The sequence below is a fragment of the Streptomyces sp. NPDC051315 genome (assembly GCF_044455165.1).
Classification (GTDB): Bacteria; Actinomycetota; Actinomycetes; order Streptomycetales; family Streptomycetaceae; genus Streptomyces.
Window position 1 is genome coordinate 1 of record NZ_JBITEN010000024.1, and the last position, 57671, is coordinate 57671.

Genomic DNA, 57671 nt, shown 5'->3' on the forward strand with positions numbered 1-57671 from the left:
CTCGGGGGAGCACGTCCCATCGGGGGAGCACGCCCCTTCCGAAGAGCGCACCCCCGCCCACCACGCCGCCCCGCACGGCACCGGCGACGCACCGGGCGCCCCCCCCCCCCCCCCCCCCCCCCCCCCCCCCCCCCCCCGGCCCCCCCCCCCCCCCCCCCCCCCCCCCCCCCCCCCCCCCCCCCCCCCCCCCCCCCCCCCCCCGGTGCTTCGTGCCTACGGGCTCCGGGTTCGGCTGGGGCCTCGTCGGCAACGCCTCGTGGTCGGCCGGAGCCTCGTGTCCAGGCCGTCCTCACGTGCCGTCTTCATTCACGTGCCGTCTTCACGCGGTGCCTTGACGTGCCGCCTCGTGTCGGAGAGGCGGTTCACTCGAACGAGTGTCGTGAGGTGGGATCTCCGTTCGGAAGCGGCTCGTTCTATGAGGTGCTGGGGCAGAACTCGGCGGCGAGCAGGGCCGGTTCGAGGTCGGGGTCGGCCAGCGCCGTCGTGTTCACGCGGAAGGTGAGGACACGCCGGCCGTCGACGGTGGCCGCGGTGCGCACGTAGCTGCCGGAGATCCGGCCGTTGTGTCCCCACACGGTCACACCGCAGGGAAGCGTCGCAGGGAACAGGCCCATGCCGTACGAGCCGTGTGCGGCGCGGGTGTCGAGCATCTCGCGCAGCCAGCGCGGGGTGAGCAACTCACCGCCCAGAAGCGCCCCGTAGAAGCGGTCCAGGTCGGTGAGCGTGGTCACCAGCTCGCCCGCGGCTCCGGCCGTCCGTGGGTCGAGTTCGGTGACGTCGGTCCCGTCCGTGTCGTAGGCACGGCCGTGCGGTGTGGGCAAGGAGACGCGGGAGCCCGGGAAGGAGGTGCCCGTCAAGGCGAGCGGAGCGATGATGCGCCGCTCGGCCTCCGCGGCGTAGGAGCGGCCGGTGACGTGTTCGACGACCAGGCCGAGCAGGACGTAGTTGGTGTTGGAGTAGGCGAAGCGGCCGCGGTCGGCCGGAGGGTGGGTGAGCGCGATACGGACGGCTTGCACAGCGGTGACGGGTTCGGTGCCGCGGGTGTCCCGGGTGTAGTCGTACAGACCGCTGGTGTGGGTGAGCAGGGAACGCAGGGTCAGCGCGCGCCCGTGGTTTCCCGCTCCGCGCACCAGACCGGGCAGGTACCGCTCCACCGGGTCGGACAGCGACAGCCGGTGCTCGGCGGCCAGTTGGAGCACGACGGTGGCGAGGAACGTCTTGGTGATGCTGCCGGCCCGGAAGTGGTCAGGTCGGGCGATGCCCGGTCCCGCCTCGGCATAGCGGGTGTCGGCCTCCTCGCGGGCCAGCAGAGCCGCCGCGGGGGCCTTGCCCCGGGTGAGCAGCAGGGAGAGGAGGGGGTCCGTGGCCTGGGGCGAGGTCGCCCGGGAGCCGGCCGTGGTCAGGACGACGAGCAGCAGCGCCGCCGGCACGGCCAGCAGACTCAGCATCGGCGGGACGGGGCGCATCGGCGGCACCGCAGGCATGGGTGGCATCGACGATCCTCCCCTCCCCTTCGGCCCTGATGTGGTGCCCATCATGCAGGGCGGAGGGACGGGCGCTGCGGCGGACCCGTGTCGGCCGGCCCCGGACGGGACGGGCACGTGCTGTGGACGTGCCGGACCCGCGCCGGGCGGGTGCCCTGCTTGTGTCGGAAAGGTGCCGGACCCGCGCCGGACTCGCGCCTGTTCCGCGCCGAACCTGTGCAGGACCCGTGCCTGTCCCGCGCCAGGAATGTGCCGGACCCACGCCGGGCGTGCCGGGAACGGGCCGGACCCGCGCCGGGAACGGGCCGGACCCGCGCCGGGCAATGCGGAGTCGGTTGGAGAGGTCGCGGCGGGGCTTGGATGGGGCGCCGTAAGACCTGGCAGGAGGCTGTTCCGTGTGGTGAGGGGTGGTCGTTCCGTCCGCCTGGCCGGAGCCACCGGTCGGCTTGGCCGAACGCTGCCCGGGCCCGGGCGGGCGCCGCCCCGCTGCCCGGGTGAAGTCGGCGCCGTGCCTCGGTGGGGGGACGAAGGGACGTCAGCCCGGGGCCAGTTCCGGGGGCTGGCTGGAGTGAGCTGTACCTTCTGGCCGAAATGCGCCGGTGCTGTGGCGCGGTGAGGGGCACCCTGGGCGTTGGGCACTTGTCGGGTGAGGGACAATGGAGGCTCTGTCAGGGCGGGTTGCATGAGGGGACGCATGTCGGAGGCGGAGCGGGCGGGGGCATCCCGTCAGGACAAGAGCGCACGTCTCCTCGCCGGGCGGTACCGGCTGGGAGACGTACTCGGCCGCGGCGGCATGGGGACGGTGTGGCGCGCCGAGGACGAGACCCTCGGGCGGACGGTCGCCGTCAAGGAGCTGCGGTTCCCGTCGAACATCGACGAGGAGGAGAAGCGCCGGCTGATCACGCGGACGCTGCGCGAGGCCAAGGCCATCGCGCGGATCCGCAACAACAGCGCGGTGACGGTCTTCGACGTGGTCGACGAGGACGACCGGCCGTGGATCGTGATGGAGCTCGTCGAGGGCAAGTCGCTCGCCGAGGTCATCCGCGAGGACGGCGTGCTCGAACCGAAGCGGGCGGCGGAGGTCGGGCTGGCGATCCTCGACGTGCTGCGGTCGGCCCACCGCGAGGGCATCCTGCACCGTGACGTGAAGCCGTCGAACGTGCTGATCGCCGAGGACGGCCGGGTGGTCCTCACCGACTTCGGCATCGCCCAGGTCGAGGGCGACCCGTCCATCACCTCCACCGGCATGCTCGTCGGCGCACCCTCCTACATCTCCCCGGAGCGGGCCCGAGGGCACAAGCCCGGACCGGCGGCCGACCTGTGGTCGCTCGGCGGCCTGCTGTACGCGGCGGTCGAGGGCACGCCCCCGTACGACAAGGGCTCCGCGATCGCGACGCTCACCGCCGTCATGACCGAGCCGTTGGAGGAGCCGAAGAACGCGGGTCCGCTGAAGGACGTCATCTACGGCCTGCTCACCAAGGACCCCGCGCGGCGGCTCGACGACGCCGGTGCGCGGGAGAAGCTCAACGCGGTGATCCACGCGCCCGAGCCCAGGGACGCCGAGCCGGCGGACGCGACCAAGCTCGTGCCGCTGCCGATGCAGCCGGACGGCCCGGGTGGCAAGGGCGGTCCGGCGGTCGGCGAGGCGGCCGAGAAGCTGCGCGGGGCCCTGCGGTCCGTGCGGAAGGCCGCCGTCGCGGCGGGGGCGGCCACCTCGGCCGCGGCCCGCGCCAAGTCGGCGAGCGGTACGACCCCCTCGGGGAGCGTGCGGACGGAGGAAGCGGCGACAGGCGGCGCCGGCGCCGGTTCCCGTGCCGGTTCCGGGGCTGCGGGTGTCGCCGCTTCCGCGGCCGCCGCGCCTGCCGTCCCGGCCAGGACGAAGCCCGCCACCAGCGGGGCGGCGTCCGCTTCCGGGTCCCGCCCCTCCTCGGCCGGTGTGAACGGCTCGTCGGGTGCTCAGGGCGCTCGTGCGGGCAGCGGCGGGGCCGGAGCGCGGAGTTCGGGGTGGCCCGTGATGACCCCGCCGGATCTGCCGCCGCGGCCCGTGCCCAGGGCGCCGCTCACCGACGTGGTGCCGAAGCGGACCCTCGTGATCATCGCCGTGGTGGTGGTCCTCGCGGTGCTCGGCACGGTGCTCGCCCTCACGCTCGGTGGGGACGACGGCGACAACGCCGGCGGTGCGCAGGGCGGTGGGGCGAAGGTCACCGCCAGCCGGAATACCGGCGCGGACACCAAGGACGACGAGACCGGCGGGACCCGTACGGACGGATCGGCGTCGCAGTCCGCGCCGGCCGGTTCCGCGTCCGGCAGCAGCTCGCCCGGCGCCGGCACCTCGACGACCGGCGGCACCGGATCCGGCGTCTCCCCCACCGACAGCAGCACGGCCGCGACGACGCACCGGGGCAAGCAGGGCTACTCGATCGGGCTGCCCACCGGGTGGAAGTACCGGTCCACGGACGCGGCGGGGGACCGGTTCACCGGCCCCGACGGACAGAAGCTGCTCGTCGCGTGGACGACCACGCCCAAGGACGACCCCGTCGCGGACTGGAAGAACCAGGAGCGTTCCATGCAGCGCTCCCAGTACAGCAGGATCCGAATAGCGCAGGTGGACTACCGCGGCTGGAACACGGCCGACTGGGAGTTCACCTATGTGGACGGCGGGACCGCCTACCGCACGATCGACCGCGGATTCGTCGTGAACGACCATCAGGGGTACGCCCTGATGTACACGGCGAAGTCCGCCGCGTGGGACAGCGACCTGCGGCAGAGCACCTGGAAGACGCTGACGGAGACGTTCGCGCCGAAGAAGTAGGGCGGGGCCGGTGCTGCGCGGTGGGCGCCGGGCGGCGGCCGGGCGTCGCGTGTTCGGTGCGTGAGATCTGGCATCCCCTCTCTGCGGATTGCCTCCGGCACGTATCGTGAATGCCTGCGGACCGTACGCATCCAGCTGTGCGGCTGGATACGGCCGGACACGGCGGGAACGGGCCGCTGGGCGAACGGACTTGACCGACCGGGTGGCCGGGGGAGGCAACGTGGACGACTATGCGGGACGGGTGCTCGCCGACCGCTACCGCCTGCCGCTGCCGCCCTCCGACGAGTACGAACTCACCGAGACCCTGGCCTTCGACACCTACAGCGGGCAGGAAGTCCTGGTCCGGCAGGTGCCGTTGCCGGAGGTCGTCGAGGCGGAGGTGCTCGACGCGGAAGGGCTGCCCGAGGGCTTCACGGCCCGTGAGCGCGGTGCACGGCGTCCGACGGGGCGCGTGGGCGCGAGTACGCGGCGGCCCGCCGACCCGGTCGTACGGCGGGCGGTGGAGGCGGCGCAGGCCGCGGCGAGCATCCCCGACCATCCGCGGCTGGACCAGGTCTTCGACGTGTTCGCCGAGGGCGGCTCGCTGTGGATAGTGAGCGAGTTCGTGGCCGCCCGGCCACTGGCGGCGCTGCTCGCCGAGAAGCCGCTGACCCCGTACCGGGCGGCCGAGGTCGCCTCCGACGTGCTCATGGCGCTGAGGGTGCTGCACGCGCACGGCTGGGTGCACCGGAACATCACCGCGCGCACGGTCCTCGTCTGCGACGACGGCCGGGTCATGCTGACCGGGCTGGCGGTCGGGGCGGCGGAAGAGGCGTTGTGCGGGTACGACCCGGTGCCGCCGGAGGAGGCCGACGAGCCGCAGGCGGGTCGGGAGGGCCTCGCCGCCCAGGAAGGCGCGGGGCTCAGGGGGCCGGTGGGCCCGGGCCCGGCCGGCGGCGGTTTCGGTGGTGCCCTGGAACCGGCGGGCGGTGGTCCCGCGGGACGGCCGGGGCCCGGTGGGTTCGCGGCCCTCGGCGGGGCCGCGGCGGATCCCGAGGCCGCCCGGCGGGCCGCGATCGAGGCGCGGGCGGCCGGCGGGCTGCCGACTGCGGGGACCGAGCCGGCGCCCGGGGACTCCGGTGCGGTGGCCCGCAGAACCGTGGAGACCGGCGGGGACATTCGCGCCGCGCGAGCCGGGGCGATCGCCGCCTACCGGGCCGGCGCGCGGGCGGCGGCCCGGGTCCAGGAGGCCCAGCAGAGCGAGCGGGCGGCACTGCCGGGGGCCCGTACCGCGGCCGAGGGCGACACCGCTGCCGGAGGCACGCCGCCGTCGCCGTACGCCCTCGGCACCGGGCGGGAGCCGGGGCCGGTTGGCACGCGCGGCACGTCCCCGGGGCAGATCGCCGACCCGTACGGCGTGCGGGGTACGCCCGGGCCGGCGGGACCCGTGGGACCTGTCCCCGTGCCGCCGCAGGGCGTGCAGGCGGCAGGTGCTCCCGTGCCCGCGCAGGGTCTGGCGGCGGGTGGTCCCATGCCCGCGCAGGGCATGGCGGCGGGTGGTGAGGTGCGGGCGGGGGCCCGTTGGGACGAGTTGGTGGCCGGGGCCGGGGCGCGGCGGGGGCCCGCGACCGCGTTGGCCGCCGAGCGGGCGCGGCAGGCGCGGATGGCCGTCGTCGGGCCCGTCACCGAGCGGTGGGCGCCGGAGCAGGCCGGACCCGTGCACGAGAACTGGCAGCTGGCCGCACCCATCGGGCCCGCCACCGACCTGTGGGCGCTCGGCGCGCTGCTCTTCCGTGCCGTCCAGGGGCACGCGCCGTATCCGGAGGAGTCGACGGCGGAACTGGTGCAGATGGTGTGCGCCGAGCCGCCGGCCTTCGCCGAGGAGTGCGGGCCGCTGCGACCCGTCGTGGAGTCGCTGCTGCGCCAGGACCCCACCGAGCGCCTCGACTTCGAGGAACTGCGCGGCTGGCTGCGCTCGCTGGTGCGCTCGGCGCCGGAGCCGGAGGCGGGCACCTACGTCGTCGCCGCGCCGCCGACCGATCCGCGCCGGCTGCCGATCGTGCGCCGCAAGGGCGAGCTGGTGCGCCGCCGGCGCGCCGGGCTGCCCGCGACCAGCGGACGGCACAAGCGGGCCCGGCGGGAGACGACCCGTTCGCCCCGCAGCCTGGGCCGCACCCTGCTCGTGCTGGTCCTGCTGGCGCTGGCCGCGGCGGTCGCGTACGCGGTGCTGTTCATGCCGAAGGCCGGTGAGGAAGGGGCCGACGGCGCGCCAGGGGCCGAGCGGACCGGCGCCGCCGGCCAGGTCGAACCGGCACCCGAGGCGAGCAGTGAGCCCCGGCCCGACGACGAGGACGCCCCCGGACCGAGCTCCGGTGCCTCCGCGTCGTCCGACTCGGGCGTCACCGAGACGCAGTCCGACGCCGACGTGCCCGACGGATTCACCCTGCGCGACGACGCCGAGGGCTTCCGGATCGCCGTCGCCAACGGCTGGGACCGCACCCCGAAGAACGGGCGCGGGCAGGTGGTCTACTCGCACGCCGGCTTCGAGCTGATCATCGTGCCCGGGCGTGACGCCGCGTCCCGGTACGGCAGCGACCCGATGGCCTACCAGCGGGAGAAGGAGAGCGAACTGCAGCCCTACCGCGACTCCAGCTGGGCCACCGCCTCCGGGCTGCGGACCATCGAGGTGGGCGGGCGGATCATGGCCGAGGGGCAGTTCACCTGGACCGGCGACGACGGGCGCGAGCTGTTCGTGCGCAACCTCGCCCTCCTCCTCGACGGGCGCTACCACGTCGTCCAACTCCGCGGCCCGGAGGCCGAGCGGGACGAGGTGACGCGGCTGTTCGAGCAGGCGTCGGCCAGCTACCGGTACACGGGCTGAGTCGACCGGCAGGTCACCCGCTCCTGCGGTTCCCCGTTCGTCCCGGAAGCGACAACCGTCACAGTGCGGTTTCCTTGGGCCCCCGCCGGTTCCCCGGACGCGGACCGGTCTTTACTCTGACCTTGTCAAGAGCATTGCGGGGCAACGTGAATCAGATGCAGGGCCTGCTCATCGCGGGCCGCTACCGGCTCGTCGACACCCTCGGCAGCGGCGGCATGGGCCGCGTGTGGCGCGCGCACGACGAGCTGCTGCACCGGGGCGTCGCCGTCAAGGAGTTGACCGCTGCCCTCTACGTCTCCGAGAGCGACCAGGAACGACTGCTCGCGCGCACCCGGGCGGAGGCCCGCGCCGCCGCGCGGATCAACCACTCCGCCGTCGTCACCGTGCACGACGTGCTCGAACACGACGGCCGCCCGTGGATCGTGATGGAGCTGGTCGAGGGCCGCTCGCTGGCCGACGCGGTCCGCGAGGACGGGCGCGTCGAGCCCACCGAGGCCGCCCGGATCGGCCTGTGGGTGCTGCGCGCCCTGCGCGCCGCGCACTCCGCGGGTGTCCTGCACCGCGACGTCAAGCCCGGCAACGTGCTCCTCGCCCACGACGGCCGCGTCCTGCTCACCGACTTCGGCATCGCCCAGATCGAGGGTGACACCACCATCACCCGCACCGGTGAGGTCGTCGGTTCGGTCGACTACCTCGCCCCCGAGCGGGTCCGTGGCCAGGACCCCGGCGCGTCCTGCGACCTGTGGGCGCTCGGCGCGACGCTGTACACGGCGGTGGAGGGCCGCTCGCCGTTCCGCCGCACCTCGCCGCTGAGCACCATGCAGGCGGTCGTCGAGGAGGAGGCCGCCGAGCCCCGGTACGCCGGTCCGCTCGAGCCGGTGATCGCCGCCCTGCTCCGCAAGGACCCGGCGGCACGGCCCGACACCGCCGAGGCGGAGCGCCTGCTCGCCGAAGCGGCGGAGGGCCGCCGCCCGAGCGGGGCCCAGGCGTACGTGCCGACGCAGCACGCGGGTGCCGGCCGGTCGGGCGGGGGCACACACGGCACCGGGACGCTCCTGCCGTCCGGGGCCGCGCAGGGCGACGGGACGCACTTCGCCTCCGGGATCACGCGGGGCGCGCCAGGTGCGCGGGGCAGTGGCACCCACTTCGTGCCCGGAGCCACGCACAGCACGCAGACCACGCCGGGCACACCGGGCGCTCAGGGCGGCGGGACGCACTACGCGTCCGGCAGCCCGTACGCACCCGGGCCGGAGGCGTCGACGTCCGTCCCGGGGCCCGGGGGCGTCCCGGCCGCCCACCCGGCCCCGCCCAGGGCCTCGTCCCCGCACCGCCGGCTGCGCACGCTCGCGCTCGTGGTCGCCGTGGCCGCGCTCGTCGGCGGCGGTACGGCGGTGACGGTGCAGAAGTGGGACGAGGACCGTCGGTCGAGCGCGGAGTCCGCCTCCTCACCGAGCCCCTCGCCCACCACCACCGGCAAGGCGGCGCAGGAGGGCACCGTCCCCGACACCTGGGAGCCGGTCACCGACCCGCTGGGCTTCGGGCTCTCCCTGCCGGAGGGCTGGGAGCGGCAGGTGTACCAGGACGACGGCGACCTGAAGCAGGTCGACTACACGCCCGACGACGGCGAGCACCTGGTCCGCATCGCCCTCGACGCCTCCCCGGACTACGACGACCCCTACGTCCACCAGATCGACCTCGAGCGGGAGCTCCAGCGGCTGGTCGACTACGACCGGGTCACCCTCGAGCGGAACGTCTACCGCGACCGCCGGGGCGCCGAGTGGGAGTACACCTGGACCGCGCTGGCCAAGGACACGGACTTCCCCGGGCCCCGGCGCGCGATCGAGGAGACGTACATCTCCCGCGACGGCACCGAATACGCGATCTACATGTCCTCGCCGGCCGAGGACTGGGACACGACCGCCCAGCAGTTCAGGGCCGTGCTGCAGAGCTGGCGGGAGCCGCAGAGCACCTCGTGACCCCGTGACGCGTGGTCGCCGTGCGGCCCGTTCACCGTCCCCGACTTGGCCGGTCGGCGCCCCGGAGGCGGGGCGTCCGGTGCGGCATGATGGGGCGCATGGGGACCGAGGGGGAGGCCGGCGTCCGGGTCATCGCGGGCCGCTACCGGCTCGAGGCGAGACTCGGGCGCGGTGGCATGGGTGTCGTGTGGCGGGCCACCGACCGGCTGCTGGGGCGGCAGGTGGCCGTCAAGGAACTGGTGCCGGACGACTCCCTCTCCGAGGAGGAGGCCCGCGCCCGCCACGACCGGACCCTGCGGGAGGCCCGAGCGGTCGCCCAGCTGAGCCATCCGCACATCATCGTGGTGCACGACGTCGTCGAGGAGGACGAGCGGCCTTACATCGTCATGGAGTTGATCGACGGCGGTTCGCTCGCCGACCGGATCGCCGAACACGGCCCGGTCGAACCGCGCGAGGCGGCCCGGATCGGCGCCGACCTGCTGGGCGCTCTGCGCGCCGCCCACGCGGCCGGGGTCCTGCACCGGGACATCAAGCCCGCGAACGTCCTCGTCGAGTCCGGCTCCGGGCGCGCCGTCCTCACCGACTTCGGCATCGCCCAGGTCGCGGGCGCGACCACGCTCACCGAGACCGGCTCGTTCGTCGGCTCCCCCGAGTACACCGCGCCGGAACGCATGTCGGGGGAGCGGACCGGTCCCGCCTCCGACCTGTGGTCGCTGGGCGCGCTGCTGTGCACCGTCCTGAGCGGCGAGTCGCCGTTCCGCCGCGACTCCCTGGGCGGCATCCTGCACGCCGTCGTCGTCGCCGACATCCGTACGCCCCCGCAGGCGGCGCCGCTCCTGCCCGTCGTACGGGGGCTGCTGGAGCGGGATCCGCAACGGCGGCTGGACGCGGCGGAGGCGGAGCGGATGCTGCGCGCCTTCCTGGCGACCGGGCGCACGCCGCCGGCGCCGGCGCGGACCGGATACACGCCCACCCAGGCGGACCTGCCCCGTCAGCGTTCCGCGGACCCGTCCGTGCCCGCCGGCCGGGAGCGGCCCACGCGGGGCGTGCTGGTGGCCGCGCTGCTGGTCGCCGCGATGGCCGGGGCGGGGGTGTCGGCGGCGGCGCTGCTGATGGACCGGGGCGGCGGGGGCGGTACGCCGCCGTGGCCCGGCCCCACGGTGAGCGGCTCAGCGGCCACCCCGACGGTGAGCGGCTCGGTGCCCGTCCCCACGGTGAGCGGCTCGACGGCCGTCCCGACGATGAGCGGTTCCGTGTCCGCCCCCGCCCAGGGCCGTCCCGGCGCGCCCTCCGGTTACCGTGTCGTCGACGACCCGGCCGGGTACGCGTTCGCGGTCCCCGAGGGCTTCACCCGGGTCCCGCAGGGCGAGCGGGTCTTCTACATGTCCCCGGGGCGGACCTTCCGCCTCGGCGTCAGGGTCACCCAGCCTCAACCCGGCGGCCCACTCTCGGTGTTGAAGGCGGCGGCCGTCAAAGGCGCGGACACCAATCCCGGTTACCGGAACGGCCGGGTCACCGAGACCACGCGCGACGGACGCCCCGCCGCCCTCTGGGAGTTCACCTGGGACGGCTTCAGCGCCGCGGAGGGCCCCCGGCACACCTTCGACCTGTGCTGGGAGGAGGGCGGCCGGCTGTACGACGTGTGGGTGTCGGCGCCGGTGGAGAAGGCGCGGGAGGCGCGGCAGTACTTCGACGTGGCGGTCGACACGTTCGTACCGGTATGAGGCCGCGACCGTATCGGCGTGAGGCCGCCGCCGTGTGACGTGAGGACGCGACCGTGTCGGCGTGAACCGCCGGCGGGTTGGCGTCGGGCGACCGCCGTGCCGCGCAGGTCACCACCGTGTCGGTGTGGGCCGACCGCCGTGCCCGCGTGCGGCGACCACCTGTCCCGCCGGCCAATGCGGAGATAAGGGGCGGCCCGCGTCACGGGTCTGTGACCGGTGTGGGCTGCCGGTGGAAACCGGTCCGCGTGGCGCGATATGGATAAAGTCATGAGCCACAACGGGGGAGCCGGCCACGGGCCCGACGAGACGACGAGTTTTGTTCTGCAACCGCCGCAGTCGCCGCCACCGCCGCATTCACCGGGTCCTGCGCAGTCGCCGCAGCCGGTGCCGCAGCCGGTGGCCCAGGGGGTGCCGCAGGCGGCCGCCGTGCCGCCGCGAAGGGCGTCCGAACCGCAGGAACCGGGTGTCGGACGGCTCATCGCGGGCCGCTACCGGCTCGTCTCCAAGCTCGGGCACGGTGGTATGGGCACGGTGTGGCGGGCCAAGGACGAGACGGTGGACCGCGAGGTCGCCGTCAAGGAACCCCGCGTACCGGACCACCTTCCCGAACGTGAACGGGCCAACGCCTTCGAACGCATGCGGCGCGAGGCGCGGGCCGCGGCCCGGCTGGACCATCCGGCCGTCGTGAACGTCCACGACGTCGCCGTCGTCGACGGGCAGCCGTGGATCGTGATGGAACTGGTCCACGGACGCTCCCTCGGCAGCGCCCTGCAGGAGGGCACGCTCAGCGCGCGCGACGCGGCGCGGATCGGCCTGGAGGTGCTCGGCGCGCTGGAGGCCGCGCACGCGGCCGGCATCCTGCACCGCGACGTGAAGCCGGACAACGTGCTCCTCGGCCGGCACGACCGGGTCGTCCTCACCGACTTCGGCATCGCGCAGATCGAGGGCGAGACGAACCTGACCGACACCGGCGGCTTCGTCGGCTCCCCCGAGTACATCGCGCCCGAGCGGGTGCTGGGCCAGCGCCCGGGCCCGGCGTCCGACCTGTGGTCCCTCGGGGTCGTGCTGTACGCGGCGACGGAGGGCGTCTCGCCGTTCCGCCGCAGCAACACCCCGGCCACGCTCCAGTCCGTGCTCAACGCCGCGCCCGCGCCGCCCGCCGCCGCGCAGGGCCCGCTCGCCGAGGCCATCAACGGCCTGCTGCAGAAGGACCCGGCGCGCCGGCCGCAGGCCGCGCAGGTCCGCGCCCTGCTGGAGCGCGCCGCGAACCCGCCGGCTCCGGTGCCGACCCAGGTCGTGCAGCACACCGAGGTGTCCCGCAGACGGTTCCGGTTCGGCCGTTCGGCGTGGATCGGGCTCGGGGCCGCGGTCGTCGCGGCGGCGGTGACGGCGTATCTGGTGCTCGCCGATCCGTTCGCGGGACCGCTGCCGGAGGGCTGGAAGACGGTCCACGCGAAGGACGTCACGGCGACGCTGGCGGTGCCCGACGGGTACCAGAAGGGCGTTCCCGACCGGACCTCCGACGACGGTCACTGGGTCAGCTACACCGACCCGAGCGGTGCCCTGTCGATCGTGCTGTCGGTGGAGCGCAAGGCGGAGGACACGGTGGGCGACATCAAGGACTCCGCCGCCGCCGAGATGTACGAGGACAACGACGAGTTCAAGACCAACGGCAGCTACCGGCTCGACATGCCGAAGGCACCGCGGACCCGGCCCGACGGCGACGCGGCCTTCCACGGGAGGAAGGCCGCCGAGAACACCGTCACGTACACCACCGACGACACCCAGGCCCCCCGTCCCCGCGAGCTGAGGATCCTGTACTACAAGTCCTCCGCCGGCGACATGTACCGGCTCACCATCGCCTACCCGGGCAAGGGCGACTTCGCGGAGCGCGGCCGCGAGGTCGCCCGGACGGCGATCGCGAACCTGGAACTCGACACGTTCTGACCGCGGCGGAACGGTTCGCCCGCGGCGATGGGTGGGACCGCCCGCTCGTGGTAGTCATGGGGCATGAACGATGGCGGGGACCCCGGAGCCGACAAGGGCCGTACGGTGGGCGGCCGTTACCGGCTGCTGGAGCGTATCGGCTCCGGCGGCATGGGCACTGTCTGGCGGGCGCGCGACGAGCTCGTGGCGCGCGAGGTCGCCGTCAAGCAGCCCCGTCTGCCCGGCGACCCGCAGGACGAGTCCCACCGGCGGGCCGCCCACCGTCTCTACCGGGAGGCCCGGGCCGCCGCCCGCGTCGACCACCCCGCCGCGGTCTCCATCCACGACGTCGTCGTGGAGGAGGAGGACGGGACCGCCGGCCCGGACGGACTGCCCTGGATCGTCATGGAGCTGGTCCGCGGCGAGTCCCTGCACGAGGTGCTGCGGCGCGGGCCGCTGGCACCCGCCGAGGCCGCCCGCATCGGCCTCGCCGTCCTCGGCGCCCTGCGCGCCGCCCACGCCGTCGGCATCGTCCACCGCGACGTCAAGCCCGCCAACGTCCTGCTCGGCCCCCACGGCCGGGTCGTCCTCACCGACTTCGGCATCGCGCACGTCCAGGGCGAGGAATCGCTGACGGTCAGCGGGGAGTTCGTCGGCTCGCTGGAGTTCATCGCACCGGAACGCATGTCCGGACGGATCGCCGGCCCCGCCTCCGACCTGTGGTCCCTCGGCGTCCTGCTGTACGCGGCGGTCGAGGGCTGGTCCCCGTTCCGTCGGACGACCCTGGAGTCCACGCTCGCCGCGATCCTCGCCGCCGAGCCGCCCGAGCCGAAACAGGCCGGTCCGCTCGGGCCGCTGGTCGTGCGGCTCCTGGAGAAGGACCCCGAGCGCCGCCCCGGCGCGGAGCAGGTCGCCGTGGTCCTGGAAGCGGTGGCCGAGGGGTGGCCCGTACCGCCCGTCCCCGAGGACGAGGTGACGGAGACCCAGGACTGCTCGAGCCTGCGCGAATTCGCCGACGACCTCGGGACCGTACGGCTGACACAGCCGGCCCGGGCTTCCGATCCCGCCCCGGCCTCCGACCCCACCCCCACGCCGGGAGCGACCCCCACCCCGGCTCCGGACACCGCCTCCACCCCGGACACCGTCACCACCCCGGTCCCGACCCCGGCTTCCGCCCGCCCCCGCCGCCCGGTCCTCGTCGGTGCCGGCCTCGCCGTCCTTCTCGCCGGCGGCGCCTGGCTGGCCACCTCCGGCGTCCTCCTCGAGGCGGAGGACAGCGCGGCCACCGAACGCACCGTCGCCGACGCCCCCGGCCCCGCCGCCCCGACCGCCGCCGCCACGGCGTCCGCCTCCCCCACGGGCTCTCCCTCTCCCGCCCCCGGCACCTGGATCGCCCACCGCGAGAAGGACCTGGACGCCGTCCTCGCCCTCCCCGCCGAGTACAAGGAGGCCGCCCGGGAAGGCGACGCCGACGACCAGCCCCGGCTCGTCGTCTACGACACCGGCCTCGTCCAGGTCCGCCTCACCCGGTGGGACAAGGCGCCCGGCACCCCGATGGCCCAGGCGCAGGAGTCGTACGAGACCTGGAACAGCTACAACCACGACGCGCGCAACCAGACGACCCGCACCAGCTTCCAGGGCCACGACGCCGCCCTGTCCGACACCACCTACGACATGGAGGAGTCCCCAACCCGCGTCATGGAGCTCTTCGTCCTCACCGGCGACGGCCGCATGTACGCACTGCGTGTGGACATGCCCAAAGGCACGCCCAGCGAGAAGAAGGGCACGGCGGTCTTCAAGGGCGCCCGCGACCGCCTGCGGATCGAAGCGCCGTAGGACGCGCGAGACCACGGGAACGCGCGGAGCGCTCGGGACGCGCGGACCGCACCGAGCGCTCGGCACACGGGGATGACGCGAAGCGCTCGGAAGGCTCGGAACGCGGGGAAGGCTCAGAAGGCGGGGGAACCGCGGAAGACCGCCGGACATCACCGCACAACGCCCTGATCAGCAGCTTCGCTGCCAGTGACCACTGGCAGTGTGTGTGCGGTCGGTGAATGCCTATTACCGACGGGTACCAAAAGCCCTCCCCACGTCATACCCTGCGCGTCATGACGGACTCGCAGGCCCCGGAGAAGACCGGCACCACGACCACGGTCGGTACCAACCCCCTCGCCCCCGCCCCCGTCGGCGTCCGTACCGCCGCCGACGTGGTCACCCCGCAGCTCGTGGCCCACCTGACCAAGGGCGTGGTGGGATCCGGTCGCACCGCGAACCACACGCCGTTCACCGGCGAGAAGCTCGCCGACCTGCCCGAGTCCACCCCCGAGGACGTGGAGAAGGCGTTCGCGGCGGCCCGTGCCGCGCAGCAGGTGTGGGCGCGGGTGCCCGTGCGGGAGCGCGCCGCGGTCCTCCTCCGCTTCCACGACCTGGTGCTGGAGCGCCAGGGTGAGGTCCTCGACCTGATCCAGCTGGAGACCGGCAAGGCCCGCCTCCACGCCCACGAAGAGGTGCAGGCGGTCGTGGTCGCCGCCCGCCACTACGGCCGCAAGGCCCCCGCCTACCTGCGGCCCAAGCGGCACGCGGGCGCCATGCCGACCCTGACGAAGGTCACCGAACTGCGCCACCCGCGCGGTGTCGTCGGCCAGATCGCCCCCTGGAACTACCCGCTGGAACTCTCGGTCGGCGACGCGCTCCCCGCCTTCGTCGCGGGCAACGCGGTCGTCATGAAGCCCGACACGGAGACCTGCCTGACCGCCCTGTGGGCCCGTGACCTGCTCATCGAGGCGGGCCTGCCCGCCGAGGTCTTCCAGGTCGTCATCGGCGAGGGCCCGGTCGTCGGCCCGGAGGTCGTCCGGCACGCCGACTACGTCTCCTTCACCGGCTCCACCCGCACCGGCCGCGAGGTCGCCCGGGGCGCCGCCGCCCGCCTGGTCGGCGTCTCCCTCGAACTCGGCGGCAAGAACGCCATGCTGGTCCTCGAGGACGCCGACGTGGAGAAGGCGGCCGCCGGTGCGGTCCGCGCCTGCTTCTCCTCCGCCGGCCAGCTCTGCATCTCCATCGAGCGGCTGTACGTCCACGAGTCCATAGCGGACGCCTTCCTCGAGCGCTTCGCCGCCCGCACCAAGGCCATGCGCCTCGGCACCTCCCTCGCCTACGGCGCCGACATGGGCTCCCTCGTCGGCGAACGCCAGCTGGAGACGGTGCGGCGGCACGTGGAGGAGGCGGTGGCCAAGGGCGCGAGGGTGGTGGCCGGCGGGGTCGCCCGCCCGGACGTCGGCCCGTACTTCTTCGAGCCGACGATCCTCGACGGCGTGACGGAACCCATGTCCGTCTGCACGGAGGAGACCTTCGGCCCGGTCGTCTCGGTCTACCGCTTCAAGACCGACGACGAGGCGGTCGAACGCGCCAACTCCACCCCGTACGGCCTGAACGCCTCGGTCTGGACGAAGGACGGCCGCCGTGGCCGCGAGGTCGCCGCCCGCCTGCGCACCGGCACGGTCAACGTCAACGAGGGATACGCCCCCGCCTACGGCAGCGTCCAGTCCCCGATGGGCGGCATGAAGGACTCCGGCCTCGGCCGCCGCCACGGCTCCGAGGGCATCCTCAAGTACACCGAGGCCCAGACCGTGGCCCAGCAGCGGCTGCTGCCGATGGCGCCCGCGCTGGGCATGGACGACGAGAGGTACGCGCAGTTCATGAGCAGGAGCCTGCGACTGATGAAGGCGTTCCGCTTCCGCTAGACAGCACCCGTTCTCAACGAGGAGAGCACGTGTCACAGGAGAACTCTGCCCAGATCCGGGACGGGTACCGGAAGGAGGACGGGTACCGGGACGAGGACGGACCCCGGGACGAGGACGGGTACGACTACGACGTCATCGTGGTGGGCTCCGGCTTCGGCGGCTCGGTCACGGCGCTGCGCCTGACGGAGAAGGGCTACCGCGTCGGCGTCCTGGAAGCCGGCCGCCGCTTCACCCGCGCCACCCTCCCCAAGAACTCCTGGGACCTGAAGAACTACCTGTGGGCGCCCAGGCTCGGCCTGTACGGCATCCAGCGCATCCACCTGCTGGGCAACGTCATGGTCCTGGCCGGCGCGGGCGTCGGCGGCGGCTCCCTCAACTACGCCAACACCCTGTACGTCCCGCTGAAGCCCTTCTTCGAGGACCCGCAGTGGCGGGACATCACCGACTGGGAGGAGGAGCTGAAGCCGTACTACGACCAGGCGCGCCGCATGCTCGGTGTACGGCTCAACCCGACGACGACCCCCTCCGACGTGCACCTGAAGGCGGCCGCCGAGCGGATGGGCGTCGGGGACACCTTCCACATGGCGCCGGTCGGCGTGTTCTTCGGGGACGGGCAGGACGCCGACGGGTCGGTGAAGGCGCGGCCGGGCGACGAGGTGCCGGACCCCTACTTCGGCGGCGCGGGCCCGTCCCGCGGGGCCTGCTCCGAGTGCGGCGAGTGCATGACCGGCTGCCGCCACGGGGCGAAGAACACCCTGAACGAGAACTACCTGTACCTCGCCGAGAAGGCGGGCGCGGTCGTCCACCCCCTGACGACGGTCGTCTCGGTCACGGACGACTCGCGGGGCGGCTACGCCGTGGCCACCCTCCCCACCGACCGGAGGAGGAAGGGGAAGGGCAGGACCTTCAAGGCCCGCAGGGTCGTCCTCGCCGCCGGCACCTACGGCACCCAGACCCTGCTGCACCGCATGAAGGAGAACGGCCGGCTGCCGTATCTCTCGGACCGGTTGGGCGAGCTGACCCGCACCAACTCCGAGGCGCTGGTCGGCGCCCAGACCGACGACCGCCGCTACCACAAGGTGACGGGGCAGGCGAAGGTCGACTTCACGCGCGGGGTCGCCATCACCTCCTCCATCCACCCGGACCCCAACACCCACATCGAGCCGGTCCGCTACGGCAAGGGCTCCAACTCGATGGGCAGCCTGTCGATCCTCCAGGTGCCGTACGTGGAGGGGTCGTCGCGGGTGGGTGCCTGGCTGGCGAACGCGGCCCGCCACCCTCTCCTCGTCCTGCGCTCCCTCTCCAACCGCCGCTGGTCGGAGCGGACCATCATCGGCCTGGTGATGCAGTCGCTGGACAACTCGCTCACGACGTACCTGAAGCAGAGCGGTGTGGGCAAGGGCCTGCTGACGGCACGGCAGGGCCACGGCAGCCCCAACCCCAAGCAGATCAAGGCGGCCTCCGAGGCCGCGTCCGCCATCGCCGCCGACATCAACGGCTTCGCCGGCTCCAACGTCGGCGAGCTGATGGGCACCCCCCTCACCGCCCACTTCCTCGGTGGCTGCCCGATCGGCGCCTCCCGCGAGACCGGCGTCATCGACCCCTACCACCGCCTGTACGGCCACCCGGGCATCTCGGTCGTGGACGGCGCCGCCGTCTCGGCAAACCTGGGCGTCAACCCGTCCCTGACGATCACCGCGCAGGCCGAGCGCGCGATGTCCTACTGGCCGAACAAGGGCGAGGAGGACCCGCGCCCGGCCCAGGGCACGGCGTACGAGCGGCTGAAGCCGGTGGAGCCGAAGGCGCCGGTGGTCCCGCCGGAGGCGTTCGCCGCGCTGCGGCTGCCGTTCCTCGGGATGCCGACGGTCCCGCCGAAGAAGTAGGGACCGGAGGGGCAGCAGGGGGCCGTCCGGGCGTGGGGGATCCCCGCCCGGGCAAGGGATGGGCGGTCTTCCGGCGGCGGCCGCCGTGGGCGCAGCCGCCGGTTTTCCCGCCCAGGACATGGGCGAGGGGACCTGCGCCCCCCTCCGAGCGCAGGTCCCCTCGCTGGTCCAGCCGGGTGCTCCGGCGTGTTACGCGTGCGCGCCGGTCTTGCGGCGACGGGCCACGAACACCGCGCCCGCGCCGGCGATGACGGCGACGCCGCCGACCAGGCCGATCATCGGGAGGGCGGAGTCGGAGCCGGTCGAGGCGAGGCTGCCGCTGATCGGCTTGGCGCTGCCCTGGGGCTTGGCGCCGTTGCTGGGCTTGTCACCGTTCGGCTCGGCGTCGTCGACGTCGCCGGCGTTGCTGCCCGCGGCGAGGATCTGGACGTCGTAGAAGTCGCCGTTGAAGTGGCAGTCGGCCTTGTCGCCCACGTAGATGGCCTGGCTCAGCGCGAACGAGGCGCCCGCCGGGGCGGCCGCCTTGACCTTCACGCGCAGGTCGAGGGCGGCGGAGTCACCCTTCTCCAGCTCGTCGAGCAGGGCCACGAAGGAACCGGTGACGTTGACGATCTTGCCGTCCTCGTCCTCGTAGGCCTCCTGGTAGGCGTCGGTCCACTTGCCGTCTTCCTTGACCTGGATGACAGCGAGGCCCTCGGACAGCCAGGCGTCCGTCTCGTCGGCGTACTCGAGGAACGTGGTCATGTACAGGTTCTTGAGATCGGCGCCGGTGTTGTTCTCGACGACGTACTCGAAGTCGTGCCAGCCGGAACCCGCGACGATCTTGCTGGGCAGGCCCTTGATCATGGCCGAGAGGTTCTCGTCCAGGTCGATGGTCTCGCAGTCCGTGTACGGGTCGAACGAGTCGTCGTCCTCGCTGGCCGACGCGCTCGCGGAGGTCGACGCCGAGGAGGACGAGGACTGCGACGCGGAGCCGGACGGCGAGCTGGAGGTGGTCTGGCTCTCCGACGCCGACGCCGACGCCGAGGGGGACGTGGTGTCGGACGCGGAGGCGGACGCCCCCGTGGTCTCCGACGCGGACGGGGAGGCGGACGTGCTCTCCGACTCGGAGGCGCTCGCGGAGGGCGACCCGCTCTCCTCCGCCAACGCGGCGGGCGCGGACAGCAGGGCGAGCGGCACGATCGCGGCCGTCGCGGCAGCGGTGACCAGAGTGCGGCGAAGCTTCATGAAGACCTCGGAAATCGGTTGGGGGAGGCCTTCCGCAGAATGTGGGGGCGCGGGAGTGGCCCATGTTTCGCTAGGTGTGACTGCCGAAGTCTGTGAAGAGTTGTGCTCGATTCACAGGATCTTTATGTGTCCTGTGTCACATGACGAAGGGCCCCGCGGGACGGAGCCGCGGGGCCCTTCTTTATCGTCAGCACCGGCGTCAGGGCAGCGCCGGTGCCTGGGAGCGGCGCCGGGGGGTTGCGCCGCTGGTCTGTCGTGCGCCCTCGTCCGCCGGTCGCCGCCGGGGCGCGCACGGGGCGCACGGCCGGTCTGGACCTGTGGCGGTCGATCGGGACGGAGCGCCCACCACGGTTCATCCGGGTGCGGTGGGTGCAAAGCGGTCGTCCGTGGCGGGACTTGGGGCTTTCCACGCATCGTGCTGGATGAGCGCGGCGCCCGCAACCGTTTGACCCGGCCCTTGTGCATTTTTGCCATTCCCGCCGGTCGACCCCGGGCGTCCCCGAGGCCGACCGTTCTCTTGGGTGACCGGGCTGCTGTCCCCTGCCGTCCGGTCACTTCCCTGGAGCGAGGTCCCACGACGCACGGCAGGATCCGTACGCCTCATCGCTCCAGTGAGCCACGCGTGGTTCTTCCGGGCCCGCCCCTGGCTGGAACGGACATCGGGACCAACGAAGCCCTCCGGGGCCGGTCACGCGCCGTACGGGTGAGACGGGGCCCGAACTCAGATGCGACCCCGGCACAGTTCGAGCAGCGTCATCGCGAGGGCCGTGCCCGGCTTGCCGAGGGCGTCGCTGTAGTGGCCGAGGACCTCCATCTCGCGGGAGAGGTTCACCCGGCGGCCGCCCGATGTGATCCGGGCCTCCTGGATCACCGCGGAGACGGCCATCCGTTCCTGGATCAGGCCGATGATCCGGTCGTCGAGCGCGTCGATGCGTTCCCGGGCGTCGGTGATCAGTCCGGCGGCCTGGTCGGTACGGGCGCCGGTCCTGTCGGTGGCGATGACGGTGTTGCCGGCGGGGGCGGTGGCCGTGGCGTTCTTGTCGACAGCGGTGGCGGTGGCGGTCATGTCGGGGCTCCTCGGAGGGGGTGGGTGCCCCGGTACGGCAGGACCCGGAAAAAACGACAGGCGCCCCGGGCCTTGTCGGCCCGGGGCGCCTGGGAAGTCGCTTGGCGGTTAGCTCAAGCAGCACGACCATGGCAGCCGGCGGGCCGGGTGCCATAGGTAAAGAGGAAGGTCGCGTGCGAAAGCATGGGGCCCAGTATGCACGGGGGAACGTGCCTGTCCAACTCCCGACGCGGTCGCCGTTCGCGCAGGGCGCTCCCCTGTCCGGTGCCGTTCCCGGCGAGTCGGCCCGTCCGGCGGGCGAGGACGAGGCCCGTTCGGGGCCGTCGGCGGAGGCCCCGCGGGGCAGCCGTCCCCGGCGACGGGACGTGACCCACGCCCACCTCGGTAGAATCGCTAGCACAGAGACCAGCCCAACCGCCGGAAGGCACCCCGTGTCATCAGCGACTCCCGCTGCCGCCGCCCCCGACACCGTCCTGGTCGTCGACTTCGGCGCGCAGTACGCCCAGCTCATCGCCCGCCGAGTCCGCGAGGCCCGGGTCTACAGCGAGATCGTGCCGAGCACCACGCCGGTCGCGGAGATGCTCGCCAAGAACCCGGCGGCGATCATCCTCTCCGGCGGCCCCTCGTCCGTGTACGAGGAGGGTGCCCCCCGCCTCGACCGCGAGATCTTCGAATCCGGCGTCCCCGTCTTCGGCATGTGCTACGGCTTCCAGCTGATGGCGCAGTCCCTCGGCGGCACTGTCGACAACACCGGCGCCCGCGAGTACGGCCGCACCGACCTGCACGTCTCCCGCGCGTCCTCCACCCTCTTCGAGGGCACCCCGGCCGAGCAGGCCGTGTGGATGTCGCACGGCGACGCCTGCTCCGCCGCCCCCGAGGGCTTCACCGTCACGGCGTCCACGGACGTCGTCCCGGTCGCCGCCTTCGAGAACGACGAGAAGAAGCTCTACGGCGTCCAGTACCACCCCGAGGTGATGCACTCCACGCACGGCCAGCAGGTGCTGGAGCACTTCCTGTACCGGGGCGCGGGCCTGAAGCCGAACTGGACCACCGGCAACGTCATCGAGGAGCAGGTCGCCGCCATCCGCGAGCTGGTCGGCGACAAGCGCGCGATCTGCGGCCTGTCCGGCGGCGTCGACTCCGCCGTGGCGGCCGCGCTGGTCCAGAAGGCCATCGGCTCCCAGCTGACCTGCGTGTACGTCGACCACGGCCTGATGCGCAAGGGCGAGACGGAGCAGGTCGAGAAGGACTTCGTGGCCGCGACCGGCGTGCAGCTGAAGGTCGTGGACGCGGAGGAGCGCTTCCTCAAGGCGCTCGCCGGGGTCTCCGACCCCGAGGAGAAGCGGAAGATCATCGGCCGCGAGTTCATCCGCGTCTTCGAGCAGGCGCAGGCCGAGATCATCGCGGACGAGGGTCCGGCGGTGGAGTTCCTGGTCCAGGGCACGCTCTACCCGGACGTCGTCGAGTCCGGCGGCGGCACCGGCACCGCGAACATCAAGTCGCACCACAACGTCGGCGGTCTCCCCGAGGACCTCGAGTTCAAGCTGATCGAGCCGCTCCGCAAGCTGTTCAAGGACGAGGTCCGCATGGTCGGCCAGGAGCTCGGCCTGCCGGAGGAGATCGTCCAGCGCCAGCCGTTCCCCGGCCCGGGCCTGGGCATCCGGATCGTCGGCGAGGTGACGAAGGAGCGTCTCGACCTCCTCCGCGACGCCGACGCCATCGCCCGCGAGGAGCTGTCGGCGGCCGGCCTCGACCGCGACATCTGGCAGTGCCCGGTGGTCCTGCTCGCGGACGTCCGCAGCGTCGGCGTCCAGGGCGACGGCCGCACCTACGGCCACCCGATCGTCCTGCGCCCGGTCTCCTCCGAGGACGCCATGACGGCCGACTGGTCGCGCCTGCCGTACGACGTCCTCGCGAAGATCTCGACGCGGATCACCAACGAGGTGCGGGACGTCAACCGGGTCGTGCTGGACGTGACCTCCAAGCCGCCGGGCACCATCGAGTGGGAGTGAGCCCCTCCCGGGGGTAGGGGTCAGGTCCGCCTGAGAGTCCGCACCGGCTCTCCGGGCTTCCAGACCTGGACGACGAGATACGTGTCGTCCTCGACGGAGGTCCGTACGACCTCCGTCAGCTCGGTGCGGAAGAGGTGGAACGGCTGCGGCGGTTCCACCTCTTTCACGTATCGGGCCCTGGTCTCCCCGTCCTCGACCTCGACGGCCCGCCCGCTGATCCGGACATCGCCGCCGCCCATGCCGGTGCCCTCGCCGGGGTTGGTCTGAAGGCTGAAACGGGGATCGCGGCGCAGGTCGAGGGCCTTGAGCGAGCCGGGCATCATCCCGAGCCACAGCTCACCGTCCAGGAACCGGACCTCCAGGCCGCTGGTGCGGGGAGAGCCGTCCTTGCGCAGGGTCGCGAGAACGTGGTGGGTGTAGGCGCCGAAACGGTCCTCGACGGTCTTCGCCAGGTCCGGTTCCGCTTCCGCGAACACCATCCAGCTCGCTGTCGTACCAGGTGCAGTCATACGGCGAGTCTCCCGCCGATACCCGACATCTTCTGTCGGGTATCCGACTCACACGCCGTACGGCACCGGCCGCACGTACCGCTCCCGGCCCGTCTCGTCCCGTACGGGCGCGCAGCCGGCGGCCGTGAGCCGTCGTGCCAGCTCGGCGCGGCGGGAGGCATTGAGCCGCAGGGCGCCCAGCATGCCCAGCGGCGTCAGGACGGCGAGCGGGAGCAGCACGGCGTACTTGCCGGTCAGGACCGCCAGCAGCAGGAACAGCGCCGCCGAACCCCAGGCGACGGTCAGCAGCTGCGCGCGGTTGGCGGCCGCCTCCAGGGCCTCGTAGCGGATGAGGGCCGTGAGGAGGTCGACGTCCGCCTGCGCCTCGGGGAGCGGAGTGAGCGAACCCGGCCGCATGCCGGGGACGGGGCGGCCGGGCCCCGTGTCGGGGAAGGCGGCCGTGCTGGCCGCGGCCCGCTGCCGGGCCCACGGGGCGGCGTCGCGGACCAGCTGGACGTGCACCAGCCGCTGCTTGCCGACCAGCCGGACGCTCTCGTAGCGGAAGCCGTAGCACTCGGCCACGTACGCCAGCGCGCCGAACGTCTGCCACTCCGCGAAGGGGTGGATGAGCTCGATCGCGTTGCGCGTCGCGATCTGGCGCAGGAGGGAGTCGAGGTGGCGGTCGGCGAGGGTCAAGACATGCTCCATAGGTGACGGAAATCGTCATCTTTGCATAACGGCTCTGCCCTTTTGCCCTGACCGACGGTACCTTCCGCCCCGTAAAGCAACCCAGTGCTGGAGGACCGATGCACGGGCCCACACCGCCTGCCCCGCTGCCCACCGACCGGCTGCATTTCGCCATGCCGCCGATGCACGAGTCGGTCGAGGACGAGCGGCGGCACCGCAAGGAACGCCTGGCGGGCGCGGTGCGGATCTTCGGACGGCTCGGCTTCGAGGACGGTGTCTCCGGGCACATCACCGCCCGCGACCCCGAGTACAGCGACTGCTTCTGGGTCAATCCGTTCGGGATGCCGTTCAAGCACGTCACCGTGAGCGACCTCGTGCTGGCCAACCGGGACGGGCAGGTCGTCGAGGGCCGCTACCACGTCAACCAGGCCGCCTTCACCGTGCACGCCCAGGTCCACGCCGCCCGGCCCGACGTCGTCGCCGTCGCCCACTGCCACTCGGTGCACGGCCGCGCCCTCGCCGCCCTCGGTGAACTGCTGGACCCGATCACCCAGGAGAGCTGCGCCTTCTACGAGGACCACGCCCTCTACGACGCCTACACGGGGGTCGCCGTCGACGCCGAGGAGGGCCGGCGCATCGCGTCCGCGCTCGGCAGCCGCAAGGCGCTCGTGCTGCGCAACCACGGGCTGCTGACCGTCGGCGACTCGGTGGACGCGGCGGCCTGGTGGTTCCTGTCCATGGAACGCTCCTGCCAGGTCCAGCTGACCGCCCGCGCCGCCGGCCGCCCGGTACTGATCGACCACCGGGCGGCGGTGGCCACTCGTGAGCAACTCGGCGGCGACCTCGTGGCCTGGATCAACTACCAGCCGCTGTGGCAGGACATCAGCCGGAGCGAGCCCGACCTGCTGAGCTAGCCGGGGTCCGCGGAGTCAGCCCGGGTGCCAGGGTGCCCGGGCTTGCTGAGCTAGCGGGGCTGCCGAGTCAGCCCGGGTTTGCTGAGCCGGCCCCGACTTGCTGAGCTAGCCGGGGTCCGCGGAGTCAGCCCGGGTGCCAGGGTGCGCTGAGCCGGCCCGACCTGCTGAGCCGGCCCGGGTTTGCTGAGCCGGCCCCGACTTGCTGAGTCAGCCCCGGCCAGCCGAGCCGGCAGCGGGCCCGCCGCGTCAGAAACCGCGCAGGACGACCGCCTTCGTCCGCGCGAACTCCTCGTCCGTCAGCACCCCGTCGCGGTGCAGCTGCCCCAACTCCCGCAGTCGGCGCAGCAGGACGTCGTGGTGGTCGGACCGCGGGGACAGGGTGACCGCCGTACGCGCCGAACGGTCCTGCAGCCGATCCTGCCGCCCGTCCCGGCACCCGTCCGCGTGGCGGTCGCGTCCCTCGCCGGTACGGCCGGACGGATGCGGCAGCCGGGCGGTGACCGCCGTCGCCACCAGCGCCGTCAGCAGGTCGCGCCGCGCGCTGCCCCACAGGTCCAGTGCGTACGGGTCCTTTTCCGGCGGCGGTTTCGCGAACACCGTCTCGCGGGTCACGAAGCGCAGGAGGCCGTCCTCGTGGCCGGTGTTGGGCAGCCACTCGACCTGCACGAGGTCGCCCACGTCGATGACGCGCGGGCCCGTCGCCCGCTTCACCCGGTCCGCGCTGTCCGCCCAATCGATGCGCACCTGGGTGCCGTCGAAGGAGACCGTGCCGTCGGAGGAACGCACGGACACCGGGACCGGTGGCCCGGGCAACAGATAGGCCCTGGCCGGCTCCTTGGGAACCTGGTCGAGCAGCAACGCGTGCCGGATCTCCTCGGCGACGTACTGGGCGACCCCGGAGGCGTCCATGTCCACGACGAGCCGGTACGGGTCGGCCCTGTCGGGCAGGCGCCCGCCCGTCGCCTGCAACAGCGGGTCGGCCCCCTCCCGCAACCGCAACCGCAGCCGGCCACGCTTGCGTTCGGGCTCGTAGACGATGCCGGCGACCGCCTCCAGCGGCACGGCGATCTCCCCGTACGTCTGCCGGAACAGCGGCACGCTGCGGTGGAGTCCCGGCGTGATCCTCACCGTCGTGCCGTCGAAGGCCCAGGCTCCGTCACGTTGGATGATCTCGGCCATACGGACAATTCTCGCAGCCGGGTCAACACGGCGGACCCCGGATCACCCGCGCTGACCAGACCTGCCGGAGGCGGAGGGTGTGTCGTAAGGCACAATTCGCTGTCATCGCAGGGGAGTTGTTCGCAGCGCGGCGGCCTGTTTCTTCGGGGGCCGCCGGCCGTGACGGTCGTGGGGAAGGCAGGCGTCGGACGTGGCGGTGCAGGAAGCGAGACAGAGGCCGGAAGCGGCCGCGCACGAAGGCGGCTGCACCTGCGGGGACTGTCCGCACGGGGCACGCGAGGGGCACCGGCGCGCCGTCGCCGCGTTCCTGGTGAAGCGCGACGAGTTCGCCGCCGGGCAGGGCCTGCCGGCCGCCGTCGCCCACTCCGCCTCGGCCTCCCGCCAGTGGGTGTCGGAGGAACTGACGCAGTCCGCGGAACTGGTCGCGGAACGCGGCCGCGCGGAGGGCGAGGCCTGGCTCGCGCGCCTGTGGGCGCGTACCGCGGGCACGGTGTGGGCCGCGGTCGTCCTTCTGCTGCTCGTCCAGTCCCTCACCGCGATCGGCGCGGGCTGGACCACGGCCCGCACCGCCGGCCTGCTTGCCGCGCTCGCCGTCGCCGGCGCGCTGACCGCCGCCTCCTGGTTGCACCGGGCTCGCGGCGGCGCGCTGGCGCCCGTCATCGGCGAGGACAACCGCCTGTCCACCTCCCGCGCGGTCGCCGCCGCCTGGGTGCTGTTCATCGCCTACGCCGTGCTGGTCCTGGTGGGCCGGCTGGCCGCCGCCTCCGGCCCCGCCGAACGCGACGCGCTCATCTCCGGTCTCGAACTCGCCCGCGCGGCCGGGGTGGTGACCGTCCTCGCCGTGGTCTGCGCGATCGCCGTGCTGGTGCGCCGGGTGGTCGGGCTGCGCGTCCTGGCCCAGCGGCTGCAGAAGGTCCGCGCGCACCGGCCCCGGGCCGCCGACCTGCTCACCGACGACGCGGGCCGCGGCACCTTCACCGACATCCAGTACGTCGTCATCACCGCCGTCGCCCTGGCCTTCGCCGCGGTACGCCTCGCCCGCCGCCCCGACCAACTGCCCGACCTGCCCTGGGGACTCGCCGTGGTGGTGCTGGTCTCGGCCGCGACCTACCTCGCCGGCAAGTACGCGGAGGGCGGCCGCCCGGTGATCCTCTCCGTCGTCCGCTCCCGCGAGGCCGGTGACCTGGACGCCCCGATCCGCACCGGCGACGACATCGAGATCCGCGGCGCCGGTTTCGTCCCGCCCGGAGCACAGGCCGCCGACCGTCTCTCCCGCATGGTCGTCCGTATCGGCACCGTCCACGTCCACGTCCCCCTCGTCCCCGTCACCGGCGGCTTCAGCAACCCCACCGACGCGGTCCTGACCGTCCCGGTCCCGGCGGAGGTCGAACCCGGCCGGGTCGAGGTCCAGGTGGTGACCGCAGCCGGCGTGGAGACGAACCGGTACGCGATCGACGTGACGGAGTAGAGGGACCGGACGGACCTGACGGATCAGAGCGACGGGATGGAGTAGAGCGACGCCGAGCTGGCCGAGTGGACCGCGTGTGCCGAGCGAACGGATTACACCGATCAGGCGGATTACACCGATCAGGCGGAGTACTCCGAGTGGGTGGAGTAACGACGGCCACGGAAGGGACATCTCCGGTCCGGTCCGGTCAACCATTGAGCGCACCTCCCATTTCGTACGTATGGTCTGTCGAGGGGTCCCACCACGTCGGGCGAGAGGCGACCACGGGCGATGACTCACAGCATGCGAACGGACACCCGCTCCCCCTACCTCAACAGCGGCCAGGACTGGCGGGACTCCGCCACCCGGTACGCCCTCCTCCCACTCCGCGTCTTCCTCGGCGTCACCTTCATCTACGCCGGCCTCGACAAACTCACCGACGGCGCCTTCCTCAGGGACAGCGGCGCCGGCTCCATCGGCGACACCATGCGCGCCGTCCGTGACTCCTCGGCCATCCCGGCTCTGGTCGACCTGGCCCTGAAGAACCCGACCGGCTTCGGCTACGCCATGGCCTTCGGTGAACTCGCCGTCGGTATCGGCACCCTCCTCGGCCTTCTGACCCGCCTCGCCGCACTCGGCGGTGCCCTGATCTCCCTCAGCCTGTGGCTGACGGTGAGCTGGGCCTCGGACCCCTACTACTACGGCAACGACCTCGCCTACCTGATGGCCTGGCTCCCGCTCGTCCTCGCCGGCGCCCCCTTCCTCTCCCTCGACGCTGTGTGGCGGAGCAGGAAGCGACAGCGGGCCGGGGGCTATTAGGGAGCCGACGGCGGGCTGGCAGGAACCATCCGCCGACCGCCGACCGCCGACCGCCGATCGTTGACTGCGGGACTGCGGGACTGCGGGACTGCGGGACTGCGGGTGGGGCGGCCCCGCAGGCGGTGGCAGGGGCCGCAGTCTTCCGCGGCTGCCGGCAGGGACGGACCGCCGACTGCGGACTGCGAACTGCCGGCTGTGGCAGCAGACTGTCGGCTGCGGACCACCGCCTGCGGGCGATCGGCCTCCGCGGTCGGGGCGGCGCACCCCGTCAGGCCGCTCCGTCCGCTCCCGCCTCGGTGGGAGCGGACGGGCGCCGGCCGTGCCGCCTGCGTATGGAGCGGGTCAGCGCCCCGGTCGCCCCTGCCAGGCAGAGGCCGGCCACCACGATCGGGATCACGGCGAACCACGGGGTCTCCCAGAGGCCGCCCGCGTCGCCCGCGTAGACGACGCCGGCGAGGGTGAAGGCGGCGCCGGCCACCAGCCTGCCCGGACGGAACTCATGACGCAGCACGGGCCACCTCCACCTGTCCCGCCCCGACCTGGAGGTCGAGGTCGATCGTCCCGCTGTCCTTGCCGCCCGTGACCGGCGACAGGGTCACCTCCTTGTGCCTGCCCGGCTGCACGTCCACGTCCTCCTGACCCTCACCCGGCAACTGGATGTCGCCCAGACCCACGTCGATGCGCACCTTCACCGTCACGTCCGGTGGCACGATCACCCGCAGTCGGCCGACCCCCACGTCGGCGTTGGTGCTCACCGTCTGTCCCGTGGCCGGCTCGAGCCGGGAGAGGTCCAGGGTGCCGTCGCCGGTGCCGAGGTCGTAGTCCTCGTGGACGTCCGCCACCGTCGCGGGCCGCCAGGTCGTGTCGACCCAGTGCGTGCCGATGTCCTTGGGCAGTGTGGCCGCCCCGGCCAGCAGGCCCGCGGTGATGATCGCCAGAAAGACCGACCCCGCTCCCGTACGTCCCAGGAACGAGCTGACCGTGATGCCGAAGCCCAGCACGATGAGCGCGGTGGCCAGGCCGGCCTGGAGGCTGGTGCCCAACGGGTGCTCGTCCCAGGCGATCCGGGTGGCGAGCCCGCCCGCGAGCGACGCGAGCAGGAACAGCCAGCCGCCGATCCAGCGCGGGCCACGCGGCTTGGGGGCGCGGCCGTACGGGGTGCGTATGTCGTCGTGGCTGCTCCGGTGGCCGGTGAGCCGCACGTCGATGATCGAGGTGATGTCCGGGTTGCGGGAGTCCTGGGGCCCCCACAGGTAGCCCGTGCCGCCGTAGTGCGTGCCGTCCTTGACGATGGGATCGCGCCACCAGGAGGGGTACGCGGCCGGGACCGGTGGGGCCTGGGCCTCGGGCGGAGCGTCGGCGACGGCCTGGGCGGCGAGCGGGTCGGCGTCGGAGGCGTCCCGGTGTCTCGACCAGTACGCGGCGCCGGCCAGGAGGAAGGAGAGGACGACGGCGAAGGTCAGCACGCCGCCGTTCTTCAGCATCGACAGGAACACCCCGCAGCCGACCAGCGCGAACAGCACGGCCGCGAGGGCCTGTCCGTCCACCCGGCCGGTCAGCAGCTTGCGCACCTCGTTCTCGTCGTCGTCGGAGTACGGGACGAAGAGCCAGGCGAAGCCGTAGAAGATGAGGCCGATGCCCCCGGTCGCGGAGAGCACGGCGAGCGTGATCCGGAAGATCACCGGGTCCATGTCGCACTGCCGCCCGAGCCCCGCGCACACACCGGCGAGCATCTTGTGCTCACGGTCGCGGCGGAACCTGTGTGGGGGGTCGTCGAGGGTGCCGTGGTCCTCGGGGGGCACGGGCGTCTCGGGTGCCCCGGGTTCACTCGTGCCGGGGTGCCGGTGTGTCGTGCGGGTGCCGGTGCCGGCCGTCGCTGTCTCCTCGTTCACGTCTGCCTCTCCGGCCTTGCCCGGTCCCGCCGGCGCACCCTGCTCTCCGTGTGCACCCGCCTGCTCGCGTGTGCCCGTCTGCCCGTGCGCGCCCGCCTGTTCGCGTGCGCTCGCACCCTCGTGCGCGCGCGGTTCCTCACCTGCGGCGCCGGGGGCGCCGCTGGACGGGGTGGCCGCGTCGGGCGCGGCGCCCCCGTCGGGCGCGGCGTCCGCGGCGTGCTGGTGATCTGCCATGGGTCCATGGTGGCGGGCGAGCCGCCCCGGCGGCAGTCGGAACGACCCTGGTCGGACCCTGATATCGGCCCTGAGCCGGCGCCCGGGAGGCGTTCGACGTGCGAGGACGTCGAAGATCAGGGGCGTCTCGGGGGCGAACCCTGATGCCCGGGTCGGGCGGCCGTGTGACCATCAGTGGCATGCCGGAAGCCGCAGCAGCGCCACTCGTCGAACCGCGGCCGCCGCGCAAGCTCTACCGCAGCAGCGACGGACGCTGGCTGGGTGGCGTGGCGCGGGGGCTCGCCGGGCATCTCGGGCTGCCCGTCATCTGGGTGCGGCTCGTCTTCGTCGGCCTGTTCCTGGCGGACGGCCTCGGCGCCCTGCTCTACGCGGCCTTCTGGTTCTTCGTGCCGCTCGGGGTCGGCGGCGTCGGCGGCCAGAAGTCACCCTCCCTCGTCGCCACCGAGACCGCGCCCGACGGGCGGCGCAGACTCGTCGCCCGCAAGCCGGACAAGGGCCAGATCGTCGCCCTGCTCCTCATGGTCGTCGTGGCCATGGTCTTCGTGGGCAATGTGAACCTGGGCAGCGGCGCCAAGGCGTACCTGCTGCCGGCCGTCCTCGTCGGCGCGGGCGTCGCCCTCGTGTGGCGCCAAGCGGACAACGCCCGCCGGGCCCGTTGGGTCGAGGTGGGCCGCAGACGTCGGACGCTCACGCTGCTGCGTACGGGCGGCGGTGTCCTGCTGGTCACCGCCGGCGTGTCCGGCATCTTCGTCCTGCAGGGCTCCGCCGCCCACCTGGGATCGGTCCTGCAGGCGGCCCTCGCCGTCCTCGTCGGCATCACGCTGCTCGCCGGACCGTATCTCGTCCGCATGACGCAGGATCTCTCCGAGGAGCGTCTGATGCGCATCCGCGCCCAGGAGCGGGCGGAGGTCGCCGCCCATGTCCACGACTCGGTGCTGCACACCCTCACGCTGATCCAGCGCAACGCGGAGAACGCGAACGAGGTGCGCCGTCTCGCCCGCGCCCAGGAGCGCGACCTGCGCACCTGGCTGTACAAGCCGGAGGGCACCGGCAAGGACGAGGCCGACGAACCGACCACCCTCGCCGACGCGGTCCGGCACAACGCCGCGGAAGTCGAGGACAAGCACGGTGTCCCCATCGAGGTCGTGGTCGTCGGTGACTGCCCGCTCGACGAGCGGACCGCGGCACAGATGCAGGCCGCGCGCGAGGCGATGGTGAACGCCGCCAAGTACGGTGGCGAGGGCGGCGCCGTGCAGGTATACGCGGAAGTCGAGGGAAGGACGGTCTTCGTGTCCGTCCGGGACCGCGGTCCCGGATTCGACCTCGACTCGATACCCGCCGACCGCATGGGCGTCAGAGAATCGATCATCGGCCGTATGGAGCGCAACGGCGGCACGGCGCGGCTGCGGCCGGTGCCGGACGGCGGCACGGAGGTCGAGCTGGAGATGGAGAGGGCGGAGAAGACGTCATGAGCGACCCGACCGAGGCGAACGGAACAGCGGGAGCGGCCGGGCCGGCGAAGGCCTCCGGCGACGGCACGGGCGGGCGCCATGTCCGCGTGGTCCTCGTCGACGACCACCGTATGTTCCGCACGGGTGTCCAGGCCGAGATCGGCCGGACCGAGGAGACCGGCGTCGAGGTCGTCGGCGAGGCCGCGGACGTCGACCAGGCGGTCACGGTCATCAACGCGACCCGGCCGGAGGTGGTCCTGCTGGACGTGCATCTGCCGGGTGGCGGCGGGGTCGAAGTGCTGCGCCGGTGCGCCGCGCTGATGGCCGACGCCGAGCAGCCGGTGCGCTTCCTCGCCCTGTCCGTGTCGGACGCGGCGGAGGACGTGATCGGAGTGATCCGCGGCGGCGCCCGGGGCTACGTCACCAAGACGATCACCGGCACGGATCTGGTCGACTCCATCTTCCGGGTGCAGGAGGGCGACGCCGTCTTCTCGCCCCGCCTCGCCGGGTTCGTTCTCGACGCGTTCGCCTCGACCGACGCCCCGCCGGTCGACGAGGACCTCGACCGTCTCACCCAGCGCGAGCGTGAGGTCCTGCGCCTCATCGCCCGTGGCTATGCCTACAAGGAGATCGCCAAGCAGCTCTTCATCTCCGTGAAGACGGTCGAGTCCCATGTCTCGGCGGTCCTGCGCAAGCTCCAGTTGTCCAACCGGCACGAGCTGACGCGGTGGGCGACGGCACGGCGGCTGGTGTGACGCGGGACGCGGGGCGCTGAGAAGCGCTCACGCCGACCGCCGGTCACGCCGATCGCCGGCCACGCCGACCGCCGCTCACGCCGACCGCCGGCGCGGACGTTCCTTGGCTCACTGGTGCCCCACCGTCGGTGTCGGTCCCAGCACCCGTAGCGCCCACCGGTAGTGCCGTACCGCCTTCACCATGCCGATCAGACCGGTCAGCCACAGGATGGTGCCGATGCCCATGCCCAGGGCGACGTCGGCGTACGGCGAGCGGCCCGCTTGCGCGCCGGCCGCGGTCCCGAAGGACGCCCACAGGCCGATCGCGGCGACCGTGAAGGAGGACAGCAGCCAGAAGAGGCTGAGGCCGGGGGCGCGCAGGCGGGCGTCGGACAGAGGCTGGCGGTCCAACGCGAGCCAGGCGTTGAGGAGTTGCCGTACTTGGTGGTCGCGGCGGATGGCGAGGACGACGGCGATGACGGACGGGGCGAGCGCGGCAAGGCCGAGGAGCGCGAAGACCGGGCCGAGCAGGAAACCCGTGGGGTCCCTCTCCTCGAACTGCTGCACCGGCAGGATCAGCAGCGCCCATCCGATGATCGCCGCGAGTGCCAGCAGCCACAGCAGCAGCACGCGGTGCACGCCGAGGCTGCGTCGGTGCAGTTCCTGCAGGGCCTGTTCCCTGTCGGCCAGCAGCGCCGACCGGTCCGGCCAGACGCGGATGTGCGGCGGGGGAGGGGGAGGAGGCAGCGTGGCGCCGGGCATCGGGGGCTCTTTCGGGCGGGTCGGGGAGGGGGAGCGACGACATGCAACGGCGGGCCGTTGCCGCGCGCCGAACCTACCGCGTCAACATGTCCATGTCGGCTCCGGTTGCCCCGCCGGGGCTCCCTCACACCACCCGTGTCGCCCCCGCGTAGGGCATCTCGTCGAGGGGCGCCACCCGCACCGGTGCCGACGGGTTCGGGGCGTGGATCATTTTGCCGTCACCGACGTAGATGCCCACGTGGGTGATGCCGGAGTAGAAGAACACCAGGTCGCCGGGGAGGAGTTCGGAGCGGGGGACGCGGCGGCCGGCGTCGATCTGGGCGTAGGTGGTGCGGGGCAGAGAGACGCCCGCGGAGCGGTACGCGGCGAGGACGAGGCCCGAGCAGTCGAAGGCGTTCGGGCCGGTCGCGCCCCATACATAGGGACTGCCGAGCTTGGAGTAGGCGTAGGAGACGGCCGCCGACGCGCGCGAGTTGGGGGCGGCCGTGGTCGTCGAGCCGGGAGCCGGGAGGTCGTCGCGGGTGTCCGTCGAGGTCCGCGAGGCACGGGTGCCCGTGGCGCTGCCCGCGCCTGCCTCGAGCCGGGCGCGTTCCTGGGCCGTCAGCAGGGACAGCAGACGGCGTGCCGCTTCCAGCTTGCCGGTGATCGTCTTCTTGTGCCGCTTGAGCTCCGCCTGACGCGACTTGAGGGAGGCCAGTTGGACGCGGGCGGCGCCGCGCAGGCGTTCGATCTCCCCCAGTTGCCCGCGGACGCGGGCGACGGCAGCGGACTGGCGGTCTCCGGCGCGTTCGGCGAAGGCGGCGCCGTCGAGGTACTGGTCGGGGTCGTCGGAGAGAGCCAACTGCATCGCGGGGTCGAGTCCGCCGCTGCGGTACTGTGCCGCCGCCATCGACCCCAGTTGCTCACGCGCCGAGTTGAGCCGCGCCTCCTTGCGGGCGGCCTCGTCCCGCAGGGCCTTCAGCCGCTGCTCGGCCGCGGTCGCCTTCTCCTGCGCGCCGTTGTACTTCTCGGTGGCTGCCTCCGCCTCCTGGTACAACTTGTCCACCTTGGCCTTCACCTGCGCCGGTGTGGGGTTCGGCTCGGCGTGTCCGGTTCCGTCGAAGCCGGCCGCGCCCGCCGCGCCGGCGAGGGCGATGGTGGCCGCCGTGCGGACGGTATGGCCGCCGAGCGAGCGCTGTCGGGGCTTGCGGTGCGCTGCCACGTGGGACTGCACGTCCTTTCGTACGACCGCCTCGTCGGTACGGCCGTCAGGGGCCCCGGGTGGGGCGGGTGCCCGCCAGGGGGAGCGGACGGACGTACCACCGCGGGGTGCGGCTGACGCGTCCGGCGGCGGCCCGCACAGGGGACCGGGGCGCCACCGGACGTCTCGGCGGTGGTGGCCGACTGCCGCCCCTGGCCCGGGCGGCGGTGGGGAGCCGGTCACCTGGGGGAGGACGCTAGGCCCGTCCGTGCCGGATCGGTGACGCGTTGTGCGGAAGTGACGCGAGCGGACTGTCGGGCGACCGGAAGTGCTCGGTGATCCGGTCGGGAGGGGTCGACTTCGGGCGGGCCGCTGACCGATACGGCGCATTCGGGTCATCTTCGCGCGGCGGGGTGCTATGGCGCGCATATATGCAGCGCCCGGTGCCCGCCGGGCAGGGCGTCCGCCGGGCTGATGTCCGCCGCGCAGGCCGTCCGCCGGACGGGGCGCCCGCCGGACGGGCCGGAAACGGCCGGTGGCGCGTCACCCGGGGTGGGCCGGTGTCGGGCGGCACCGGAGCGGCTGATTAGCATCCGGCTCCATGGACGTACTCATCCATCTTTTCGTCGGCCTGCACATCATCGGCATCGGCGCGCTGCTCGGCGGTTTCCTCACGCAGATGAAGGCGATGGGCCGGGGCACGGCCCGCTTCGTCCCCGCGATGCTGCACGGCGCGGCGACGATGCTGGTCACCGGCGTCATCCTGGTCGGCCTCAACCAGGCGGACGACCAGCACGTCAACAACATCAAGATCGGCGTGAAGCTCGCTCTGCTGATCGTGATTCTCGGCCTCGTCTACGTGAAGCGCGACGACGAGAAGGTGGAGAAGCCGCTGTTCGGCCTGGTCGGCCTGCTGACCGTGGCCAACGTCTTCATCGCGGTGCTCTGGACCTGACGGACGCGCGGGCGGCCAGGGCCGCCCCCGCGGTGGCGGCCGGCCGGGACCGCCACCGCGACCCACACCGGCACCTGCATGGGGCCCGTCCGCCACGGGACGGGCGCCCTCGGCGAGCTGCCCCAGCCAGAAACCGGGTCAGCGCGAGCACAGAGAGCACCAGGCCGAGTCAGAACAGCACGGGCGCGGCGTGCGCGAGCCAGGGCGCCTCCTGGGCCGGGGCCAGGGTCGCGCCCAGCACGGCCAGCCTTTGTGTGCCCACACACCACAGAACACCGCGCCAGGCATGCGCCGCTCCCCATGGCGTACGACGTCCACCAGCAGGACGGCCACAGTGCGGCCGCCGGCGCCAGCAGCGCCCCGGGCAAGCGACCGACCGCCACCCCAGCGCGCAGACGCGCGTGTCGGGCACGCTGGTCACCGCCACGGTCGTGAGCGCGGGCCGGCTCACCCGCCTCGGCCCCCCACCGCTCGCGCTCCCCCAGCAGCCGTGCAGCGGTACGACGGAGTCCGCCTCCGGCGCCACCCGCCAGCGCGAGTGTGATCCGGGAGGCAGCACCTCGTCCCCGGTCAGACGCAGACCGATCGACAGGACGCCGGTCGCCGGCAAGCGGCCCCGGCAGCCGACGGACACCGCGCTCCCCGACGGACACCGCGCTCCCTCCCGACGGACCGCGCCCGCCGGGCGTACAGGGGGGAGGAGGAGCCGGGCATGCGGCCGATGGTGAGGAGGGCGGGGAGGCTCGCGCGGGGCACGCGTGCGGGAGCGGTGAAATACGCGCGGGCGCAGCACACAGGCGGCCGCCTCGCCGTCACGCGCCGAACCGTCGACCGCGCTGCCTCGCCGTCACGCGCCGCCCCGCCGCCGCGCGGACAACGCCCACGCGCGTGTGCTCCGGCCCGCCGCGCCGGGGCCGGTCGCTCAGGCCGGTCGCACCACGCTGTGGATCGACGACTCGCCGTCGTAGTACACCGACTCCTCGCGCACGTACGTGCCCGGCTTCGGGGCGTGGATCATCATGCCGTTGCCGATGTAGATGCCGACGTGGGTGACGTCGTCGTAGAAGAAGATCAGATCCCCCGGCTGGGCGTCGGCGAGGGGGACCGTGTTACCCGCGTTCACCTGGTCGTAGGTGGTGCGCGGGAGGGTGACGCCGGCAGCCTTCCAGGCGGCCTGGGTGAGGCCGGAGCAGTCGTAGGACTCGGGGCCCGTGGCGCCCCAGACGTACGGCTTGCCGATCTGGGCGCGGGCGAAGGCGAGCGCCTTCTCCGCCTTGGTGGCGTAGGAGGCGTCCGAGCCCGGAGCCGACGAGGGCGAGGAGGACGAGGAGGACGGCGTGGAGGCGCCCGTGTTCGACGAGGCGTCGCTCTCCTGCTGGGCGGCCGCCTCCGCCGCCTGCCGCTGTGCCAGTTCCGCCGCCTTGCGGGCGGCCTCCTGCTGCTTCTGCCGCTCGACCGCGGCGAGCCGCGCCTTCTCCTCGGCCGTCAGCTGCGACAGCAGCGCGCGTGCGGTGCTGAGCTTCTTCTGGACGGTGGCCTTGGCGGTCTTGAGGTCGTTCTGCGACTCGGTGAGCGTCTCGAGGCTCTGCGCGGCCTCCTGACGCTTCGTCATCGTCTCCGACTGCTCGGTGACGTAGTCGTCGACCGCGCCCTTCTGCCGGTCGGTGAGCCGGCTCATCAGCTGGCTCTGGTCGAAGTAGTCCTGCGGGGTGTCCGCGAGCAGGAAGGTCGCCGTGTCGGGCGCGGAGGCGCCGGTGCGGTACTGGGCCGCGGCGAAGGAACCCAGCCGCTCCCGTGCTTCGTTGAGCTTCTGGGTGCGCTGGGCCACGTCGTCGAGGAGGGAGTCGACGCGCTTGCGCTGCTTGGTCGTCTTCTCCTTGGCGGCGTTGTACTTCTCGGTGGCCGACTCCGCCTGGCGGTAGAGGTCGTCGACCTTCTTCTCGACCTCCTCCAGGCTCGGCTTGCCGTCGGCGGCGGGTGCCGCCTCGGCCGTCTGGGAGAGCAGGGCCACCGAGGTGAGAGCGGCGGTGGCGAGGGCGGGCGTGCGTATGCCTGCTACGCGCGTACCCGCGGGGCGCGGCTTGCGGTGCTGCGACGCCAAGGGAGGCGACTCCTTCCATGTTCCGCCTACCGGGTTAGCTGTCGGGTTCGGGCGGATGCTCTGGAAGGGTTGCCCTACGGCCTCGTCCCCGGAAGGGGAGTCGGGCCGATTCACCCCAAGGTCTCGGTGGGTCCCCGGCTCCGGCTGCCGCGAGGGGGCGCGCCGGACTCGGCGGAGGCCGCGCGGCCCGGCGAGGTTCGCCGGTGGGGGTCGTACGGCCTGCCCGGCACCGTAGCCAACTCGTGTGGCTCCTGTGAAGGTTGATGGGTGATATGCCCGATACATTTTCGTGACCTTGGTTCAGGTTTCCCGGTTCGTCGCACAGCGTGACCAGGCCGTCCTGAAGGGTGAGGCGGGGTCGGGCGGGCGGTGGCCGAAGATCGTGGGGCGCCGGGTGGCGGGGAAAGCCGGGATGTTTTCGGGACGGCGGCCGGTTGTCGGTGGGGCACCCTAGACTCGGAGAGCGATGAGCAGCCTCTTTGACGACAGCTTCCTGGCGGACCTCCAGGCCCCCCGCGGCCACGAGGAGGAACCCCCGCCGCCCGAGGACGATCACACTACGGAGCCGCTTCCGGACGATCTGTTCGGCGGGAAGTTCGACGTGCCACCGGACCGGGACGCCTACTACCGCGACGGCGCCCCGCGCCCGGCGATCGACGCCGCGGCGCTTCTGGAGGGGCTCAACGACAATCAGCGCGCCGCCGTCGTCCACTCCGGCACCCCGCTGCTCATCGTCGCCGGCGCCGGCTCCGGCAAGACGCGCGTGCTCACCCACCGCATCGCCCACCTCCTCGCCGAGCGCCACGTCCACCCGGGCCAGATCCTCGCGATCACCTTCACCAACAAGGCCGCGGGCGAGATGAAGGAGCGCGTCGAGCAGCTCGTCGGCCCGCGTGCCCACGCGATGTGGGTGATGACCTTCCACAGCGCGTGCGTGCGCATCCTGCGCCGCGAGAGCAAGAGGCTCGGCTTCACGTCGTCGTTCTCGATCTACGACGCCGCCGACTCCAAGCGCCTGATGGCCCTGGTCTGCCGCGACCTGGACCTCGACCCCAAGCGTTTCCCGCCGAAGTCCTTCAGTGCCAAGATCAGCAACCTGAAGAACGAGCTGATCGACGAGGAGGACTTCGCCGCCCAGGCCACCGACGGCTTCGAGAAGACCCTCGCCCAGGCCTACGCCCTGTACCAGTCGCGGCTGCGCGAGGCGAACGCCCTCGACTTCGACGACCTGATCATGACGACGGTCAACCTGCTGCGCGCGTTCCCGGACGTCGCCGAGCACTACCGCCGCCGCTTCCGGCACGTCCTGGTCGACGAGTACCAGGACACCAACCACGCCCAGTACGCCCTCGTCCGTGAGCTCGTCGGCACCTCCGAGCACCCCGTCGACGTACCGCCCGGCGAGGACGACGTCCCTCCGGCCGAGCTGTGCGTCGTGGGTGACGCCGACCAGTCGATCTACGCCTTCCGCGGCGCGACGATCCGCAACATCCTCCAGTTCGAGGAGGACTACCCGGACGCGACGACGATCCTGCTGGAGCAGAACTACCGCTCCACCCAGACGATCCTCTCCGCCGCCAACGCGGTCATCGAGCGCAACGAGTCCCGCCGCCCGAAGAACCTGTGGACCAACGCGGGCGCGGGCGCGCGCATCACCGGCTACGTCGCCGACACCGAGCACGACGAGGCGCAGTTCGTCGCCGACGAGATAGACCGCCTGACGGACGCGGGCGAGGCGAAGGCCGGCGACGTCGCCGTCTTCTACCGCACCAACGCCCAGTCCCGTGTCTTCGAAGAGGTCTTCATCCGTGTCGGCCTGCCCTACAAGGTCGTCGGCGGCGTCCGCTTCTACGAGCGCAAGGAGGTCCGGGACGTCCTGGCCTACCTGCGGGTGCTCGCCAACCCGGAGGACTCCGTCCCGCTGCGCCGCATCCTCAACGTGCCCAAGCGCGGCATCGGCGACCGCGCCGAGGCCATGATCGACGCCCTCGCCCAGCGCGAGAAGATCAGCTTCCCGCAGGCGCTGCGCCGCGTCGACGAGGCGTACGGCATGGCGGCGCGGTCGACGAACGCCGTGAAGCGGTTCAACACGCTGATGGAGGAGCTGCGCACGATCGTCGAGTCGGGCGCCGGCCCGGCGACGGTCCTGGAGGCCGTCCTCGAACGGACCGGCTACCTCGCCGAGTTGCAGGCATCGACTGACCCGCAGGACGAGACCCGGATCGAGAACCTCCAGGAACTCGCCGCCGTGGCACTGGAGTTCGAGCAGGAGCGCGGTGAGGAGTCGGTCGGTCTGGCCGAGTTCCTGGAGCAGGTCGCTCTGGTCGCCGACTCCGACCAGATCCCCGACGAGGACGAGGACGGCTCCGGAGTCATCACCCTGATGACCCTGCACACCGCCAAGGGGCTCGAATTCCCCGTGGTGTTCCTCACCGGCATGGAGGACGGCGTCTTCCCGCACATGCGCGCGCTCGGCCAGACCAAGGAACTCGAGGAGGAGCGCCGCCTGGCCTACGTCGGCATCACGCGCGCGCGGGAGCGGCTCTACCTGACGCGGTCCGCGATGCGCAGCGCGTGGGGGCAGCCGTCGTACAACCCCCCCTCCCGGTTCCTGGAGGAGATCCCGGCCACGCACGTCGACTGGAAGCGGACGGGGGCCACCTCGCCCGTGTCCTCCGGCCCGGCGTCCGCGGTGGCGGCCTCCCTGTCGTCGTCCCGTTCGCGGTCCTCGGCGGCCGGCGCGTCCGGTTTCGCCACCCGGCGGACCGCAGAGAAGCCGGTGGTCTCGCTGGCCGTCGGCGACCGCGTCACCCACGACCAGTTCGGGCTCGGCACGGTCGTCGCGGTGAAGGGCACGGGCGCCAACGCGGAGGCGACGATCGACTTCGGCGACACCAAGCCGAAGCGGCTCCTGCTGCGGTACGCGCCGGTGGAGAAGCTGTAACGCCCGGACGCCGGGCCGCACATGAGGAAGGCCCCCGCTGGACAGCGGGGGCCCGCCCGGCGGACGGGGTTCGGCCTACGTCGGGTCGAGGCCGTGGCTGCGCAGCCACGGCAGCGGGTCGATCGACGAGCCCCCGCCCGGCCGGACCTCGAAGTGGAGGTGCGGGCCGGTGGAGTTGCCGGAGTTCCCGGAGTACGCGATCGGGTCGCCGGCCTTCACCGTCGTCCCGGAGGCGACGCGGTAGCTGGAGAGGTGGCAGTACCAGGTCTCCGTGCCGTCCTTCGCCGTCACGATCATCATGTTGCCGTAGGCGCTGTTCCACTGGGTGCGTACGGTGCCGTCGGTCGCGGCCATGACCGTGGTGCCGTAGGAGACCGGGAAGTCGATGCCGGTGTGCAGGGACATCCAGTTGATGCCGGACTGGCCGTAGTAGGCGCTCAGTCCCTGGTTGGCGACCGGCAGGGCGTACTTGGGGCGCAGCCGCTCCTTGCGGGCCGCCTCCGCCGCCGCCTTCTTCTTCTCGGCCTCCTGCTGCGCCTTGAGGTCGATACGTTCCTGCGTCCGGCTGGCGCGGTCGGCGAAGTCGTCGGCCTCGGCGGTGAGGGTCTCGAGCTGGGAGTCCAACTTGTTGTTGGCGGTGGACGGTTTCACCGCCTGCGCGTCCGAGGCGCTCGCCGAGGTGTCCTTGTCGTCGCCGGTCAGCGTCCCGACGGAGGCGGCGGCGATGCCGGCGACCCCCATCACACAGGCCGAGGGCACGGCCACCGTCAGCAGCGCGGAGCGCTTCGGGGGCGTACGGCGCCGCGAACGGTTCGCGTTGCGGGCGGCGGCACGGGACGTGGGGGCCGGGGCCGCCTCCTCCTGGTCGTCGAGGAGGGGGTCCGCCGAGACGGCGGGCAGCTCGCCGGTGGCGGTCGTCTCGCCCTCGTCCGCGGAGTGTTCCTCGTGCGCGGCGGACTCGTCGTAGCCGGACTGCTCGAAACCGGACTGCTCGTAGCCGGACTGCTCGAAGGCGGCGTCGGCCTGCTGGTCGAACGGCGGCTCGGTCCGCTGCTCGTACTCGTCGGAGCCGGGCGTGGCGGCGCCGCCGTCGGAGTTCCACTGCGTGGCGTCGTAGGCGCCGGTGTCGAAGGCCTGGGTGCCCCATTCCCACTGCTGGGTCTGGTCGGCGGGCCCGCCGGACTGGTCGGGCTGCAGCCAGGTGCTCGCGTCCCACTGCCCGCTGGTGTCGGGCGCCGTGGTCTGGTGCGGGATGGCCGCGAGGTGCTGCTGGTCCGTGTTCCAGGCGGTCGTGTCGTACGCGCCCGTGTCGTAGGCGGCGTGATGCTGGGCCGCGTACGGGTCGTAGTTGGGGGTCTGCTGGCTGCCCGTGGACCACTGCCCGGTGTCGTACGCACCCGTCGAGGTGGCGTCGCCCGGGAGGTCACCGAAGAGGGGGTCGGCCGCGTAGTGGCCGGTGGTCTGTGCTCCGGTGTCGTAGGCGTTGTAGCTGGTGAAGTCGCCGTACTGGGCTTCCTGGGAGTCGTACGACGCGTAGTGCGTCGCTTCGGCGTCGGAAGCCGGAGCCGGGGTGGTCAGGGTCCCCGACGGGTGACGATCGTTCACCAACTTCTCTCTCGCCTCGACAACAGGGGCTGCCAGAGCAGTGCGGTGACTGTACCCGGCGGTACGCGGGCACGACAATCTTCCGCAGGTTTCATGCCCGCGGGAAAGGGGCAATCGGCACTGTTTCGGGGGAGGGCGGGCGCGAGTTTTGGCCCTGTGTTCGAAATGCGTTCGACGCTGGGTTGCTTCAGGGCGGCTGTCGGGCTGCTGTGAGAGTGGGGTTCGGTTGTGTGGCTGGACGGGCGCTCAGGCCACCGTGAGGCCGTCGGTCTCCGCGGCGGCCGCGGCGGCAGCCGTCGGGTCGGCGTCGAGGGCCTGACGTATACCGGTCGCGACGGCCGGATGCACGAGCAGGGCGAGGTGGCCGATGCCGCTGACCTGCACGTTCTCCGCGCGCAGGTCGGGGTGGTCGATCCGGGCCGCCTCCAGCGGGTCCATCAGGTGATCGAGGTCGCTCCAGAAGCTGACGAAGTGCGTACGGCAGCCGGGGGCCGGCCGGGACAGCTCCTCGATGAGCTCCGAGCCGGGGCGCATCTGGCGCACGATCGGGTGCGCGTTCGCCAGGGGGGCCACCCGGGTGCCCCCGTGCGGCGTGCCGAGGGTGACCAGCGTCCGTACGCGAGCGTCACCGCCCAGCCGCTGTACGTAGTAGCGGGCGATCAGGCCGCCGAGGCTGTGTCCGACGACATCGACCCGGCTGCTGCCGTTGCGCGCGCATATTTCCTCGATGTGCCGGCCGAGCAACTCGGCCGCGATACGGATGTCGCAGGTCAGCGGTGAGTAGTTCAGCGACTCCACCCGGTGCCTGCCGTGCTGGGCGAGGCTGCGGCGCAGCAGGACGAAGACGGAGCGGTTGTCGATGAAGCCGTGCAGCAGGACGACCGGGGGCTGGGCCCGGGTGGGCAGGCGCGCCGGATCGGTGTCGGTGCCCTCCAGCGCGGGCAGCGCGGCGGCGACCGAGTTGCGGCGCTCCTGGGAGATACCGGAGGGATACAGCAGCAGGTGCCCGGCGAGGATCGCCAGGTCGAGGGCGGTCGCCTTCATGAGCGCCATCGAGAGCCCCGCCAGCCTGGTCGGCAGGAAACGCTGGCAGTACGGCACAAACGGCTGCAATATCCGCGTGACCTGCATGGCCGACCTCCTGTCGGCACGCCGGGGACGCCTGTGTCCCCCGTGTGCCCTAGTGGAAGTCGCGGCGGAGGAGGTCGGCTGCCTGTGCCGATTCACCGCACCGCCACGGCGCGCGGCCTGCGACGCGGCGGTGCCGCGACCTCGTTGCGGCTCCCGTTTGCGCGATGTCCCCCCGAGTTCCCCCTGAGGGGAGAAGGAACCGCGCGCTGTGAACGTGTCCCACCGTGTGATTTCCCCCTCGGTCCGCACCGTAAAACTGCCGGTTGCGGGATGCTGGCGATAACGTTCGTTCACTTCCCCCGGCCGGTGTGGTGGTACCTCTCGGTACGCAGGGAATCGGTACGGATGGATGTAGTCGCTTCATGGAGGCAGTGATGGGTGTGGCAGCCGGTCCGATCCGCGTGGTGGTGGCCAAGCCGGGGCTCGACGGCCACGATCGTGGGGCCAAGGTGATCGCGCGGGCATTGCGCGACGCCGGTATGGAGGTCATCTACACCGGGCTTCACCAGACCCCCGAGCAGATCGTCGACACGGCGATCCAGGAGGACGCCGACGCGATCGGCCTGTCCATCCTCTCCGGGGCGCACAACACGCTCTTCGCCGCCGTGATCGAGCTCCTCAAGGAGCGGGACGCGGCGGACATCCTCGTCTTCGGCGGGGGGATCATCCCCGAGGCGGACATCCCGCCGCTGAAGGAGAAGGGCGTCGCGGAGATCTTCACGCCCGGGGCGACGACGGCTTCCATCGTGGACTGGGTGCGGGCCAACGTCCGACAGCCCGCGGGGGCGTAGGTCCCGTCCGAGCGGTGCGGGTGGTCCGGGTGGCGGTCCCCGGCGGGGGCGCCCCCGGACCGGTCACGGTCAGGCGGTCCCGAACTCCTCCGCCATCACCGCCCGCAACCGCAACGTCGTCCCCAACCGCTGGAACGCCTCCGCCCAGTAGCCACCGGCCCCGGGTGACGCGTCCTCCGGTTCGTCCGGTATCGCCAGCAGGGCGTCGAGGCGGCCCGCCTCGGCCGGGTCGAGGCAGCGTTCGGCCAGGCCCATCACCCCGCTGAAGCTCCACGGGTAATTCCCCGCGTCCCGCGCGATGTTGAGCGCGTCGACCACCGCCCGGCCCAGCGGCGGTGCCCACGGCACCGCGCACACCCCGAGCAGCTGGAACGCCTCGGACAGACCGTGCGCCGCGATGAACCCGGCCACCCACTCGGCCCGTTCGTCCGTCGGCAGGGTGCCGAGCAGTTTGGCCCGCTCGGCAAGGGAGACCGCGCCCGGACCGCCCGCCTCGGGCGCCGACGGCACCCCCAGCAACGCCCGTGACCAGTCGGCGTCCCGTTGCCGAACGGCCGCCCGGCACCAGGCCCCGTGCAGTTCGCTCAGCCAGTCGTCGGCCACCGGCAGCGCGACGATCTGCGCCGGCGTACGGCCGCCCAGCCGCGCCGGCCAGGTGGCGAGCGGGGTGGCCTCCACCAACTGGCCGAACCACCACGACCGTTCCCCCCGGCCGGACGGCGCCTTGGGCGCCACGCCGTCACGTTCCATGGCCGCGTCGCACTCGTGCGGCGCCTCCACGACGAGCGTCGGGGTGTCGCGCGTGTGGTCGACGGCCACGCACGCCGCGGCCCGCACCGCCATCCGTGCGGCGAGAGCCGAGCCCGGCAGCGCCGACAGCAACTTGGCCGCCGTGGCCCGGACGTTGCGGCTGCGGTCGGCCAGGGCCTCTTCCAGGAACGGCTCGTCCCGGGGGCCGAGGCCGGCGCGCAGCGAGTCGAGGAACATCAGCCGGTCCTCCGCGCGCTCCGTGGGCCAGGTGGCCGCGAGCATCTCGCGGGCGGCGTCGGGATCGCGGGCCCGGATCGCCGCCAGGAGAGCGACCCGCTCGGCGAACAGGCCCTCCTGCCAGAGCCGCTCGATCCGGCCGGTCTCCTCAGGGCCCGGCGGGGACGCGCCCGCGCCCGGAGTCGCGCGCAGCGCGAACCGCCAGTCCGGGTTGAAGCGCGCCAGCCACAGGGCGCGCGGCCCCGCGAACTCCAGTGCCGCCGGGCGCAGGTCCGTGCGTCCGCGGGCCGCGTCGAGCAGCGCGGGCAGGGCTTCGGCGGGCGCGGCGAAACCACGGGTGTTCGCCGTGGCCAGCCACTGGGGCAGCAGTTCCATGAGGTCGGGCGCGGTGCCCCTGCGGCCGCCTCCGCCGGTGCCGGGGCGGCCGGCCAGCAGCAGGGCGAGTCTGCGGGCCGCGGCGGCGGGCAGCGCCGGGCGCGGGTCCTCGGGGGCAGGCTCCGGCCGGGGCGCGGCCCGGCCGGGGCGCAGACCGGCCCGGCGCCGTACGGTCTCGGCGGCCGACGCGTCCAGGAGGGCCGCCGGCGCGCTCCGGCCGGGGGCCGCTCCGGGGGGCGGACGGCGGTCCGTGCCGAGGAGGGCCGCGGTGACCAGCTCCTCCCAGGCGGGCGGTGGGGCGGCGGGGGCCGGGGTGCCGTTCATGAGGTCTCCTTCCGTCCCACGGGGTGGCCCTCTGCCGGATGCTGCGGGGCGGACACGCCGCCCGGGGCGGGGGCGCTTCGGGGGGTGGAGAAGTCACCCTGGACCAAGGTGCCTCGTGGGGTGGGCGGGTCAATCGGGGCGGAGGTGCTTGTGCTTGGTGAGGAGGGCGTGTCCCTCGGGGCGACGTCGCTCGGAGTGAAGGTGCGTCTCGACGTGAGTGTGGCGCCCGGCGGCAAGACGCGTGCGTTTCGTGAGGCGGGTGTGTCAGTCGGCGCGAAGGTGCTTCGTGAGGTGGGCGTGGCGTCCGGCTTCGACGCGGACGGCGTGGACGGGGCTCGTCGGGTCAGCACAGCCGCACCGCCTCTCCGGGGCCCGTCGGCCAGGCCGTCAGGGGGGTGAAACCGCGGTGGCCGCATTCGCCGAAGACCCTGACGGGGGCGCCACCGGAGAGCGCGACCAGGCGCCACAGTCCGGGACGGGACGCCGCGGCCGGGGTGAGCGGGAGGGCGGTGTCCCCCTCGGCGTCCGCCAGTTGCCAGCGGTCACCGTCGGGGGTCGGTAGGACGTCGCGCAGGGTGACCGGGACGGAGTCCAGCCAGGGGTCGTCGCGGAGGGCCGCGCCGTAGCGGGCGGTTGCCTCGGCCGTCGTCACGCCAGGCGGCCGGATGCTCGTGGGCGCCGGTGGGGCGAACTGCTCGCCCAGGGCCGCCCGTGGCTGCCCGGTGCCCGGGTAGGCGGTCACCTCCGCGTCCACGGCCAGCCCGACCGGCAGGGCGATCTCGGGTGCGCGGCCGGCGGCGCCGTAGGAGAGCAGGAGGGCCGTGCGGCCGGAGGTCGCGCCGTGGAGCCAGATACGGCGGGTCGTCAGTTTCGTGTCCGACGTGTCGTGCTGGGCGAGGACCAGCCAGTCGTCGCGCAGGGGCGGGCCGCCCGGAGAGGCGAGCAGGCCGACGCGGGTGCGGACCGTCGCCGCCAGGGCCTCCGGCAGGCGCTCGCGGTGCAGCCAGCCCTGGTCGAGGAGGTGGAGCAGCGCGCACTCCTCCAGCAGGCGCACCGGCCAGCCGGGACCGGACGACGGGATCGCCCCCAACTCCCGCACGCGTGCGGCCAGTCCGGGTGCCTGGGCGTCGACCATGCGGGCCGCCGTCTCCTCCCACATCCCGTACCCCGCCTGCTCGGCCGTGGCCAGGCCGGAGCGCAGGAGGTCGGCCAGCCGCTGTTCCAGCTCCGTCACCCCCGCCGTGATCCGTTCGGCGCGGCGCCGCGCTCTGCGGCGGGCCGCCTCCGGGTCGGCGGTGCCGGAACCCCCCGCCTCCGCCTCCCGTTTCTCGTGCGTGCGCCCGCGCCGTCCCGCGATCCACTCCTCGGCCCAGTCCGGCGCCCGGCCCGTCGCCACCACCGCCTCCCCGCCCGACCACAGCAACAACAGCCCGAGCACGTGCTTGCACGGGAATGTGCGGCTGGGACAACTGCACGTGTACGCCGGTCCCGACGCGTCCGCGACATCGACCACCGTCCGGTACGGCTCGCTGCCGCTGCCCTTGCACAGCCCCCACACCGCCCCCTCGTCGGAACTCCCCGTCCCGGACCACGGACCGGCCGCGCCGAGCTTGCTTCCCGCCTTGCGTGACGCGGCGTCAGGCGCCAGTGCCAGCACCTGGTCCGCGGTCCAGCGCACCCCCTGCTGAGTCATGCCATCGAAGGTAGATCCACCCACTGACAATCGGCCTCGCTAGGACATCTTCGCAGGTCAGAACGGATTGTCAGTGCCGTGGTGCACGGTGGACACCAGATCCGAACCGGCCGAGCTGGAGGGGACCTCAGCCATGTCTGTGTCCGTCGACCCGACGTTCGTGGAACCGAGTCAGAAGCAGTCGACCGAGGCGCTGCGGCCGCACGCCGAGGACGCCTTCGCCGGCGAACTCGCCGCGCTGGCCGCGCAGGACGACCGTCCGCGCCCGGCCCGCTGGAAGCTGTCGCCGTGGGCGGTCGCCACGTATCTCCTCGGCGGCACCCTGCCGGACGGCACCGTGATCACACCGAAGTACGTCGGCCCGCGCCGCATCGTCGAGGTCGCCGTCACCACGCTCGCCACCGACCGGGCCCTGCTCCTGCTCGGCGTGCCCGGCACCGCCAAGACCTGGGTCTCCGAGCACCTCGCCGCGGCCGTCAGCGGCGACTCCACCCTGCTGGTGCAGGGCACGGCGGGCACCCCGGAGGAGGCGATCCGCTACGGCTGGAACTACGCCCAGCTCCTCGCGCACGGGCCGAGCCGGGACGCGCTCGTGCCCAGCCCGGTCATGCGGGCCATGGCGGAGGGGATGACGGCGCGCGTCGAGGAGCTGACCCGCATTCCGGCCGACGTGCAGGACAGCCTCATCACCATCCTGTCGGAGAAGACGCTGCCGATACCGGAGCTGGGGCAGGAGGTGCAGGCCGTCCGCGGCTTCAACCTGATCGCCACGGCCAACGACCGCGACCGCGGGGTCAACGAGCTGTCCAGCGCCCTGCGCCGCAGGTTCAACACGGTGGTGCTGCCGCTGCCGGCAAGCGTCGAGGCGGAGGTGGACATCGTCGCCCGGCGCGTCGACCAGATCGGCCGCTCCCTGGAGTTGCCGACCGGGTCCGACGGCATCGACGAGATCCGCCGCGTGGTGACCGTCTTCCGCGAGCTGCGCGACGGGGTCACCTCCGACGGGCGCACGAAGGTGAAGTCGCCGAGCGGCACCCTGTCGACGGCGGAGGCGATCTCCGTCGTCACCAACGGGCTCGCGCTCGCGGCGCACTTCGGGGACGGCGTGCTGCGGCCCGGTGACGTCGCCGCGGGCATCCTCGGCGCCGTCGTCCGCGACCCGGCCGCCGACCGGGTCGTCTGGCAGGAGTACCTCGAGGCGGTGGTCCGCGAGCGGGACGGCTGGACGGACTTCTACCGCGCCTGCCGGGAGGTGAGCGCGTGACCGGGGCCGGGGACAACGGGGTGCGGTCCATGCCGGTGGGCCGGCGCGGGGCGGCCCGGTGCGCACGGCCGGGGGACGACGACACGACGTGGACCCGTAGGCGAAGGGGGACGGGATGAGGGGCGGGGTGGGCGCCGGGGGCGCGGACACCGAGGCCGTGGGCGCCGGGCAGCAGGGGAGCCGGGCGGCCGGGGCGGGGGTGCCCGGGGCCGGGAGCCCGAGGGCGGTCGCGGGGTGGGGCTGTGGTGACGGGACTGCCGGGGGGCGGGTGGGCGGTCGAGAGCCTGTCGCGGGGCGGGCTGGCGGCCAGGGGGCTGCTGGGGAGCAGGTCGGCGGGCCGGAGCCCGGCGAGGGGACGGCCGGCGGTGGAAGGGAGGTCGAGGGGCGGCCGGACGGGCGGCGGCGCGCCGTGGGGCAGGGGGATGGTGACGGCCGGCCCCTGTTGCTCGGGGTGCGGCATCACGGGCCGGGGTCGGCCCGGGCCGTACGGGGGGCGTTGGAGGCGGCGCGGCCGCGCGTCGTGCTGATCGAGGGGCCGCCGGAGGCCGACGCGCTGGTTCCGCTGGCCGCCGACGAGGACATGCGGCCGCCGGTCGCGCTCCTCGCCCACGCCGTGGACGAGCCCGGGCGGTCGGCGTTCTGGCCGATGGCCGAGTTCTCACCGGAGTGGGTCGCCATCCGGTGGGCCCTGGAGCACGCGGTCCCGGTCCGCTTCATCGACCTGCCGGCCACGCACACCCTCGCGTGGGACAAGACGGAGCCGTCGGCCGACCGCCTGCGGGTCGATCCCCTCGCCGCGCTCGCCGACGCCGCCGGGCACGACGACCCCGAGCGCTGGTGGGAGGACGTCGTCGAGCACCGGGGAGCCGGCGGGAGGGACCCGCTCGCGCCCTTCGCCGCGCTCGAGGAGGCCATGGGTGTCCTGCGGGAGACCTACGGCGACGCGGGCAGCGACCGTGACCCCGTCCGGGAGGCGTACATGCGGCTCCAGGTGCGGGCCGCACAGCGCGATTTCGGCGAGGCGGGCGTGGCCGTGGTGTGCGGGGCCTGGCACGTGCCCGCCCTGCGGCGCAGGACCACCGTCGCCGCCGACCGGGCGCTGCTCAGGGGGCTGCCCAAGGTCAGGACCGACCTGACGTGGGTGCCGTGGACGTACCGCAGGCTGGCGCGGGCCGGGGGCTACGGCGCGGGGATCGAGTCGCCCGGCTGGTACGGGCACCTGTTCGCCGCGCCGGACCGGCCGGTCGAGCGATGGCTGGCCAAGGTGGCGGGGCTGCTGCGCGGGGAGGACCGGATCGTGTCCTCGGCGCATGTCATCGAGGCGGTACGGCTGGCCGAGACGCTCGCCGTGCTGCGCGGCCGGCCGCTGCCCGGGCTGAGCGAGACGACGGACGCCGTGCGGGCGGTGCTGTGCGAGGGATCGGACGTGCCGCTGGCGCTCGTGCACGACCGGCTGGTCGTCGGGGACGTGCTGGGGGAGGTTCCGGTCACCGCCCCCGCGGTGCCGTTGCAGCGGGACCTCGACCGGCTGCAGCGCCGGCTGCGGCTCAAGCCGGAGGCGTCGGAGCGGGAGATGGAGCTCGACCTGCGCAAGGAGAACGACGCCGAGCGCAGCAGACTGCTGCACCGGCTGCGGCTGCTGCGCGTCGAGTGGGGTGAGCCGGCGGTCTCGCGGGGCAGCACCGGCACGTTCCGGGAGACGTGGCGACTGCGCTGGGAGCCGGAGTTGTCCGTACGGGTGGCCGAGGCCGGGGTGTGGGGGACGACCGTGCTCGCCGCCGCGACCGCGAAGGCGGAGGCGGACGCCGTCGGTGCGGGCAGCCTCGCCGACGTGACCGCGCTCGCTGAGCGCTGCCTCCTGGCCGGCCTGCCGGAGGCCCTGCCGACGGTGATGCATGTCCTCGCCGACCGGGCGGCGCTCGACGCGGACGTCGGTCATCTCGCCCAGGCACTGCCCGCGCTGGTCCGTTCCCTGCGCTACGGCGACGTGCGCGGCACCGACACCGGCGCGCTGACCGACGTCGCCGTGGGCCTCGCCGAACGCGTCTTCGTCGGCCTGCCGCCGGCCTGCACCGCGCTGGACGCCGAGGCGGCCGAGCAGATGCGCGGCCATGTCGACGCGGTGCACGGGGCCGTGGGCTTGTTGGAGGAGGCGCTCTCGCAGGGAGGGGGCCCCGGGGACCCGGGGGATCCGCGGGACCAGGGGGGCGACGGGGACCGGCGGATCCAAAGGGGCGACCCCGGAGCGGGTGAGCGCGAGACCGCGGAAGAAGAACGCGGCCCCTACGGCACCGGCGCATCGCGCCACGGCGACCTGCGGGGCCGCTGGCGGGGCGTGTTGCGGGTGTTGTCCGTGCGGGACTCCGTGTCCGGAGTCATCCGGGGGCGGGCGGTACGCCTGTTGCTGGACGAGGGGGAGGTGCAGGGTGATGACGCGGCACGGCTCATGGGGCTCGCTCTGTCACCGGGGACGCCGCCGGGGGAGGCGGCCGCCTGGATCGAGGGCTTCGTCGGCGGCGGCTCGGGGGGAGGACTGCTCCTCGTGCACGACGAGCGGCTGCTCGCCCTGGTCGACGGGTGGCTGACCGGAGTGCCGGCGGAGGCGTTCACGGACGTCCTGCCACTGCTGCGGCGGACGTTCTCGGCGTACGAGGCGGGGGTGCGCAGGACGCTCGGGGAGTTGGTGCGGCGCGGACCGGGGGAGCGGGGGAGCGCGGTGGGGACGGACGCCGGCAGACCCGGTTTCGCGGCCGGACTCGACGCGGGGCGCGCGGACGCCGTTCAGCCTGTGGTGCGGCTGCTGCTGGGACTCGACCAGGACGGCGACCGACGGCCCGACAGCCGGCCGGGGCCTGACGGCGAGCGACGGCCGGATGGCACGCAAGGGGCCGACGGCGAGCTACGGCCCGACAGCCGGCCAGGGCCCGACGATTCGCAAGGGCCCGACGGACATGCGTGGGACGGCAGCGATCTGCGGGACGGCAACGGCCTGCTGGGGGTGGGCGGATGACGAGCGAGGCGGGCGGGACCAGGATGACCGGCACGGCCGGGGCCGCCGGGACCACCGGGGTGACCAGAGCCGCCGGGACTATCGGCGCCACCACCGGCAGCACTGACGCCACCAGCAGCACTGACGCCACTGGGACGACCGGCGCCACTGGGACGACCGGCGTCACCGGGATGACCGGGGTCACCGGGGCCGGCGTCACCGGCTCGACCGGTGCCAACGGGATGACCGGAGCCGCCGGGACTACCGGCACCACGAGAGCGACCGGCACCACCAGGGCGACTGGCACCACGAGAGCGACCGGCACCATAAGGGCGACTGGCACCACGAGAGCGACCGGCACCACCAGGGCGACTGGCACCACGAGAGCGACCGGCACCACCAGGGCGATCGGCGCCACGGGAGCCGTTGGAACGGCCGGAGCCGCTGGCACAGCCGGGGCCGCCGGGGCGGCCGGGGTGACGGGCCCGGGTCAGGAGCGGCTGAGGCGGTGGCGGCTCGTGCTCGGCGGGGACGAGGCGGACGGCACCGGGTACGCGTTGTCCGGGCGGGACGCGGCCATGGACGGGACGCTCGCCGCGCTCTACGGGAAGCGGGACGGAGCGCGGACGGGACGGGACCGTTCGGCGGGGCTGGGGGCGTCGGCGCCGTCCGTGGCGCGCTGGCTCGGGGACATCCGGACGTACTTCCCCTCCTCCGTGGTCCAGGTCATGCAGCGGGACGCCATCGACCGGCTCGGGCTGGCCACGCTGCTGCTGGAGCCGGAGATGCTGGAGGCGGTCGAGGCCGACGTGCACCTGGTCGGCACGCTGCTCTCGCTCAACAAGGCGATGCCGGAGACGACGAGGGAGACGGCACGGGCGGTCGTGCGCAGGGTCGTCGACGACCTGGAGAAGCGGCTGGCCACCCGCACCCGGGCCACCCTCACCGGCGCCCTCGACCGCAGCGCGCGTGTCTCCCGCCCCCGCCACCACGACATCGACTGGAACCGCACGGTCGCCGCCAACCTCAAGCACTACCTCCCCGAGTACCGCACGGTCGTGCCGGAGCGGCTCGTCGGGTACGGCCGGGCGTCGCAGTCCGTGAAGAAGGAGGTGATCCTCTGCATCGACCAGTCCGGGTCGATGGCGGCGTCCGTCGTCTACGCCTCGGTGTTCGGGGCGGTGCTGGCCTCGATGCGGTCGATCAGCACCCGGCTCGTCGTCTTCGACACGGCGGTCGTCGACCTCACCGACCAGCTCGACGACCCGGTGGACGTCCTGTTCGGCACCCAGCTCGGCGGCGGTACGGACATCAACCGGGCGCTGACCTACTGCCAGTCGCTGATTACCCGGCCAGCGGAGACGGTGGTCGTGCTGATCAGCGACCTCTACGAGGGAGGCATACGGAACGAGATGCTGAAGCGGGTCGCGGCGATGAAGGCGTCAGGCGTGCAGTTCGTCACGCTGCTGGCGTTGTCGGACGAAGGAGCGCCCGCTTACGACCGGGACCACGCTGCCGCGCTCGCGGCACTCGGCGCGCCGGCGTTCGCCTGCACGCCCGATCTCTTCCCGGAGGTGATGGCCGCAGCGATCGAGAAACGTCCGTTGCCCGTCCCGGACAAGGAGTAGCGACAGGCCCAGGGACGTATGCCACGGGCGGATGCCACGGACGGATGGCAGAGACGGATGCCCCGGACGGAGGACAGCGACGGATGACAGGGGGACGGATCACCATGACGAGGGTCGGGTGACGGGGACGGGACGGACACCTCGGCTGTAAACGGGACATGACTACCCATCGGTAACGGGGGGCTTGCGCGACCTCGGCACTGCCGTGCAAGGATCGACGCCTGGCTTCGCCCCGTTCGTCGCACTGAAGGATCCCCCTCTTGGCCCGGCCCGCCGCTCTCTTCCGAGCCGCTCTGCGCGTCCTGCGCACGGCGGCCGGGCGGCGTGCGCTGCAAGGCGCGCTAGTGGTGGGCGGGTTGTTCACCCTAGGGGTCCTTTTCGGCGGGCAGGCGCAGGCGGCGGACCGAACGTCGGTGCCGGCACCGGCATCTGCACCCTCCTCCGCGCCGCCCTCCGCACCTCCCTCTGCACTGTCATCTGCCCTGACAGCGACATCCCTGTCCGGGGCGTCGGCGTCGGTGTCGAGGGCCGTGTCAGCGTCGGTCCCGGTCCCGGTCCCGGTCTCAGCCTCGGCCTCGGCGTCGACGGCGACCGCCACCCCGACCGAGACAGCTGCGTCGATTTCCTCGGCGTCCTCGCCCACCTCGCCCACCTCCGCATCCTCGGCTCCGTCGTACCCCGAAGCCCCCGCGCTCCCCGTCGGCGGCAAGGTTCTGCGGTCGGCCGGTGATGTCGTGGCGGCGGTGACCGAGACGCTGGGCGGGACGCGGTCGGACGTGCCGTCAGGGTCGTCGCCGGGCCTGCCGAGTTTCCCGGCGCTGCCTTCGTGGCCCTCGCTGCCTTCCCTTCCGGGACTGCCGGACGATCCGTACCTGCCGTCCCTGCCCTCCCTGCCGTCCCCGCCGTCCCTGCCCCCGCTTCCAGGGGAGCAGCCGGAGGGGACACTGCCGGCGCCGGTGGCGTCGACGCCCCAGGAGGACTCCGGCGTCACTCCGTCGTCGGACGGTGACGGGCCGGCCGGCTCGGCGGCGGTCACGTCGTCGTACGGGCCCTGGGGCGGAGCGGAACATGCCGAGGCGGTCGTGGCGGCGCACGGTGGTGGACACCGGGCCGGACACGTCACCCACCTGACGCACCTGCCCGCGCACCGGGCCCCCGCGGGTGGCCCCGGCGGCGTGCTGGGCAACGCGCCGGTGGTCGACAGCGGCTCGTCGCGCCACGGCGACGCGCACGCCGTCACGCCGTATCACCGGGTGCCGCTGCGGCTGGTGCCCGGCAGTGCCGTGCGGACCGACGCGTCCGAGACCCAGGACAGGTACCGGGACATCCCCGTCTTCCCCGGCTAGGGCAGACCTCCATCCCTCGTAGACCTGCCGCGCGGGGGCGGAGACAGGTCTGCCCGCCCGCCCGGAGCCCTCCCCCAGCTCCGGCGCCGGGATTGTCCCCAAGCCTTCCGAAGTCTCGGAACCCCTAAGGATCTGACGCACGCATGAACAAGAACATCCGTCGTTCCATCGTCATAGCCGCCGGTGTCACCGGTGCGTGGGCGCTCGGCTCGGCCGCGGCCACCGCCGACGAGCTGCCCGCCTCGTCCCTCTCCCTGCCGGACGCGACCGCCGGGACCGGCGACACGCTCGGTACGGTCACCGGCGCGGTCTCCGAGACCGTCACCGGCGCGGTCTCCGACGTCACCGCCACCGCCTCCGGCACCCTCCGCACCGCCACCGGGACCACCGCCACCGCCGAGGTCACCGGTAAGGCCGCGGACGCCGTGGACCAGGCCCGTGGCGGGGCCGAGGCCCAGGCCGCCGCTCCGAAGGCGTCCAAGATCCGGGGCGCGCAGGCCATCGAGGGCGCCCGGGCGGCGCGGGCCGCCACCGCCGACGTCGAGACGCAGGCAGGGTCCGCCGCGTCCGCGGCCGCGCAGGCCGACGAGGCCGCCGGCACGGTGGCCGCAGCTCTGTCCGGCACGGACACCCCGGCCGTCCCGACGGACGGCACCGCCGTCGACTACCTCTTCGGTCCGCTCGCCGCCTTCGCCCCGGAGCTGGAGAAAGCGCTCGCCGCGGCGCAGACGAAGCTCGCGGGCGTCCAGTCGGCGGCGCGCACGCAGGCGCAGGGCGTAGACGGCGTCGTACGGACGAAGGCCCAGCACGTCGTCGCGGGCGCGGGCCGTACGGCCGCCGGTGTGCAGGGTGCGGTGTCCGGTGCCGAGAGGCGTGCGACCGCCGCGGCTGCCACCGCCACCGCCACGACCACGACCACGGCGGGTGTCGGTGCGACCGTGGCCGGAGCCACCGTCTCCGGCGTTCCGAGCCACGTCCTCGGCATCGTCGAGGCCGTCCCCGGGACGGTCACGCCGGTCGTCGGGGAGACGGCCGCCGCGGTCGTCCCGCCGGTGGCCGGTTCCGCCGTGGACGGAGTGCTGCCCATCGCCACCGACGCGGTGCACGGGGTCACCCCGGTCGCCGGGCGGGCGGTGTCGGGTGTCGCCCCGGCCGCCGGACACGCCGTCGGCGCGGCGACCGCGCTGGCCCGGGGCACCGTGGCCGATGCCGGGACGATCGCGGACGGTGCCGTGCGGGGGCTGGGGCCGGTGGTCGGGGGCGTGGTGGCGGACGTACCGCCGTACGCCACCGGGCTGGTCGGTGAGGTCGCCCAGGACACCACCGCCGCCGTGCTGCCGCCCGTCGCGCACACCGCCGTGCGGGGTGTCGTGCCGGTCGCGGGCCAGGCGGCCGTGGACGCCGGGGCGCTGGCCCATGGCGTCGGCGGTGACGCGGGCTCCTTCACCCAGGGCGTGACCGGCACCGCCCACGGCCTCGTCCACGACGTGACCGGCGCCGCCCAGGGTCTCGCCCCCGGCGTGGCCGGCGCCGCGGGCGGCTTCGCCCACGACGTGACCGGCACCGTCCACGGCTTCGCGTACGACGTGACGACCCCGGTCGGTCCCTTCGCCCAGCAGGTCACGGCCCCCGTCGTCGCCGTCGCCCAGGAGGTGACGGCTCCCGTCGCCCCCTTCGCGCACGGTCTGGCCGGCACCGCCGACGGTTTCGCCCACGACGTCACCGGCACCACCGGCGGCTTCGCCCAGGGCGTCACCGGCACCGTGGACGGCTTCGGGTACGGGCTGACGGCCCCGGTCGCCCCCTTCGCGCAGGACGTGACCGGCGACGTCGACGGCTTCGCGTACGACCTGACCGGCACCGTCGGCGCCACCGCCCAGCCGCTGGCCGGGCACGCCGTCACCGGGGTGGCGGGCGTCGCCGAGGCGATCACACCGCCGTCGGTGCGTGACGCGAGCACGACGGCTGCGCCCTACGGCATCTGACGCCCCACCGCGGGGCCCGCGCCCCCACCCCGGGGCCCGCGCCCCCACGGCGGGGCCCGCGCCCCCACGGCGGGCAGGACCGTCCCCCCCATAAACGGGCAGGACCGCCCCCACCAAACCGCCCCCCAACACCCCCCACGAAACCCAGCCCCACGCCCCCCACGAAACCCGCGGACGCGCACGGCCCCCACTGCGGCAGCAGACCCGCACCCGCCGTCGCCTCCGCACCGCCCAGTCTCCGCGGGGCCGAAGACCCGGACGGCCGAAAGCCGTCGGACACGTCCGGCCGTAGGCCCGGCGGATGGGGGCGGGCCGTCCTCATTGGGGTGAGGACGGCCCGCCCCGAGCCCTTCGACGGGCCGGCTCATGAGCCCCTCCGGGGCCGCTCACGAGCGGCACCGGAGGTGCTCACGGGGTCTCACCGGGTCAACCCCAGCCCGGTGAGACCCCTCACCGGCGGCACGGCGTGCCAGTGAGCCCGGCATCATGTGACAGGTATCACCGCTCATGTGTGACCCGCGATTTAGAGGCCCCCCGCAAGCAGAGATAACCTGCGAGACGGACATGCCGCGCGCTCGGACACCGTGTGCGCTTCCCTTGTGACACATGCGGTCGTCACGTTGCCCTTCGCGGCACGCCCACGCATCCAACGAACCGCGAGATCACTGATAGGGACGGAAGCGCGTGGACCTGTTCGAGTACCAGGCGAGGGACCTCTTCGCCAAGCACGATGTACCGGTGCTGGCCGGTGAAGTCATCGACACGCCTGAGGCGGCGCGCGAGATCACCGAGCGTCTGGGCGGCAAGTCCGTCGTCAAGGCGCAGGTGAAGGTCGGTGGTCGCGGCAAGGCCGGCGGCGTCAAGCTGGCCGCCACCCCGGACGAGGCCGTCGCCCGCGCGACGGACATCCTCGGCATGGACATCAAGGGCCACACGGTCCACAAGGTGATGATCGCCGAGACCGCTCCGGAGATCGTCGAGGAGTACTACGTCTCCTTCCTCCTCGACCGTGCCAACCGCACCTTCCTCTCCATCGCCTCCGTCGAGGGCGGCATG

At 73.4% G+C, this 57671-nt stretch carries 38 protein-coding genes and 1 riboswitch (1 of these 39 running past the window's edge); of the genes, 23 read left to right on the forward strand and 15 right to left on the reverse strand.

The genetic code is table 11. The annotated features are described in order from the left end of the window. Positions 1 to 413: 413 nt before the first annotated feature. A complete protein-coding gene (locus tag ACIBBD_RS33730) occupies positions 414 to 1493 on the reverse strand; it encodes a serine hydrolase domain-containing protein (protein WP_399423382.1) in 1080 nt (359 codons plus the stop codon). Positions 1494 to 2178: 685 nt separating this feature from the next. Here ACIBBD_RS33730 and ACIBBD_RS33735 point away from each other — a divergent pair. The 8 genes from ACIBBD_RS33735 (at position 2179) to ACIBBD_RS33770 (ending at position 18405) form a co-directional block, all read left to right on the forward strand. Then, the gene (locus tag ACIBBD_RS33735) at positions 2179 to 4296 is read left to right on the forward strand and encodes a serine/threonine-protein kinase (protein WP_399423482.1); all 2118 of its coding nucleotides are present in this window, start codon (positions 2179 to 2181) and stop codon (positions 4294 to 4296) included. A 220-nt stretch (positions 4297 to 4516) separates the two neighbouring features. Continuing rightward, a complete protein-coding gene (locus tag ACIBBD_RS33740; protein WP_399423383.1) occupies positions 4517 to 7156 on the forward strand; it encodes a protein kinase in 2640 nt (879 codons plus the stop codon). 155 nt (positions 7157 to 7311) lie between these two features. Continuing rightward, positions 7312 to 9132, forward strand: coding sequence for a serine/threonine-protein kinase (locus tag ACIBBD_RS33745; protein ID WP_399423384.1), 1821 nt, complete (start codon positions 7312 to 7314; stop codon positions 9130 to 9132). Between the two features lie 98 nt (positions 9133 to 9230). Further along, positions 9231 to 10856, forward strand: a complete 1626-nt coding sequence (locus ACIBBD_RS33750; RefSeq protein WP_399423385.1) for a serine/threonine-protein kinase — start codon at positions 9231 to 9233, stop codon at positions 10854 to 10856. 267 nt (positions 10857 to 11123) lie between these two features. Continuing rightward, complete coding sequence (locus tag ACIBBD_RS33755; RefSeq protein WP_399423386.1) at positions 11124 to 12803, forward strand: serine/threonine-protein kinase; 1680 nt, start codon at positions 11124 to 11126, stop codon at positions 12801 to 12803. A 63-nt stretch (positions 12804 to 12866) separates the two neighbouring features. Next, positions 12867 to 14618: a serine/threonine-protein kinase gene (locus tag ACIBBD_RS33760; RefSeq protein ID WP_399423387.1), complete on the forward strand. Its 1752-nt coding sequence runs from the start codon at positions 12867 to 12869 to the stop codon at positions 14616 to 14618. Between the two features lie 272 nt (positions 14619 to 14890). Further along, on the forward strand, positions 14891 to 16522 hold the full coding sequence (locus ACIBBD_RS33765) for a succinic semialdehyde dehydrogenase (RefSeq protein WP_399423388.1): 1632 nt from the start codon (positions 14891 to 14893) through the stop codon (positions 16520 to 16522). Positions 16523 to 16551: 29 nt separating this feature from the next. Continuing rightward, complete coding sequence (locus ACIBBD_RS33770) at positions 16552 to 18405, forward strand: GMC oxidoreductase (RefSeq protein WP_399423389.1); 1854 nt, start codon at positions 16552 to 16554, stop codon at positions 18403 to 18405. Between the two features lie 189 nt (positions 18406 to 18594). Here ACIBBD_RS33770 and ACIBBD_RS33775 read toward each other — a convergent pair whose 3' ends face one another. Both ACIBBD_RS33775 and ACIBBD_RS33780 read right to left on the reverse strand, forming a co-directional pair. Then, on the reverse strand, positions 18595 to 19632 hold the full coding sequence (locus ACIBBD_RS33775; protein ID WP_399423390.1) for an LPXTG cell wall anchor domain-containing protein: 1038 nt from the start codon (positions 19630 to 19632) through the stop codon (positions 18595 to 18597). Positions 19633 to 20353: 721 nt separating this feature from the next. Then, the gene (locus ACIBBD_RS33780; RefSeq protein WP_399423391.1) at positions 20354 to 20698 is read right to left on the reverse strand and encodes a chorismate mutase; all 345 of its coding nucleotides are present in this window, start codon (positions 20696 to 20698) and stop codon (positions 20354 to 20356) included. Positions 20699 to 21129: 431 nt separating this feature from the next. Here ACIBBD_RS33780 and guaA point away from each other — a divergent pair, with 431 nt between their 5' ends. Continuing rightward, complete coding sequence (guaA, locus tag ACIBBD_RS33785) at positions 21130 to 22710, forward strand: glutamine-hydrolyzing GMP synthase (protein WP_399423392.1); 1581 nt, start codon at positions 21130 to 21132, stop codon at positions 22708 to 22710. Positions 22711 to 22730: 20 nt separating this feature from the next. On the opposite strand, the gene ACIBBD_RS33790 is transcribed toward guaA, so the two are convergent. Continuing rightward, positions 22731 to 23219 carry a pyridoxamine 5'-phosphate oxidase family protein gene (locus ACIBBD_RS33790; RefSeq protein WP_399423393.1) on the reverse strand — a complete coding sequence of 163 codons (489 nt, stop codon included), beginning with the start codon at positions 23217 to 23219 and terminating at the stop codon, positions 22731 to 22733. Between the two features lie 48 nt (positions 23220 to 23267). Then, the gene (locus ACIBBD_RS33795) at positions 23268 to 23894 is read right to left on the reverse strand and encodes a hypothetical protein (protein ID WP_399423394.1); all 627 of its coding nucleotides are present in this window, start codon (positions 23892 to 23894) and stop codon (positions 23268 to 23270) included. A 110-nt stretch (positions 23895 to 24004) separates the two neighbouring features. On the opposite strand from ACIBBD_RS33795, the gene ACIBBD_RS33800 reads away from it, so the two are divergent. Next, entirely contained in the window at positions 24005 to 24799 is a 795-nt protein-coding gene (locus ACIBBD_RS33800; RefSeq protein WP_399423395.1) for a class II aldolase/adducin family protein, read from the forward strand. A gap of 246 nt (positions 24800 to 25045) precedes the next feature. On the opposite strand, the gene ACIBBD_RS33805 is transcribed toward ACIBBD_RS33800, so the two are convergent. Continuing rightward, positions 25046 to 25978, reverse strand: coding sequence for a DUF4429 domain-containing protein (locus tag ACIBBD_RS33805; protein WP_399423396.1), 933 nt, complete (start codon positions 25976 to 25978; stop codon positions 25046 to 25048). 190 nt (positions 25979 to 26168) lie between these two features. On the opposite strand from ACIBBD_RS33805, the gene ACIBBD_RS33810 reads away from it, so the two are divergent. Both ACIBBD_RS33810 and ACIBBD_RS33815 read left to right on the forward strand, forming a co-directional pair. Further along, a complete protein-coding gene (locus ACIBBD_RS33810; protein WP_399423397.1) occupies positions 26169 to 27446 on the forward strand; it encodes a hypothetical protein in 1278 nt (425 codons plus the stop codon). A 270-nt stretch (positions 27447 to 27716) separates the two neighbouring features. Then, positions 27717 to 28244: a DoxX family membrane protein gene (locus ACIBBD_RS33815; protein ID WP_399423398.1), complete on the forward strand. Its 528-nt coding sequence runs from the start codon at positions 27717 to 27719 to the stop codon at positions 28242 to 28244. 268 nt (positions 28245 to 28512) lie between these two features. Here the strand turns inward: ACIBBD_RS33815 and ACIBBD_RS33820 are convergent, their stop codons facing one another. Both ACIBBD_RS33820 and ACIBBD_RS33825 read right to left on the reverse strand, forming a co-directional pair. Next, positions 28513 to 28755, reverse strand: a complete 243-nt coding sequence (locus ACIBBD_RS33820) for a hypothetical protein (protein WP_399423399.1) — start codon at positions 28753 to 28755, stop codon at positions 28513 to 28515. After that, positions 28742 to 30370 (reverse strand): PspC domain-containing protein, encoded by a 1629-nt coding sequence (locus tag ACIBBD_RS33825; protein WP_399423400.1) that lies wholly within the window; start codon positions 30368 to 30370, stop codon positions 28742 to 28744. The genes ACIBBD_RS33820 and ACIBBD_RS33825 overlap by 14 nt, the downstream gene beginning before the upstream one ends. 179 nt (positions 30371 to 30549) lie before the next feature. On the opposite strand from ACIBBD_RS33825, the gene ACIBBD_RS33830 reads away from it, so the two are divergent. Together ACIBBD_RS33830 and ACIBBD_RS33835 are read left to right on the forward strand one after the other, a co-directional pair. Next, positions 30550 to 31842: a PspC domain-containing protein gene (locus ACIBBD_RS33830; protein WP_399423401.1), complete on the forward strand. Its 1293-nt coding sequence runs from the start codon at positions 30550 to 30552 to the stop codon at positions 31840 to 31842. Continuing rightward, positions 31839 to 32576, forward strand: a complete 738-nt coding sequence (locus tag ACIBBD_RS33835; protein ID WP_399423402.1) for a LuxR C-terminal-related transcriptional regulator — start codon at positions 31839 to 31841, stop codon at positions 32574 to 32576. Before ACIBBD_RS33830 ends, ACIBBD_RS33835 begins: the two co-directional genes overlap by 4 nt. A gap of 108 nt (positions 32577 to 32684) precedes the next feature. Here ACIBBD_RS33835 and ACIBBD_RS33840 read toward each other — a convergent pair whose 3' ends face one another. Further along, complete coding sequence (locus tag ACIBBD_RS33840; protein ID WP_399423403.1) at positions 32685 to 33317, reverse strand: hypothetical protein; 633 nt, start codon at positions 33315 to 33317, stop codon at positions 32685 to 32687. A gap of 124 nt (positions 33318 to 33441) precedes the next feature. Beyond that, entirely contained in the window at positions 33442 to 34518 is a 1077-nt protein-coding gene (locus ACIBBD_RS33845) for an NlpC/P60 family protein (protein WP_399423404.1), read from the reverse strand. A 580-nt stretch (positions 34519 to 35098) separates the two neighbouring features. Here ACIBBD_RS33845 and ACIBBD_RS33850 point away from each other — a divergent pair. Then, positions 35099 to 35452, forward strand: coding sequence for a hypothetical protein (locus ACIBBD_RS33850; protein WP_399423405.1), 354 nt, complete (start codon positions 35099 to 35101; stop codon positions 35450 to 35452). A gap of 922 nt (positions 35453 to 36374) precedes the next feature. Here the strand turns inward: ACIBBD_RS33850 and ACIBBD_RS33855 are convergent. Beyond that, positions 36375 to 37553: an NlpC/P60 family protein gene (locus tag ACIBBD_RS33855; RefSeq protein ID WP_399423406.1), complete on the reverse strand. Its 1179-nt coding sequence runs from the start codon at positions 37551 to 37553 to the stop codon at positions 36375 to 36377. Positions 37554 to 37561: 8 nt separating this feature from the next. Next, positions 37562 to 37737: riboswitch (cyclic di-AMP (ydaO/yuaA leader) on the reverse strand. A 282-nt stretch (positions 37738 to 38019) separates the two neighbouring features. On the opposite strand from ACIBBD_RS33855, the gene pcrA reads away from it, so the two are divergent. Beyond that, positions 38020 to 40497 (forward strand): DNA helicase PcrA, encoded by a 2478-nt coding sequence (gene pcrA / locus ACIBBD_RS33860; RefSeq protein WP_399423407.1) that lies wholly within the window; start codon positions 38020 to 38022, stop codon positions 40495 to 40497. A 75-nt stretch (positions 40498 to 40572) separates the two neighbouring features. Here the strand turns inward: pcrA and ACIBBD_RS33865 are convergent, their stop codons facing one another. Both ACIBBD_RS33865 and ACIBBD_RS33870 read right to left on the reverse strand, forming a co-directional pair. Then, positions 40573 to 42102, reverse strand: coding sequence for a M23 family metallopeptidase (locus ACIBBD_RS33865; RefSeq protein ID WP_399423408.1), 1530 nt, complete (start codon positions 42100 to 42102; stop codon positions 40573 to 40575). Between the two features lie 246 nt (positions 42103 to 42348). Continuing rightward, positions 42349 to 43233 (reverse strand): esterase/lipase family protein, encoded by an 885-nt coding sequence (locus ACIBBD_RS33870; protein WP_399423409.1) that lies wholly within the window; start codon positions 43231 to 43233, stop codon positions 42349 to 42351. 374 nt (positions 43234 to 43607) lie between these two features. On the opposite strand from ACIBBD_RS33870, the gene ACIBBD_RS33875 reads away from it, so the two are divergent. Further along, complete coding sequence (locus ACIBBD_RS33875) at positions 43608 to 44024, forward strand: cobalamin B12-binding domain-containing protein (RefSeq protein ID WP_043503454.1); 417 nt, start codon at positions 43608 to 43610, stop codon at positions 44022 to 44024. A 69-nt stretch (positions 44025 to 44093) separates the two neighbouring features. On the opposite strand, the gene ACIBBD_RS33880 is transcribed toward ACIBBD_RS33875, so the two are convergent. Further along, a complete protein-coding gene (locus ACIBBD_RS33880) occupies positions 44094 to 45710 on the reverse strand; it encodes a DUF5691 domain-containing protein (protein WP_399423410.1) in 1617 nt (538 codons plus the stop codon). Positions 45711 to 46053: 343 nt separating this feature from the next. Continuing rightward, the gene (locus tag ACIBBD_RS33885) at positions 46054 to 47403 is read right to left on the reverse strand and encodes an SWIM zinc finger family protein (protein WP_399423411.1); all 1350 of its coding nucleotides are present in this window, start codon (positions 47401 to 47403) and stop codon (positions 46054 to 46056) included. A gap of 133 nt (positions 47404 to 47536) precedes the next feature. Here ACIBBD_RS33885 and ACIBBD_RS33890 point away from each other — a divergent pair, with 133 nt between their 5' ends. From ACIBBD_RS33890 to sucC, 6 genes are all read left to right on the forward strand, one after another. Then, positions 47537 to 48667 (forward strand): AAA family ATPase, encoded by a 1131-nt coding sequence (locus ACIBBD_RS33890; RefSeq protein WP_399423412.1) that lies wholly within the window; start codon positions 47537 to 47539, stop codon positions 48665 to 48667. Positions 48668 to 48782: 115 nt separating this feature from the next. Then, positions 48783 to 51677: a DUF5682 family protein gene (locus ACIBBD_RS33895; RefSeq protein ID WP_399423413.1), complete on the forward strand. Its 2895-nt coding sequence runs from the start codon at positions 48783 to 48785 to the stop codon at positions 51675 to 51677. Between the two features lie 455 nt (positions 51678 to 52132). Then, complete coding sequence (locus ACIBBD_RS33900; protein WP_399423414.1) at positions 52133 to 53284, forward strand: VWA domain-containing protein; 1152 nt, start codon at positions 52133 to 52135, stop codon at positions 53282 to 53284. Between the two features lie 956 nt (positions 53285 to 54240). Next, the gene (locus ACIBBD_RS33905) at positions 54241 to 54630 is read left to right on the forward strand and encodes a hypothetical protein (RefSeq protein ID WP_399423415.1); all 390 of its coding nucleotides are present in this window, start codon (positions 54241 to 54243) and stop codon (positions 54628 to 54630) included. Between the two features lie 143 nt (positions 54631 to 54773). Continuing rightward, positions 54774 to 56615, forward strand: coding sequence for a hypothetical protein (locus ACIBBD_RS33910; RefSeq protein ID WP_399423416.1), 1842 nt, complete (start codon positions 54774 to 54776; stop codon positions 56613 to 56615). 684 nt (positions 56616 to 57299) lie between these two features. Continuing rightward, positions 57300 to 57671: the start of an ADP-forming succinate--CoA ligase subunit beta gene (gene sucC, locus ACIBBD_RS33915; protein ID WP_399423417.1), read on the forward strand. The gene runs 810 nt beyond the window's last position; only the first 372 of its 1182 coding nucleotides appear in the window; its start codon is at positions 57300 to 57302; its stop codon lies beyond the right edge, outside the window.

Excerpts from the sequence above, each read along its gene's own strand:
- ACIBBD_RS33850 (WP_399423405.1), top strand. The coding sequence starts at position 35,099 with ATGGACGTACTCATCCATCTTTTCGTCGGCCTGCACATCATCGGCATC.
- ACIBBD_RS33755 (WP_399423386.1), top strand. The coding sequence starts at position 11,124 with ATGAGCCACAACGGGGGAGCCGGCCACGGGCCCGACGAGACGACGAGT.
- ACIBBD_RS33735 (WP_399423482.1), top strand. The coding sequence starts at position 2,179 with ATGTCGGAGGCGGAGCGGGCGGGGGCATCCCGTCAGGACAAGAGCGCA.
- ACIBBD_RS33830 (WP_399423401.1), top strand. The coding sequence starts at position 30,550 with ATGCCGGAAGCCGCAGCAGCGCCACTCGTCGAACCGCGGCCGCCGCGC.
- ACIBBD_RS33775 (WP_399423390.1), bottom strand. The coding sequence starts at position 19,632 with ATGAAGCTTCGCCGCACTCTGGTCACCGCTGCCGCGACGGCCGCGATC.
- ACIBBD_RS33910 (WP_399423416.1), top strand. The coding sequence starts at position 54,774 with ATGAACAAGAACATCCGTCGTTCCATCGTCATAGCCGCCGGTGTCACC.
- ACIBBD_RS33880 (WP_399423410.1), bottom strand. The coding sequence starts at position 45,710 with ATGAACGGCACCCCGGCCCCCGCCGCCCCACCGCCCGCCTGGGAGGAG.
- ACIBBD_RS33790 (WP_399423393.1), bottom strand. The coding sequence starts at position 23,219 with ATGACTGCACCTGGTACGACAGCGAGCTGGATGGTGTTCGCGGAAGCG.
- ACIBBD_RS33745 (WP_399423384.1), top strand. The coding sequence starts at position 7,312 with ATGCAGGGCCTGCTCATCGCGGGCCGCTACCGGCTCGTCGACACCCTC.
- ACIBBD_RS33885 (WP_399423411.1), bottom strand. The coding sequence starts at position 47,403 with ATGACTCAGCAGGGGGTGCGCTGGACCGCGGACCAGGTGCTGGCACTG.
- ACIBBD_RS33760 (WP_399423387.1), top strand. The coding sequence starts at position 12,867 with ATGAACGATGGCGGGGACCCCGGAGCCGACAAGGGCCGTACGGTGGGC.
- ACIBBD_RS33800 (WP_399423395.1), top strand. The coding sequence starts at position 24,005 with ATGCACGGGCCCACACCGCCTGCCCCGCTGCCCACCGACCGGCTGCAT.
- ACIBBD_RS33805 (WP_399423396.1), bottom strand. The coding sequence starts at position 25,978 with ATGGCCGAGATCATCCAACGTGACGGAGCCTGGGCCTTCGACGGCACG.
- ACIBBD_RS33815 (WP_399423398.1), top strand. The coding sequence starts at position 27,717 with ATGACTCACAGCATGCGAACGGACACCCGCTCCCCCTACCTCAACAGC.
- ACIBBD_RS33840 (WP_399423403.1), bottom strand. The coding sequence starts at position 33,317 with ATGCCCGGCGCCACGCTGCCTCCTCCCCCTCCCCCGCCGCACATCCGC.
- pcrA (WP_399423407.1), top strand. The coding sequence starts at position 38,020 with ATGAGCAGCCTCTTTGACGACAGCTTCCTGGCGGACCTCCAGGCCCCC.
- ACIBBD_RS33890 (WP_399423412.1), top strand. The coding sequence starts at position 47,537 with ATGTCTGTGTCCGTCGACCCGACGTTCGTGGAACCGAGTCAGAAGCAG.
- ACIBBD_RS33765 (WP_399423388.1), top strand. The coding sequence starts at position 14,891 with ATGACGGACTCGCAGGCCCCGGAGAAGACCGGCACCACGACCACGGTC.
- ACIBBD_RS33875 (WP_043503454.1), top strand. The coding sequence starts at position 43,608 with ATGGGTGTGGCAGCCGGTCCGATCCGCGTGGTGGTGGCCAAGCCGGGG.
- ACIBBD_RS33730 (WP_399423382.1), bottom strand. The coding sequence starts at position 1,493 with ATGCCACCCATGCCTGCGGTGCCGCCGATGCGCCCCGTCCCGCCGATG.
- ACIBBD_RS33895 (WP_399423413.1), top strand. The coding sequence starts at position 48,783 with ATGAGGGGCGGGGTGGGCGCCGGGGGCGCGGACACCGAGGCCGTGGGC.
- ACIBBD_RS33870 (WP_399423409.1), bottom strand. The coding sequence starts at position 43,233 with ATGCAGGTCACGCGGATATTGCAGCCGTTTGTGCCGTACTGCCAGCGT.
- ACIBBD_RS33835 (WP_399423402.1), top strand. The coding sequence starts at position 31,839 with ATGAGCGACCCGACCGAGGCGAACGGAACAGCGGGAGCGGCCGGGCCG.
- ACIBBD_RS33750 (WP_399423385.1), top strand. The coding sequence starts at position 9,231 with ATGGGGACCGAGGGGGAGGCCGGCGTCCGGGTCATCGCGGGCCGCTAC.
- ACIBBD_RS33780 (WP_399423391.1), bottom strand. The coding sequence starts at position 20,698 with ATGACCGCCACCGCCACCGCTGTCGACAAGAACGCCACGGCCACCGCC.
- ACIBBD_RS33825 (WP_399423400.1), bottom strand. The coding sequence starts at position 30,370 with ATGGCAGATCACCAGCACGCCGCGGACGCCGCGCCCGACGGGGGCGCC.